Raw genomic sequence first — 57,671 nt, forward strand, 5'->3', positions numbered from 1 at the left:
TAACAAAATCAAAAACTGGAGAAAATTTTGTACCACCTTTTGTATCAACTTTTTTCTTTAAGTCTATAATAGATTTCACAGTATAAACTCTTCTTATCTCACTATCACATTCAACTATTGTTATTTTATGATTATAATTTTTTACAATAGAAAAAATCTCTATAAATGCCTGTTCGATTTCTTCATCACTAATACTTCCACTTATGTCAATTGCTATGGTAATCTTAGCGATTTGTTTGGATAAGACTCCTCTTAAATCATATCTTTCTGGTTGCCTTCTATTCCTTCTAGTTATAGTTTTTTTATATCCACTAGGTATGTTTCCCATAAGTCTTTTTAAATATATATTCCAAGGAATTTCTGCAGTTTTTCCATTTAAATCTTTAATCATAGTATCTATAAATACAGGTAAATGACCTTTCCATGCTTTATCAACATGTTTTTTAGTAAGTTCTTTTAAAAGTTTTTCATCTATTTTCTCTGAAAATTCCCATATATCATGAGTTGTTTCTGGATTATATTCGTCAGCAATTTCATCATTTGCCTTAGTGTCATCTTCCTCAGAATCGCTATCTTCATCTAAAAGATCCAATACTTTTTGTATTTTATCCGTATAATATTCCATAGTACTAAAAGGTTCTAGTTTAACTCCATACTTTAAATTAACCCAATCTATAGTAATAGAATATGGTGGTAGATTATCTATATATTGATTAACTGCTAAATCCATGGCTATATTTAAGGCTAATGTACTATATTTTTTCTTTAAATCTTTTGCCCTATTTAAATGTAACGATAAAATATGATGAATTTCATGCTTAATTTGACCTTGCATCTGTTCTAAGCTACATTGAATAAAAAGTAACGGATTAAAATGTATAGTAAAATTTGAAATGCTTGCTGTTATTCCAGTAGGTGTAGCTATTTCTAAATTAATATTTCTTTTCATATGAAGAAGAAAATGTCCATAAAAATTATCTCTATCTTCCATCAGTGAAAAGTTTACCATATCTATAATTTGAAAAAATTTTTTATTAAAACTTTCTTTTAAATCATCTTTTTTCTTTAATTCACTTATTTCCTCATAGAGTTGTTTTCTTAAATTCTCAAATTTATTATCCATAAAAACACCTCCTAGTTTTTCACCTCACTATAAGCTTTAAAATATCCTTCAACAAAATCATCATTACATAAGAACTTAGAATATAAGTTCTTATGATTTTCTTTTATTTCTTGCATTATCCCTACCTTTAAGTCTACAGGATATAGTTGAAGAAAATCCGAAAATATTTTTATCTCCCTTTCCTTATTAGCTTTATTTTCTAGATAAAATAACACATTCTTTGAGGTTAAATAAAGTCTAGAATGACTTTCATTTTTCACTTTATCTTTTAATTCCTGTGAAAAACTCTCCTTTTCAAATATTTCTTCATAGCTTATTAAAGGTTCATTGCTACTTTCAATAAAACTAATAAATTCTTGTGCAATTTTAGTACCTACATTTCCATTTAAAACATTAAAAAATATCCTTGATGGTATGTTTTCTTCATTATTTTTATAGTAATTATAACTCTTTGAAACTCTCTCCCAACTTCTAGGTGTAGCCTTAACGGTTTCTTCTAAAGTTGAAGTATGTAAATACTCTGGAAAAGTTGAAATAAATTCTACTACTTTATTATTTAAATTATTTTCAATTGCCCATTGAAGCCAGCTTTTAACATCACTCTCCATCTCTAACCATACAAATCTATTTTCTTGTGCAGGATCCATATCTACTACTTGATAGTCAGTATCCTCGAAACTATTATATTTATTTGAAGGATTCATAGCTGCTAATATACTAACATTGTCAGGTAAACTGTAACCATTTATCTCTCTATTTAGTATTAAGTTCATCAATTCTTGTTGTACTGTATGTTCACATCGATTGATTTCATCTATAAATAATAGTACTTCTCTACCGTTAATTGTAGCATTATCAATTTCTTGAAGTTTTGTGTGAATAGCATACACTGTTCTTCTCTTTTTGACTTCCGACCCTTCTTTATTAAATTCTATATAATCCTCTACTGTAGGCAGACCACCTATTTCCCCCTCCTTTAAAAGATTTCCATCTATAACAATTAAATGATAACTATTCCTCTCAGCAAGACTTTTGGCAAGAGCAGTCTTCCCTATGCCGCTTTCTCCAATAATTAAAGGTACCGAATTAGTTTTAATAACCAGTTCAGCACTTAATAGTGTATCTACAAAATTCATAGTTTCCTCCTTAATAACTTAGCCTCTGATCTACTACAATTCTTTTTGATTTTTTACTTCCATATTTGTATATAAAAAGAACTTTATCCATAGATATATTATTATTATTTTTTTCTATACTACTGCAATTTAAGAAATCTATTACATATTTTTCATCTATATTTTCATCATTAAATTTATCTATAAATACTTTTTCTACCTTTTCAATAGGAATACTATCCTTAAAATACTTCATTACAAGTACATTTTCCTTTAAAAATAATAGTTTTTTCTCTTCATCTATATTTTCTATAAAATTTAAGGCTGCTTCATTTTGTTTAATCGCTGTAAGTTCAACTTCTGTAGAAGGATTGTCAATAAATCTTAAAGCATTATAATTAAAAGTTACTGCTGCAAGTTTTACTTTTTCAGTTGGATTTTTTATATATTTTATAGAATCAAAATCCTTTTCTACAGCCATAAGTTGCAATTCTTCACTTGGATCTTTTATATATTGTATCGCCCATCCTTTTTGTTCTATACCTAACTTAATTAAATCCTCACTAGGATTTTTTATAAATTTTAAAGTATTCCAAGCTTCTTTAACTACATATATACACATTTCTTCACTAGGATTATCAATAAATTCTATTGACCATATATTGCTTCTTAATGCTATCTTTTTCATCTCTTCTGTAGGATTTTTTAAATATTTTATTACCGTTCCATTTTTTCTAAGTGCTGTAAACTTCATTTCTTGTGTAGGAATTGAAATATTCCTTATTAAGATCGGATCTCTTTCAAGCATAGCAATAATTTGTTCTTCTGTAATTTTTCTCACCCCTTAGCTAATAAAATTTTGTAATAATAATTATTAAATAATTTTCTCTATTGATTATATAAAAAAATATATAAAAGAAAAAGAGCCTACAATAAAATTGTAGACTTAATTAATATTTATTCAATGCATAACTTTAGAAATTTCTGATTTAATTATAAACTTTGTATTATAAAAAGTAATTTATACTAATACTACATAATTTTAATTCTATTAAAAGGATAAATTATAATTCTTGCTTTTCCTTTAATATCTTTTTTATGAATATATGGATTATCCCATTTTCGGCTATCGAAAGATCTTGCTCTGTTATCTCCTAGAAAAAAGAAATGATCTTTAGGAACTAAGTATTCTCCTCCTACTTCTTCATTGTTTAAAACATAACTTTCTTCTAATTTTTTATCATTAACAAAAACTTCACCATTATCTTGAATTTTAATTTTATCTCCACCTATACCAATTACTCTTTTTATTAGTAATTGGTTTTCTTCTTCAGAATAAAACACTACAATTTCTCCATTTTTTATTTTATCTTTATTATATACCCTTGTAGCAATAAGTCGATCTCCTGACATTATTGTTGGTTCCATGGAAGCAGAAGGTATTTTACAAATAAAGAATAAAAAACAATTTATACCTAATGCTAAAATAATACCTACAATGGCAGCTAAACTCCATTGTCTTAATTCATCTTTTATCATGCTTTTCTCCTATATAGTATACTAAATTAAAATGTTTTTATTATCATAGAATCTTCGTCAATAGAGTTTATTTCTTCATTTGTTATATCTTTTATATTTGTAAAATTACAAGGTAATCCTCTTGCTGCAAGCTTATTAGGTCCATCCATTAAATGAAAATGAAGATGAGGACAATTTGAATTACCACTATTACCTAATTTACCTAGTACTTCTCCTGCTTTAACTTTTTGACCTTTCTTTACTTGAACACTATTTGGTATCATATGACAGTAAAAGGAGTATTCATTATTTGCATGTTCTATAACAACATAATTTCCTGCAGAACGTGGAACAGGGCCATGAATCTTTTCAAGATTATCATAATGACTTCTTTCTAATTTATTCTTATATCCTAGTGAATACTCTGGAAAATCATTATAAGCTTCTATTACCGTTCCATCCCCAATAGCCACTATTTCTTTTCCATAATGGACATATTCTTCATTTTCCATTCCCTCTTTACTTATAAGCATAAAATCCTCATTAAGTTGACCTAAATCAAAAGCAAACTCTGAATTATAACACCATCTATGGCTATCAATAGAAGAATAGATATCTGTAGCTATCCAAGTTCCCTTTACAGGAAAAACATAAGGATTTTTTACCTCATAAGCTTTAAGTGAAAGACTATGGGTATGGTTTATATTTTCATTATTTATATTATAATTTATAACTATTTCCACTTTTTCAATTTCATCATGGGTAATTAAATTAAAATATTCCGCCATAATTACAAACTGCTTATTTGGCGATATTGTTAGGTTTGCACTTAAGCTATTATTATTCCAAAATTTTTCTAATCCTAAACATTCATAAATTATATTTTCTCTATAAATATTTAATTCTTCAATACTATTCTCTGCCCTCTTTTCAAGTGTGTTCCCCCTATAACTTATTTCTTTTAATGCTTCTCTCTTGTTATTAAATAAAATAAAAGAAATTGAATTTAAAACAATATTTTCATTAAAATCATTTTCTATAGCAATTAATCTTAAATAAAAATCATTTTGAAATTTTCCACCTAAATTCTTGGTTATAGGAATTAAATAATCCTTTGGACTAGTAAATACTTTCATAATTGTTTACCTCCATATTTTACTTACAGTTATATTCTATTAATTTTATTATTTTCCTTTAAGATATATTAACTTTCCAAGTTACTTGTAGTTATATAGTTTTAAATTATTCTATTTTACTCACTATAAGATAAAAATAACCTACATATAGTAAGTTATAAATAAATTAATTTATTTTTAAAGTAACTTTAATTCTTTCACTATATTAGGAACAGGTTCTCCAATTAAAGCAGATACCATATTTTTAGCTGCCAACATTGCCATTTCATTACGAGTTTTTAAAGTAGCTGAGCCTATATGAGGTAATAGTACAACATTATCCATTTTTAGTAAAGGATTATCTTTATCTATAGGTTCTTTATAAAATACGTCTAGTCCTGCACCGCGAATTTTGTTCTTTTCAAGTGCGTCTATCAAAGCGGATTCATTTACAGTTTGGCCTCTTGAAGCATTTATAAATATAGAAGATTGCTTCATAAGGTTAAATTCTCTATAATCTATTAATTTTTTTGTTTCTTCATTAAGTGGAGTCATAATAACAATAAAGTCTGGCTTTATTAAAAGTTCATCAAAGGTACTATATTTTACATCTAGCTTTTCTTCCACTTCTAAGTTTCTATGTCTATTACAATAAATTACCTCCATATCAAAGCCAAACTTACCTCTTTTTGCAATTTTCTCTCCTATTCTTCCCATTCCTATAATTCCTAAAGTTTTATTATAAACATCTACTCCGAAATTTTCTTTATCTATATCTTTATTCCACTTTCCATCTCTTATAAATTTATCAAGTTCTACTACTCTTCTAGAAGTAGAAAGTATAAGTGCAAAAACTAGATCTGCTACAGTATTATCTAATACATATGGTGTATTTGTACCTATTATATTTCTTTTTTTCATTTCTGCTAAGTCAAAATTATCATATCCTACTGTCACATTACTTACCACTTTTAATTTAGGTGCTGCATCTAATAATTCTTTATCAATTTTAGCACCAAATTGAATGAGCCCATCTACATCAGCTATAGATTTTAGTAATAAATCCCTAGGTATTTTTTCATCTGAATTCCAGATTTCATAATCACAATACTTTTCTATATAATTCTCTACTTCCCTTGATACATTTTGAGCTATAAATACTTTCGGTTTCATAATTTCTCCTCCTAAAGATAATTAAGAGCTAATAATTAAAAATTGTATACTATATTAATATACAATTTCAAAGTTTCGCATCTTATTACTTAATTCATTCCATATATAAACTTTAGAATATGTTCCTTATCTGGAACATTATATTTAAAAAAGTCCATAACTACAGCATCTAAATCATAATTTAAAGTTTTAAAACTAACATCCATAACTTTTCCATCAAATTCTAGAATTGCAAAGCTTACAAGACCATCTCTAGAACATCCTATTGAACCAGGATTTATTATTGGTTTACCACTCCAATGTTTAACTAAACTTTGATAATGAGTATGTCCAATTAACACATAATCACAAATATCTCCATAATCTTCTGTGTACTTATCTAAAGTAACTTCTTTGTATAGTAAAGGTAAGTCAGTCATACTATCTATTCTAGAATGTACCATAAGTATCTTCTTACCGCAAATATTAATAACTCTTTCTGTTGGTAAAGTTTTTAATCTACAAATTCTCTCTTCACCTAAAAGCTCAATGTTCCAATTTTGATGCTCGATTTCTCCCTTTGGAAAATTTTCAAAATCTCTATTTATTAATATATGCTCATTATTTCCTAAGATATTTACAAATCTTTTATCATTCATAACAATATCAAAAACTTCTATTGGATTAGGACCTTCTTGAATAAAATCTCCTAAGTTAAGAATATATTGTACATCTTCATTTTGATTCTGTAAATAATCTAAAAAAACATTTAAAGCATGGATATTAGCATGAATATCTGCCACAACAATCACTTTTTCTTTCCCCATAGCTCCCTCTCTTTTGCCCCCTTGTATAAATTAATATATCTAAATATTAAAAATATTCCCAAATATCTGTATATTAATATTATATCATCAAATAATGAGAAAACAACATAACCACATTGAAAAATAACTAGTAAAATTACTAGTTATTTTTGAACATATTTTATAAGATTATCTATTAATAATTTAAATAAGTTCTTAGTAATACTATCTATTTATTTAAAAATTCATCATAATCTAAAACTTTAATAGCATTAGACAAACTCATTATAGAACCTAAAAATCTCTTAATATCTATGTCTTTAACACCATATATTTCTCCACTATTTACTGTGCCAGTAGCATCCTGTATAAAAGTCACATTATATCCTTTATCAAAAGCAGCAATAGACGTAAACATACAACAATATTCTGTATTAAATCCTGTAACAATTAATTCATCTATATTCTCTGCCTTTAATACTTTTTCTAAATTAGTTTTATAAAAAGCGCTAAGAGTTGTTTTTTCAATTACATAATCATATAAATTATCAAATTCTTCATGGATTTCTGAAGAATTGTTATTCTTATTAAAAGGACTTTCTTTTATATTCTCTATATGTCTTGTAAATATAACTATTTCGCCCTTTTCTCTAAATATATGAATTAAATTTTTTATTTTATCTTTTTCTTCCCCAAAGTCTTTTTGACCCAATATGTAATTTTGCATATCTAAAACTAACAATGCTCTCATAAATATCCCCCTCACAATATTGTAATCAATTTAATATTTATATGAAAAAATTTAGAATATCTAAATCATAAATTCTTTTCTTCTAAATACTTGTTATACTAAAGTTATATTTTAGATTATAAAATATATAAATTTATAATTATGTTTCATTTTATTAAATATTCTATATTATCAATTATTTTATTTATATAATATGTAATTCAAATTCATGTATTATTAAAATATAAGGACAATATAGATATAAAATTTAATATTCTTTATTTAGGAGTGAGGATTATGACCAATAATTCTAAGATGAAAAAATTATTTATGTTTTACTAGGAGTGATGTTTCTCTGTTTTTTCCTAAGTGGCATAATATTTTTATTTAGTTCAAATAAAAATGTTGTAATAAATAATAGTGATAATAGTACTGGAGTTCAATTTAGAACAGAAAAAAACTTATCAATAGATAACATAAATAATATTGATCTTGATGCTGCTTTAGGAAGCATAAAGATTACCTCAGAGGATAGAAAAGATGTAAAATTAATTTTTAGTTACAATGAAAGTTTTTTTAAAAATTCAGTTCCAACTCTAAATGTTAATTCCTATGGCACAGAAGCAAAAAAGAAATTAAATACAACAAACAGATCAAGTCTTAAAATTTAAATTTTGAAAATAGTAGAATATCCTTAGAAGTTGTGATTCCTAAAAAATTATAATAAAGCTCTATCTTTAGACAGTTAAATTAGAGATATAAATTTAAACAACTTAGATTTAGATAATTTAGAATAAAAGCTTCTATCTATGGGTAAATCCCTTATAAGTAATATTAATTGCAACTACTTTGAATATGATAATAGTATGGGAGACTTAACTGGAGATAAGATATATACTAAAGAAAGTGAAATTGAACTTTCTATGGGTTCAGCTAATATAAAAATTTTAGAGGAAATTTAAAAGCTGAAAATAGCATGGGAGAAATAAATATAGAATACGATGAATTTAATAATAATGTAGATTTAGAAGCATCTATGGGTTCTATAAAACTAACTCTTCCTAAAAAATCTGAGTTTTTCTTTTCAGCAAAAACTAGCATGGGATCTGTTAGCTGTGATTTTCCTTTAAATACCTCTATTCATAAAGGTTCTGAAATAGATGGAAATATCAATAATAGTAATAATAGAATTATTGCAAATAGCAGCATGGGTTCTATAGATATTAGAAGTAGAGATTAATTTTAAAATTTAAATTAAGAATTTAGAATCATTTATTCACTTTTAGGCTTACTAAAGTACAAATTTATATAAAATATTAAATGCTTAGGACTTAAGTCCTAAGTATTTAATATTTGTTAGCTTTTAAATAATAATTTTACTATTTATCCTATATAACTTTATACTATATTAATCAATTAAATTAGAATTAATTTTCTTATCACTAAATAACTTTTACTCTTTACTATAAATGCTAAAGCTATAACCGCTACTATAATTGAAAATTCTTCAATTATAGCAATACTTTTTATTACTCCTGCTTGATGAAGTGCTGCTGGAAAATCTATTACTGCATGTATCAATATAGCTAAGAATAAGTAAATTTTTTTTCTTTCTTTTAAAGCATAAAGAACTATTAATGATAAGGCAGTTTGAATTATTATTGCGCAAATTCTCTCAATCGAAGCTATTGCCCATATATAACTTGGTGAGCTTACCATTTGTATATATACTGTCTTTAATGCTTCTACTGGTGCTCCTTCCACTTGCAATAGTTTTTCAAAGCTTCCACTATTTATTTGAAATGCCATTATAATATTGTTAAAAAAAGTCATTCCTACTATTAACATTGCCTCTATGCCCCCATGACCAATGCCATAGGCAAGACCATCTTTCCACTTTCTATTATCTTTTAAAACAAACTTAAACATTAAATATCTGCTCAGCTCTTCAAATATCCCTGCCATAAGGCCACCATATAACATATAAAGCCAAGGGTTTTTAAAAAGTTCTGCAGTAGTTTTATTGCTTATTAAAACCATTTTATGAATTGGTGCTTCTAAAATTTGAGTAGCTATAAAAAGCCTATAGCACCAATAAATACTACTTTTAAAGAAATTTTTTCTTTCTTATAAAAAAATATAACTAATAAAATAGGCAATATAGTACTTACTAAAAAAGTTAAAATCATAAAAAATATAGAATTATTACTTACCATAAAATCATCTCCCTAGCAAAGGTAATTTTGAGCCTTTATACATTTTTCGTAAATATTGTTTTATTATTTATTTCCTATGATGAATACATACATTTTTTATTAAAAGCTAAATTTAAATAATGTACACATATCTTTTTGTTATATACTATACCACATATAACAATTTTTTTAAAATAAAATTTACCAAGCTTTTCATAATAATAGTATAATTATATAATTTTATTCTTTTTTATCATCTAATTTTTAATAATATTTAAAAGAGTATTAAAAAAACCATGGCTTATGCCATGATTTTTCGTTATAACTCCCAGAGTCTAAAAATTAATTCAAAAAGAATCACAAGTAGGACTCTCATTATGTTTGTTTATAATTTTCTTTTCTAAAAGCCTATCATGATCTTCTTGAGAAATATCATTTAAAGCTTTAAATTCATATCCTTGTTCTTTTAATGCTTTAATTACATATTTTAATGCAGCAGGAGTAGTTTTATTGCTATTTCCATCATGCATCAATATCATTAATGTAGATTTATCTAAATTTTTCTTATTCATTTCCATTGTAAAGTTTTTTATCAGTTTTTCTACAGGAATATTAACTCCTACAGCATCTTCTAAAGATACATTCCAATCTACATAATATAATCCTCTACTAACTAATTCACCTCTTATATCCTTTAATACTTCTTTATTAGGTATTCTAGTACTTGACCCACCTGGCATTCTCATATACATAATAGGTTCTTCTTTAGTAATATCATTTATATCTACATAGCATTTTTCATAGTCTTGAAAATATGCCTCCTTGGAACTATAATTTTTATCCAAATGAGAATGGCTGTGTATGCAGATTCCATGTCCCTCATCTTGAACTTGTTTTAATATTTCAGGGTTCTCCATAGCCATTTCGCCAAGAACAAAAAAAGTACCTTTTATATTTTCTTCTTTTAAAACTTTTAATATTTCTAGTGTAACTTCACAAGGACCATCATCAAAAGTTAAATAAGCAACTTTCTTTTCATTTGATGTACTATCGTCACCTTCTATCAATCCAAAAGCAGGGATAGATATTGTCAATAGAAAGAAAGTTAAAATTAATGCTATAAATCCTTTTACATTCTTCATTTTTCTCACCTTCTGTTATATTTTCAATAACAATAGTATTCCTTAAAAAATATTAAATTATCCTTATATAAACCATCTTGAGAAAATAACAAATACTCAATCAAGAAAGTGAATATTTACTTATTCATATACAATGTATCAAAATCAATGCTATAATTTAATTAAAAGGTTTTGGAATGAGGTAACATTATGAGAAAAAATTTAAGGCTACTTTATGTATTCTTAATATTCTTGTTTATATTTATTATAAATTTAATAATTCCAATTAATAAAAATAATATAAATCCCTATACACAGAGGTTATTCTTAATTTGCTCTACAATCACATTAATAATTACAATCTATATGATATGTAAAGCAAAGAAACTTGAGAAGAAAGATATTCTTATAGGAATACTATTTGGCATTATTGCTGGAGTTAAATCCCCATTCATGGGACTATAACTACTATTGCATATATAGGATTAAGATGTATGTTCAAATATAGTAGTATTGATGTTCCTATTTTTAAGGATAAAACCTTTAAAGGAATACTGGGCTCTATTATACTTGCTATTGTTTGTGGTGGAGTGCTAGGTATAATTAACTTATTATTAGGAATGTCTCAACATAAGTTATCACCTTCATTTTCTAGCATGTATTTAATAACTGCTTTAAGAGCAGGAGTTTCTGAAGAAATAGCATTTCGTTTATTTATGTTTGCAATATGTGTTTATTTACTAAAGGATAATCCTAAGTTAAAAATAGAAAATTTTCTATGCTACATTATTATGGTTATACCCCATGTTTTATTACATTTCTCCGATATGATAGCAACAACTAGTATCAATAGCATAATTGGAAGTGTAATAGTGCTATCATTATTATTTGGATTGCTATTTGCGTTATTACAGCGAAAAAGAGATTTATTTTCTGCTATTGCAGCACATACATTAGTAGATTTAATTAGATTTATTTGCCTTGGCATATAAGATATGAAATATAAAATATGAATTATTCTTTATCAATAATAAAAAACTGCTAGAGTGCATCTAGCAGTTTTTTATTTATTACTTAGAGATTTTCTTAAAATAATCTCCTCTTATAATCTTGTCAGAAAGCTCTATACTATTTTCAAGGTGTTCAACATCACTTTCTGTTACCTTTCCCTTAACTTTAAAGTCAGAAAGTATTACATTGTTTTTATTGGTGTTTAATAAATTTTTTCCCATGGCATATTTATAATTTTCTTTATCTACTCCCATCAAATAAGCTACTGTAGGAAGCGTATCTATTTGCCCTCCATAAGTAGAAATAATTTCTCCCTTTAATCCCTTGTTATAAATTAATAGTGGTATTTTATTTTCATTATCTAACCACCATTGCTCCTTAGGTTCAATTTGATTAATTTTATCTTGAAAATACTTATGAACGCCGGTATGATCTCCATAAAGTACTACCACTGTATTATCAAGTATACCTTCCTCATCTAACTTTTGTATAAACTCTCCTATAGCACTATCAGTGTAATTAACAGATTGAAAATAATCTCCTAATTCATTTTTATCAAAATCCTCATCAAGATTAAGGTTTCTATATTCTTTAGGAAGATTAAAAGGAGTGTGACTAGTTAAAGTTACTGTAAAACCATAAAAAGGTTGTTTTTGTTCTTTTATAAAATTAATGGCTTGATTAAAATAAGATTTATCACTAATACCTAATCCTATTTTTTCACTGGTATCTAAATTTTCTGCTGAAACAAACTTATCAAATCCAATAGAGGCTAATGCTTTTTTATAATTCCAATAATCTCCACTATCTGGATGAATAGCAATAGAAGAATATCCTAATCCCTCCATTAAATTTGGAAGTGAATGTGGATAAGTATTATTAGGATATCTAAAAAATGTTGAACCTTCTCTTACTGGATGAATTGATGTATTCATAATTAAATCACTATCTGAACTATTTCCATTCCATACTTGTTCATGAAAGTTATCAAAATACAGAGAATTACTTATCATTTTATTTATATTAGGCGTTATTTCTTGACCATTTATTTCTTTATTTATAACAAAATTTTCAAGAGACTCAACTTGAATAAATAATAAATTTTTTCCTTTAAACATATCTTTATATTTATTATCTATTAAATTTTCATCATTATTTTTATACCAATTATCTATTTCTTGTGATTTTTCCTTTGAAAATTCATAAGGTTTTACATTTAGATAAAAATTATATAAATCATATACATGATATCCTATAGGTCCTAAATAAAACATTTTATTATTTGGCATCATACTTTTACTAAAAGATTTTTCTCCACTAAAACTTTTGAAGTTTTCATTTATATTTAAGAAGTTTACGGATAAATATAAAATAGAAAGTATGGTTAATGTAAAAAATAACTTTTTACTTTTTTTCTTATTAGAATCTATTGTTTTTCTTTTTTTAAATAAGAAAATAGCTACAAATATATCTATTAAAAATAAAATGTCTATTGGCCTAAATATAGCTAGAATAGAACTTCCTAAGTTTTCTGTATTAGACCCCATTTGAAGTACAAATAAATTAAAATAACTTGAAAAACTTCTATAAAAACATAAATCTGTTATCATGATGATTGATATTACTATATTCAAAATAAATAGTATTTTAAATTGCGTTTTCTGATTGAACAACAAACTTATTGATAAAAGTAATATTATACTACTTAAATAGATTGGAATTACTGGTAGATTAGTTATCACTCTATTTAAGTTAATAGAAGATGCTCCTACTGAATCTATTACTGCCATAAAAAGAATTGTTTTTATTAAAAGAATTAAGACAGTAAAAAAGTAATATTTATAATCAATAAATACATCTGATATTCTTTGAGGAATTGTTTCTTTTATCTTAGGTTGTTGTAAATTTATATCATTCATAATTTCCTCCTCATTAATTGTTATATTGAATTGTATCTGAATATTTAAACTCTATTTTAATCCCTCACTAAAATGTTCTTTCTTTAGTTTTAAATTTATAATTGATTTTTTTAACTAGCAAAAAAATTGCTAGTTAAAAAAATCCATTAAAAAGTTAATTCTTTATTATTAATTTAAAATTCATTACTAAGTTTTAAATTGCTTAAAAAATCTTCCTCTTAATTTTCCTTTCTAATATCAACATAGTCATCTCTACATATACTAGCTTCTTCAAAGGTTGCCATGTGTTTCATTGTATATAGTGCTGCATCAATTATGTTAAAAGCTAATGGACATCCTGAGCCTTCACCTAATCGCATTTTTAAATTTAATATAGGCTCTAAATTTAATTCCTTCATCATATATAGTGCTCCTGGTTCAGCAGATAAATGAGATGGAAACATAAATTCCCTAGCATGTGGATTTAATCTTTGAGCACAAAGTGCTGCCGCAGAGGCAATAAATCCATCTATAACTATAGGAACTCTATTTTTAGCTGCCCCAATAAAGCATCCACAAAGTCCTGCAATATCATATCCTCCTACTTTACTTAATACATCTATTACATCATTACTAGAAGGCTTGTTTACTTCAATAGCTTTTTTAATAACTTCTATTTTATGATTTAGCTGTTCATCTGTAAGTCCAGAACCTTTCCCAGTAACCTTGTCCACATCAATTCCAGATAATATACTTAGTACTGCTGCACTTGTTGTAGTATTTCCTATCCCCATTTCTCCAGTACCTAAAATATTATAACCTTGACTTACTAGCTGTTCCACAACTTCAATTCCTGTTTCTATAGCTTTTATTGCTTGTTCTCTAGTCATTGCAGGTTCCTTAGTCATATTCTTTGTACCATAAGAAATTTTTTTATTTATTATTTTATCACTTTTTATATCAGAGTTTATTCCAATATCTACTATGGTTAAATCAGTGTTAGTAAAATCTGAAAGTACACATACTCCTGTAATCCCTTTAGTAAAATTGTAAGTTACTGTTTCTGTTACTTTTTGAGGACAAGTACTTACCCCCTCTTCTACTACACCATTATCAGCACACATTATAATAATATTTCTCTTAGAAACCTCATTATAAATATCACCTGTTATTCCAGCAATTTTTGCTACTATATCTTCTAATATTCCTAAACTACCTATAGGCTTGGACAATGAATCTAATCTTACCCAAGCTTTCTCCTCCGCTTCTTTATATGAAGGCCTTATACTTTCTAAAGCATTGTTTAATATATCCATGGAAGCTTCTCCCCTTATCAAATAGAATAAACAGATGACAAATATATCATCTGTTACTTTGAGCTAAGACATCTGAAAGGAAATAATAGATCAAAGATGTTAGTATATTTTATATCAGACAAGGCGTCAGTTTCTGCTCATAGTGGAGCTATGGGCGAGTTCTAGCAGCACAGTATGATTGAAAATAGACCAGCATACTGGTCTATTATTTTTTTAAGATGCCTAGTATAAGTTTATGACATAAACATAATAAAATCAATAAAACTTAATAAATCTTAAGCGTACATTAATGTATTTCTAATATTATATTTTAAAATCTGTTGGATCATATTCTTTAGCTTTAGGTTCACCAAACACTGCTCTAGCACTCTCTGCTTGAGGATCATGTTTTATATTTTTCTTTTTAAATTTTCCGTCCTGCATTTTATTATTTTTGGTGTTTCTCATCTTACTACTCATTCTAACCACTCCTTTCTCAATTTTAGCTTCTCCCGTAGAATATTTAAATATTCTTAAAAAATATTGGATTTTCTAGGTCTTAATAAAACTAAGAAATCACTATTCAAATTATAATTTAAGATAATAGGTAAATTTTAAAAACTAGCAAATTCATTGCTAGTTTTTAAAAATATGCTATGTAATTTTTTAAAAAAGAAATCAATTGTAACCTATTTATATATTTTTAATCTGCCAATCAATTGGATTTTTATTTAAGCTTTTTAATATATCATTGGCTTTCATAAAATGATTACATCCAAAAAATCCTCTACTAGCAGATAATGGGCTTGGATGGGCTGCCTTTAACATAAAATGATTCTTATTTGTTATAAGCTTAGCTTTTTCTTTTGCATTATTTCCCCAAAGAATAAATATCACCGGATCCTCTCTATCATTTAAAATTGAGATTACTCTATCAGTAAATATCTCCCATCCCTTATTTCTATGAGAGTTTGCCTCTCCTGCTCTAACAGTAAGTGCTGTATTAAGTAATAGTATTCCTTGTTCTGCCCAATTAACTAAATATCCATTATTAGGGATATAACACTCTAAGGTATTATGAAGCTCTTTATACATATTCAGTAACGAAGGTGGTGTTTGTACCCCTGGCTTTACTGAAAATGCTAATCCATGAGCTTGGTTAGGTCCATGGTAAGGATCCTGACCTAACATAACTATTTTTGTACCCTTATATGAAGCTAACTTTAAAGCATTAAATATATTGTGCTTATCTGGATAAATAGTTTTAGTCTTATACTCTTCAATTAAAAATTCCCTAAGTTTTTTATAATAGTCTTTCTCAAACTCATCTTTTAATAGTTCATCCCAATCATTATTTAAAACAACCATATTTATCTCCTTTTTAATTATTATAATTTTAAGTTTTATACTATTTTTATTATAAGCTTATCTTTTTAATGTATCTTAACTCCTAAATCTATATTGAACACTCTCTTTCTTAAATATACTCTATTTTTATCTGGTAAATATATGCTATACATTATTATAACAAAAAATAAAGGTTTATAGCTTATAATAAATATGCATACTAGTTATAAATATTATAATTCACTCTACTTTCTTATGTTTACCTGCTAAAATCACAATTAGGTTGACAATTATGATAAATATACTAATTTAAAAGTAAAAAATTTAAGTATTATATTTTTATAACATTTTTTGTCTTTAAAAGACTTTTTATTCCATTAATCTTTGGTATAATAATTATGAGGTGATTACATGTGTATTGAAAATTTAAAACATATTATTAAAAAATCCAACAATATAGTATTTTTTGGCGGTGCAGGGGTGTCTACGGAATCTTCTATACCTGATTTTAGATCTGCTGAAGGATTATATAATTCTTCTAATAATAAAAAATATAATCCTGAAGAAATACTAAGTCATAGTTTTTTCATAAGGTATCCAGAAGACTTCTTTAGATTTTACAAAGAAAAAATGTTATATCCTAATGCTTCTCCTAACAGTTGTCACTATGCCCTATCAAAACTTGAAAAGATAGGTAAGCTAAAAGCAGTTATAACTCAAAATATAGATGGTCTACATCAACTTGCAGGAAGTAGAAATGTCTTCGAACTTCATGGATCTGTTCATAAAAATTTCTGTATAAAATGTAATAAAAAATTTAGTTTAGATTATGTTTTAGATAGTAATACATTAGTACCTTATTGTGATAATTGTGGTGGAATTGTAAGACCTGATGTTGTACTATATGAAGAATCTTTAAATCAACAAATTTTAACTAACTCTATAGAAGCTATCACAAATGCAGATACCTTAATTGTAGGTGGTACATCCTTAGTTGTTTATCCAGCTGCTGGACTTATAAGATATTTTAATGGGAAAAATTTAGTATTAATAAATAAATCCTCTACTTCTTATGATAATTATGCTCACTTAGTTATAAATGAAAGTATAGGAAAGGCACTAAACTTTATAAATGAAGAATAACTTAATTAACTGGCTGTTGATAATTAAAAATTAAATTAGCTTTATTTAAATTAATTTTTTAATAATCTCTTAATTACTTTATGATAAATATATCTAAGTAGCTCTTTCAAAAAACAAGTTAAAACTTCTCCACAAAGGGAGAAGTTTCTATAACTATATTTTTTAATTATTCCTTATTAAAGTTTTAGTTCTTTTATAATTTTAACTGTATCCTTATACCCAAGTTCCATTCTTTTCAGAGAATTTTCTAACGAGAAATCTAAAGTTCCATTAAAAAAATCTCCAATAGGTTCACTAGGTATAATTTCAATAATTTCTAGGCCTGGAAAAGGTTCTTTATCTATTATATAACCTTTTTTTAAATGAACTGCTATTATTTTTTTATATCCTGCTTCATACAAAGGTAGTATTGGTATATTTTCTACAATTCCACCATCAACATATTCAATATCATCAATAATTTCTGTACCAAAAACTAGTGGAAGGGCTGAGGTTGCTAGTAAAATTGTTTTAATTTTTTCCTTTTCACAGCTATTTAATTTAAAGTATTCTGTGTTCATATTAGTTCTATAACAAAGTATTTTAGGTTTATTTAAAGGAGCTTTGCAACAAGAAGCAAAACATTCTATATCCGTATGAGATAATCTCTCCAAATCTACTAAATTATCTAAAATATTTATTATTCCTTCCTTAGAGAATATACCATTAACCTCCATATCCTCAATTCGTTTTTTTAAACTTGCACTTCTTTTCCTTTCTCTAAATTTTATATAACTCTCCTTTAAACATCTTAAATAATAAATATATTTTTTTTCTTTTAAATAACTCTTTTCACTATTAGTGTTTTTTATCTTTTTATCCTCATAGTTTTTTTGAATAGTTTTTACGATATTTTCTTTTTTATTTTCCTTTCCAAATGCCTTTTCTGGTGATATAGAAGTCCATAGATTTAAGGCTAAATCATATTCACCTAAAGCAAATAATACACCATTTAATGCCCCTATAGATGCTCCTGCTACAGCACCTATAGAATCCTCTATACCATAATCCTTAAGTGCTTTCCATACTCCTATTTCATAAGCACCTTTTCCTCCACCACCAGCTAGAGCAAGCCCTATTCTCTCCTTCATAAACTCACTCCTTTAATTAAATTATAACTATATACAATAAATATTTTGCTCTTTAAAATAAGCGATATTAAATCAATTGTTCCCATTTTTTTATTAGTTCTTCTAAACTATTTTCTATAAACAATTTTTCTTCATATAAAGTATTTAAACTTTCATAATCTATAGAGTTAGATATCATTTCTTTCTCAATATTTTTTAATTTTACCTCTAGAGATGATATTTCCTCTTCTAAATCTTCCACTTTTTTTTCTTTATTTTTTAGTCTTTTATCTTCATCAGTACTTTTATAGGTTTTTTTACTAATATTTTTTTCATTTATAGTTTTTATTTTATTTTTCTGCTCATTTTTCTTTTCTTTATAATAATCATAGTTACCTATATATGAATTTAATTTACCACTATTTAATTCAACTATACCATGACATAGCTGATTTATAAAATATCTATCATGAGATACAAAGAAGATACTACCTTCAAATTCTTTTAAGCACTCTTCTAATACTTCTCTTGAATCAATATCTAAATGGTTAGTAGGCTCATCTAATATTAGTAAGTTAACCTCATCATACATAAGTTTGCATAAACATAATCTGCTTCTTTCTCCACCAGAAAGGTTTTTGACTTTTTTAAAAACTTCTTCACCAAAAAACATATATTTTGCAAGATACTCCCTTGCCTTACCTTCAGTTATTGCAATGTCTTCTCTAAAACACTCTAAAACACTACTTTCCTCATTGTTAAACTTAATCTTTTGAGGTAAATAACCTAACTTCACTGAAGCTCCTAACTCTGCTATACCACTATCTCCACGATAATCTTTTTCATTAAAACTTTCATCAAAATTATTTAAAAGTATTTTTAAAAGTGTTGATTTTCCTGTACCATTGTCTCCAATAAGAGCTATTTTTTCTCCATAAATTAAAAGGAAATTAGCTTTATCTAATAAAATTTTATCATTGAATTTTTTACACAACTCTTTAATTTTTATTACTTCTTTACCGGAACGATTTTTTACCTCTAATGATAATTTTATATTTTCCTTCTCTACTTTTGGTCTTTGAAATTTTTCCATTTTTTCTAATCGTTTTTCCATACTTGCTGCTCTTTTGAAAAATTTAACATTATCAGCTCTTTTTCCCCATTCCCTTAAATCTTTTATAGTTTTTTCCATAGATTTTATCTTCTTTTGCTGATTTTCATAAGCTTCTAACATTCTAAGAATATTATCTTCTTTTTCTTTAACATATGAAGAATAATTTCCTATATAAACTGTAGATATCATATCTTCGATTTCTACAATTTTATTAACAACTCTATCTAAGAAATATCTATCATGTGAAACAATAATTGATACTCCTTTATAATCCTTTAAATAATCCTCAAGCCACTCTATAGATTTTAAATCTAAATGATTAGAAGGCTCATCTAAGAGCAAAATCTCAGGTGACTCTAGTAATATCTTACCCAATATCACAGTAGTTTTTTCTCCACCACTTAAACTATTGAATATTCTATTTTTAAAACTCTCAGTAATTTTTAAGCCATTACAAATCTTACTTAGTTTTTCTTCTATATCATATCCTCCTAAAATTTCAAAAGATTTTTGTAACTCCTCATATTTATATAAAACTTTTTCTAAATCTTTTCCTTGAAGTATGGACATTTTATTTTCTAGTATCTTCATCTCTCTTGCAATCTCATTAACTTCATTAAAAGCTAAATCAAGTACATCTATTACCTTAAAATTATCATTATACTGAGGAAGTTGATCTAAATATCCTATGGTTGCATCTTTTCTTACAGTTACCATACCTCCATCATTATTTTCTATTCCACCAATTATTTTCAAAAGTGTACTTTTACCACATCCATTTCTTCCTATTAATCCTATTCTTTCTCCACTATGAACCTCAAAACTTACATCCTTTAAAATCATTGTAGCTCCATAGTATTTTGAAACTTTATTTAAAGCTAACTCTATCATATTAATACCTCCATGTACCTCTCTAATATTAATTTTTTATAAAATAAAATAAAATAAGCCTAATAATATCCATAAAGCTTTCGCTCATACTTATGGACATATTGGCTTACAAGAATAGCTATTCTTTTTTAAATATTAAAAGCCCTATGGAAAACCCATAGAGCTCAAAAAAACACTTTTCCTTATAAAAAAAGCTAAAGATATACTCATGGATTTACACTTATATTAGCAATATACTTAAAAAAGGACAGACTACTCCCGTAAAAAACAATATTTCCATTTTTTGCAACGGAACTACTATATTTTTGGTTTTTGTCTGTCATATTACTAATATTAAATTCCATTTTCTATCCTCCTTTTCTTAAACATTTCTCTGTTTCATACTTAAAACATTATATTACTTACATTTTAATTGATTTGCATATATATTTCAACATTTTTCAGTATTTACTTTATTTCTATTCTTTTTTGTTCTGTTTTACCATCATTTAATTTTGGTAAAACTATATTTAATACTCCATTATCAAATTTTGCATCAATATTATCTTCATCAATATCATCTACATAAAAGCTTCTCTTAAATGTACCATAACTTCTTTCTTTTCTTACATAATTATCTTTTTTATCTTCAACTAATTCTTCTCTCTTAGCACTGATAGTTAAATATCCATTATTATATTCTACAGATATATCTTCTTTTTTTATTCCCGGTAAGTCCGCTTCAATAACATAGGATTTCTCATCTTCCTTTAAATCTACTGAAAAACTATTATTATTAAATCTTCCTAAGAAATCATCATCAAAAAATTGATTCATTAATTGATTAAAAATATCGCCTCTTTTATTCATAGAATTATTTCTTTTCCATGGCATTATTTCAAACATATAAAAAACCTCCTTAACTTTTTTTATATTATTTGCATAACACCTAATTTTATTCAAAAGATTAAAGCTAAAGACAGTAATGATTATTCTCACTACTGTCTTTCATATTTTAACTAAATATCCATATTTTCCAACATTTGATTTATCCTAATTAAAATTTTATATTTTATAAGATTTCTAAACAATCCACGGCCATATCTCTTTAGAAATCCAATTTTTCTAGCAAAATTACCTAATTTAGTATAAATTTTTACTTCATTTTTCTATTAGCAAATATATCTAAGTTAGCTAATCTCTCAATATTTACTCCTAATTTCTCCATAATTTTCTGTTAAATGACGATGTTATTTTAAATGCTCTATTGGAAAATTATCTCTATAGTCTTTCACTTTTATATTATCAATCTTTTAAATTTATTATTTTATACATTTCCTTATGTCAAATATATCTTCTTTTTTTTCTGAAGTTATGATTAATTTATCTCCTGCTTCTAATACAGTAGAACCATTAGGTGTAACATATTTTCCATTACGATTAATGGTAATGATTAAAGAAGTTTTAGGAAATTGAATATCAACAATAGGCTTATCTATAACTTTAGAATCTTTATCAATTTTAAGCTCAAATAGCTGATTTTTAAAACTATCGTACCTATCTACCAACTTATCCTTATCTAGTTTTCCCATATCTTCTTCAGCTAAATCTAAAAGCTTTGCTACTTTAGGCAAAAAAGTGCCTTGAATTAAAACAGAAGTAACCGATATAAAGAATACTATATTAAATATCATAGGTGCAATATCTAGACCTGCTAATAATGGATAAATTGAAAAAACTATGGGTGCAGCCCCTCTTAATCCAACCCATGATATTAAAAGCTTTTCTTTAATTGTAAAATCAAAAAATGATAGTATTATAAAGACACATAATGGTCTTGCAACTAAAACCATAAATACTGATATCATAAGTCCTGTACCACTAATAGATATAAGTTGTTTAGGAAATACTAATAGCCCTAGGGTTATAAATAGAATTATCTGCATAAGCCAAGATTGACCATCAAAAAATTTCATTACAGTTTTTTTGTGTATAAAACTACTGTTTCCTAGTATTAATCCTGAAATGTATATAGCTAAAAATCCATTCCCACCAATTAAATCTGTAATTGAAAAAGTAAATATAGCCATAGCTATAGTTAATACTGGATATAAACCATCAATGTCTAACTTAATCTTATTGATTATAAACACCATAAGCTTGCCAAAAAAGACTCCTAATAATGAGCCAATAACCATTTGCATAAAAAATAGTGCAATGAAGTTGGCTATACTCATATCACCTTCTGTTAAGAGACCAAGAATTGATACAGTCAACATATAGGCCATAGGGTCATTACTACCACTTTCAAGTTCCAATAATGGTGCCAAATTCCCTTTAAGTTTTAAGCTTTGTGAACGAAGTATGGAAAATACCGCTGCGGCATCAGTAGAGGAAACAATTGCACCTAATAACATTCCTTCTAAAAAACTTAAATCTGTTATAATGTAAACAAAGCATCCTACTGTTATAGCAGTAATTAAAACTCCACATGTGGATAAAAATACTCCCTGTTTCAATACCGGTTTTATAACATCGAATTTTGTATCTAATCCACCAGAGAATAAAATGAAGCTTAATGCAACAGTTCCTATAAATTGTGCTATTTTGGGATCATAAAAATAAATTTTCCCTATACCATCAGAACCTGCTAACATACCAACAACTAAAAATAATATTAAAGTTGGTATTCCAATTTTATATAATATCTTACTAGCAAAAATACTAACGAAAAGTAGTATAGAGCTTATAAGTAAAATATTTTCTACTGTTAGCATATTTTTCACCCCCAAAGTTTTAAGATTTTATTGTATAAAGCCGTTAATTTCCTTATTTAAATCTTTACACTTTAAATAAGTCTTAAATTTCTTTATGGAGTAACGTATATAGGAGTTCATGTTGTTATTATAACATAGTTCGCATAAAAACTTCTATAATTTAGATTAAATTTTTCTATAAAATCAAATCCGGAAAATAGTCAATTAATATATTATATATGAATTTTTTAAAATTTTTATGTATTTTTCTCTATTAATCACAGCCTACATTTATTTATCTTTATTTTTCTTTTTTATAACAGGTAAATATTTCATTAAAAATAAAATAAGCCCATAATAGGCTTATTTTAAATAGCAATTTCACTTTCATTTTCTATATCTTTTATAACATTGTTAATCCATTTGTTTGAAATAAATCTTTTAACTAATACCACTACTTTTATGGTTTCTTCAATAGCAGTCATTAGTGCAACTATATAAACTGGAAGTTTAAATATAAATGCAGCAACAAAAGCTAACGGTATTCCTATAAACCATAATGTAATACCCTGAACCATAGCACCAAACTTTGCATCTCCTCCTCCTCTAAGTACACCTACAATAAGCATAACATTGTATACTTTTGCAGTCATAACTACAGCATAGATATACAAAATTAGTAATGCGTCATGTAATACAGCCTGTGAAACATTAAATAGTGATAGTACCATTGGAGCACTTAAAGCAAGAATAAAGGATAGTGCTAGCCCAACTAATGCAGATACTGCACATAGTCTTCTTGCATAAAGTTTACCTCTTTCTTCTCTTCCTGAACCAATCTCTTTTCCTACAATAACTACTGAAGCATTAGCTAGTCCAAAAGTAATTATCATAAATAAATTTTGAACAGTTGTACAAATCTGTATTGCTGCGGAAGCTTGAGTACCTATTCTTCCATAGATTATTGCATAAGTTACATTTCCAAATCCCCAACAAGCTTCATTAAGCATAACAGGTATTATGGTTGCATAAACACTCTTAACTAACTCTTTAGTTATATTAAAGAATTCTTTAAATTTAACTGCTAATATCCCCTTAGTAAAATATATAGGAGCTACTAATATGATTGATTCTACTATTCTTGCAATTAAGGTAGCAAGTGCAGCACCCTTTACTCCCATAGCTAAAAATCCAAATTTACCAAATATAAATATATAATTTAATACTCCATTACAAATTAATCCTGCTAAACTAGCTACCATAGGAAGTACTGTATTTTCAATGCTTCTAGAAGCTGCAGCAAAGTTAAAGCTAACAGCTGTAAATACATAACTTAAACATACTATAATTAAGTATTCACTTCCTATTCTTATAACTTCTATATCTTTATTAAATATTCCTATAATTGATTTTGGTACTAATAATGCTACAATAGTAAATAATGAAGTTATTATCATACCACTTATAAGTCCAATGCCTAATACTTTCCTTATGTTTTCCTTGTCTTTTTTACCCCAAAGTTGAGATATAAATACGGAACAACCAGAACTTATACCCATAATAAATATACTAAATAAAAAGTAATACTGATTTGCTATACCTACAGAAGCTAATTCAGTTTCTCCAACCATACCAATCATAACTGTATCTAACATATTTAATGAAGATGCTATTAACTGTTGTAATACAATAGGCATAGACAATAGAAATAAGTTCTTGTAGAATTTCTTATCGTTAAAAAGTTCTTTAAAGTGTATCTTTAAACTCAATTTCATTTCTCCTTTCTTTATGTTTTTAGATAAAAAAAACACTTTGAAGATTTTCAAAGTGTTTAACTTCAGCACTTGTATATCTTTTTTGTAAAAGATATATAAAGCAAATTATTAAATTTTATGTGTTTTTTTAAATTCCTATAGAATTATATAAAATTTTTTCTTCTATGTCAATGACTATTAAAAGCTATATATAAATTATTGTGATAATAACCTCTTCTCACCAGTTATTTCTTGAATGGGCTTTATATTTTGAGTTACTTCTAATGTTCCTATATACTCATCCTTTTCATTTGTAATTGCAAAATATCGTATATATACATATAACTCTCCCATTTTAATCCAGAATTCTTCACTACGCTTTTTTCCAGACTTAAAATCTTTAAGCATTTGTTCTACAATATGAACACTTGCAGGTGGATGACAATTTTGCACAGTTCTTCCAATTACAGATTTAGTTCTTGCAAATATCCTCTCTTGACTTTGAGAAAAATATTTTACTACATCATCTTTATCAATAAAAGTAATATCTACTGGCAGCTGATTAAATATAGCTAATAATTCTTCTCTATTCAAAATCCCTGTATCAAATTTAACATACCCTTTTTCAAATTCATTCTCTTCTTTTTCATCATATTTCATGATTACTCTTTTTAGTTTCCACTTTTCTACTGAATCTATTAAGCAATATCCTATTTCATCACTATCCTCCATTATTTTAACCCATTCATCTTCTGTTAAAGTTTCTAATAATAATGGAAATAGTATATTTTCTTCTTTAAATATCATATCTAAAATTTTTGTTGTAATTATATTAATTTTTTCTTCCAACATCTCTATATTACCATTGAAATTAATTAAAACATCTTTTATCTCTTTTATGCCTCTTCTTATTTCATCATCTACAGCCCACATAACTTTAGGTGGAGCTGTAATTTTATATTTTTCCATGTAAGGAAATAATATATTTTCTTTTCTACTATAGTGCTTATCTATATCCCATAGCAAGTTAAATTCTTCTAATAGTTTTAGTAAATTTTCATTGACATTTTCCTTTTTATATAATGCTAAAGCTTGTAATATATTCTTATTTAAGAGGTTCTCTATTGCTAGATTCTCCATTTTTAAAGTATAAATAGGATGTCCTTTACTATTTTCAGGTCTTTCATCTCTATGAATTTCCTCAATTGAACCTTTAAATACTTCAGCATGAACATCACATAATCTTTGAATTTCTTCTACTTCCATTCCTTCCTTTATTAGAGCTGCTTCCATTTGTGATATTTCATTTACAGAAACATTTTTTATAAGTGTTTCAAATTCTTCTTTGACTTCTCCTACATTTTTTCCATTATGCAAATCTCTTATTATTTTCTTTAAACTTTCCGCTCTCTTATTTATATTTATTTTTTTATTCTCTCTATTATTTATAATCTCACTCATATGCTCTACCTCCTTTTCCATTAAACTATATGATAACCTTCTTTTATTAGTTTTTCTTTAACTTCATTTATGTCATAACCTTTTATTTTTGCACCTTTAGAAATGGTCATAATTCGTCCAACTGTATTTAACATTTTATCATCAGCTATATTTTCAAATCCTATATTTTTAACCTTTCTCTAAGTGTGAAATTTTCCTTGCATAGCTCATAAATAGTCTTATTCATATCTAATATGTTCTTCATACTTCACCTTCTTTTTAAGAATATATCTTAATTTATTAATTCAAGTATAAGAGAAGCATCTCTTATAAACTGTGATTTAAATCAAAATTTAAAAATATTTTTATATGAAATATAAATTCTATTTATATAATTTACACTCAATATAAAAATTTTCTACTAAATTTTGATACAATATTTCAAATATCTTATTTATAAGAAGTAAAAATAATTTAAGCTTCACACAATTTTAATATAACAAATTAAACCTATTAATTTATGGGAATATATGTAATTATATTCCACCGCATACTATCTTTAATAGAATAAATGCTTATAAATACAGCATTTATTTATTGTTCATCCTTTATTTTAAATCTGCGCAATATTTTACATAATATTTACAATAATGGTGATATAATAAAACATATTCTATACTAAAAGGTGATGTAATGTGAATAATGTAAATTTAATGTTAAACAATGAAGACCTATCAGAAATGCTAAATGCCTTAGAAGATTTAAATGAAGTAGGTGATTATGAATATATCTTTAAAAAAAATGTTGTAAAATTTTCAGAAGAACTTAGTAAGGTGGTTGGTTGTAATGAAAAAAAACTTATGTTAACTGCACTAGAAACTTTATATGAACATATTTGCCCTAGTGACTTAATTTATTTATATTACAAAAGTAAAAAACTTAAAAAAAATAAAAGGTACAACTCAAAATACAAAATATCAGAAATAAATGAAGATGATATATACATATATAGTAAAGATACATACGGTAAAAATAATATTCTTTTAAAAGAAGCCTTAGAGTATAGTAATCTTAAAACAGAATTTTTATCAAATATGTCTCATGAACTTAGAACACCTCTTAATATTATATTTAGTTCTATTCAACTCTTTAAGGTATATCTTGATAATGAAGATAATTTAAAAAGTAAAGAAAAATTATATAATTATGTTAATATAATGAAACAAAACTGCTACAGGCTGTTAAGATTGATTAACAATCTCATCGATTCCACAAAAATTGACGCTGGGTTTTTATCTTTAAATATGCATGATCAAGACATAATTTGTATAATAATAAACATATGTAATTCTATTAAAGGTTATATAGAAAGTAAAGATTTAACCTTTACCTATCACAGTACAGTTACTAGTAAGATAATGAGTTGTGATGCGGAAAAAATAGAACAAGTAATTTTAAATTTATTATCTAATGCTGCCAAGTTTTCAAAGCCTCATGGTAAAATTCAGTTGAGCATCTCTGAAAATAATGGTAACTTAATCATTTCGGTAAAGGATAACGGTATAGGAATCCCTAAAGAAAAACAAAAGATAATCTTTAATAGGTTTAGACAAGTACAACCTCTTATGAACAGAAATCATGAAGGTAGCGGTATAGGCCTTTCCATTGTGAAGTCTCTAGTAGAAATGCATAATGGTGAAATCTCTGTTATAAGTGAAAAAAATGTAGGAAGTGAATTTATAGTGGAAATTCCTATATTACAAAATAAAAATTGTATTTATAGTGAAAATAAACAAATAAATTTTAATTCTATAGAAAAGATATATATGGAATTTTCTGATATATATAATTAATAGAGCATTTTAACTGATGAATTATCTTTATAATTAAATAAAAAAACCTTCTTGTAAATGATATTTAGTAAGTCCATTTAATTACAAGAAGGTTTTTTTACTCTTTTAATATGATGCTTAAATTTAAACAATACAATATTAAAATTAACAACTTTTGCACTCTTGGTTATTTAGTTTTATTAATAACTTATAAATATGTTCTCCTAATAGCATCATTGCTAGATAATTTCCTACCATATGGATTATATCGTAAGGTATTCCTCTTATCCAATAAGCAACAGCAAAACTAAGGTCATTTAATATTATATAAGGAAGGGCAAAAAGCATACCAAAGATTAAGCCGAAAACTCCTGAAAATATAGACCAAAGTAAAAAGTTTTCTTTATTTATCCTTGTAAATAATAATGTTAATATAACTAATAATGGCCAAACAAAAGCATAGCTAAACCACCATAATCCAATTCCGTAGATTAATCCTTCTATAAGAACAAATAATAGTGCTATAATTATAGCTTTTTTCCTAAATACAAGTGTATAAACAATTAAAAACATTGATACAAGTTCTATATTGGGTAAAAAGCTTAAAAACATTTTTGACACTGTGATTATTGAAGATAATAGCACTATTATAATTAACTCTCTAGTTTTATTCATACTATTTACCAGCCTGTTGTAAATATAAACTCAAATCTATCTCCATCCGCTATCGTAGTTTCGTCTATTCCTGCTGCCGCATCCACTCCGTTTATTGTAAGTTTCCACCACTCTTGTTTATTCTTATCTGCTAAAATTCCATCTACTTTATTTACATATCTTCCAAATTGTGATTTTTCTGCATCTATTACCTTCATCTCGTCTAATGCCTCTCCTAAAAATTCAGCATTTGTTGAATGTTTATGTTCTTTTTCGTATTTATCTTTTTCAGATTTAACAATTACTGTTATATTTTTATTTCCTTTAACGGTTTCAACTTTCGCAAATTTTCCATAAGCAAAATACCCTACAACAGCAATAAGTAAAATTAAAATAGTTGTTATAATTCTTTTATTGTTATTCTTCATAACTATATCCTCCTATATTTTCTATATAAATTAAACTGATATAAGCCCCTGACTAATTAATTTTTATTTAGCTATATTCAAAAATAACTGTTCAATATTCTTATATATTTTCTTTCAGATGTCTTAGCTGATTCCGTAATAGTTTCTATTCTGAAATAGAAACAACTTGTGTATTGCTCCTTTCTATATTTAAATTCTATGTATTACAAAATAAAAAACTCTCTTTCTTTAAAAGTAAAAGAAAAAGAGTAGCTTTCTGTAAAACTAAACCAACTCTTCCCTCCGAAGAAAAGCTTGTGAATATACTGTTTAATAAGTATCCTGGCTCTCGTTTCAATCTCCGAGCGTCTTCCCAGATAAACTCCAGTGACTATTGCTCTTTGTCCACGATTACAGTAGCGGGGGCTGCTATGGCTTAAAACCATATTCCTTATAAAACAGCACATATTAACTTAATTAAATTCTATCATATGAAAATTTAACTTTCAATAAATCTATTAAATAAGTCTACTCTTTATAAAAGAGATTAAATTTTTATATTGATAAGAATTATAATTTATCTTTTATTAATAGACTATTAAATTATATAATGATAGAAAAGATTAAATTAATCATTATATACAATATTCAATGTTATAATATTACTATTATAACAAAATTTTTTGTTAATTATTATTCATATTTTATCTTATTAAATATTTAAAATTGAGATATATTCTATAAATTTATCTCAAATACTTATAAGGGGAGTTTTACAATGAAAATTTACTCATGGAATGTAAATGGCCTTAGAGCCATATTAAAAAAAGATTTTATTCCTTGGATAACCGAGTCATCACCTGATATATTATGTATTCAAGAAACTAAGCTTCAAGAAAATAATTTAGATGAGAATATAACTAATATTGAAGACTACTATTCATATTTTTCCCATGGAATAAAAAAAGGCTATAGTGGAGTTGCAATTTATACTAAAACAAAACCAAAATCTATAAGAAATGGCATTGGTATTGAAAAATTTGATATAGAAGGACGTATATTAATTGCTGAATATGAAGACTTTACTCTTATGAATATCTATTTTCCTAATGGTCAATCATCTGAAGAAAGACTTAAATATAAAATGGAATTTTATGATTCTATATTAGATTTTTGTAATATGGAAGTATCAAAAGGTACTAATTTGATAATTTGTGGTGATTATAATACTGCTCATACTCCTATGGATATAAAAAATGCTAAAGCCAATGAAAAGACCTCTGGCTTTCTGCCAATAGAAAGAGCTTGGATAGACAAATTTATATCAAATGGATACATCGATACCTTTAGATATACAAATCCAGATGAAATAAAATATAGTTGGTGGAGCTACAGATTTAAGGCTCGTGAAAGAAATGCTGGATGGAGAATAGATTATTTCTTTGTTTCAGATAATATGATTAATCGAGTTTCAAAGGCAGAGATTTTAAATGAAGTTCTAGGTTCAGACCACTGTCCTATAACTTTAGAAATTGAAAGTCGTGATTAAAGTCACGGCTTTTTAATTTATATACTCTTTAAATATTAAAAATATTATAAGTAAATAATTATTTTATATTTAAGTATATTATATTTTTCTTTTCATAAAATATTTTTATAATAAAAACATAAAATATGATATAATTTATATTTAAATATGAAAAGTAATTATAGTTTATTTAACATTAAAGTTTTCTATAATTTATAATGAACTTATTATAATTGGGAAATAATAATAATAATAATAATAATAATAATAATAATAATAATCCTATAGCCATACCTAAAATTATATGTTTATTATATATTTATAAATTTTAATTAACATTAATTTTTTATAAATATTATAACGTATTTTAACATAATGTTAAAAAAATATATATGTATAAAATTTGAAAAGTTTTCAAATAACTATTAAAATATATTTAATAGTTTAATTATAAGTAAGGAGTGAGAATTATGATGATAAAATTAACTGTTAAAAATCTTATTAATCTAGGCTTATGGGGCAGACTATGTGAGTATAAGGGATGGGATAAGCATATTGTAAGAGATGGGTTAATTTCATTAGATAGCGAAGTTGAGTTTGATGATGAATTCTTAAAGAAAGATGTCGTTCCAATAGATCAATTAAAAATGTTCTTATTTAATATAAATAGTGACGTAGCAGTTTATTGCGGAATAATGCTAGCAAGGGATTTAGAAGATGCTAAGCTTAGAATAGGAACTATACACAATGTTATTAAAATTAACACTATAGAAGAGATAACTAAAGAACAATTATATAATCTTAAAAATATGCATCATGTCCTTTATAGAAAACAACTTTAATGTTTTCTACTTTAGTACAATATGTTTATATTTATTTTATTAAATGATTTTTCATATTAATTTAAAAACAATGAAAAAAGTTCATTTCATACAAAAGAATGAAGCAATCTATATAATGCTTCATTCTTTAAATTTGTTATAAATTTCTTTTAAATCATTTTACTTAATAGCCCTTCTATTAAGTATGCTAAAATTATAATACTAGGTAAATTTACTAAAAGTCTAGTAAAAGTATATTTATATCCAAGTGCTGATAGTTCAAATAAAAATGTTGGTATTTTTGTAGTACACCAAGCTCCCATAAAAATCATTATATTACTAAATTTGGCTCCCTTTTTAATAAATACAGCAGTTATAGGAAAGGCTGCATATACAGGTCCTGCTGCTAATGATCCTAATAATATAGCAAGGACTACTCCTAAAATTCCTGAGTTATTTCCCATATATTTTATCATGGTTTCTCTAGGAACCCAAATATCTACAAGTCCTAATAATAGCATTATAGGTGGTAATACTGCCAGCATTTGTTTAAAGGAATCTAGTGCTATTAATCCTATATTTTGTCCCTTATTAAAATCAATTAAAGTTATTATTAAAGTTATAACTAATATTATTATAAAAAAAGAATATCGTTTTAGCCATTTCATAAAATCACCTCATCATAGCCCCTACAATAAATGCACTTACTATAGAATAAACAAAATAAATTACATTTCTAACTGCTGTTGCCTTTTTACCTATAAACTTTGCTTCCATAGTAAAAGTAAATATTCCAACAAACATGAAAGCAGAAATTAATGCTGTAATTTGAGTATAACCTGCTCCATTTTCTAAAAGTAATGCTGTTGTAGAAAAAGCTACAAATGTAGGTACTAAAGTTAATGAACCTATTATAGCAGCAGTTATAACACCCAAAGCTCCAGATTCTTCTCCAATAATAGATGATATATTCTCCGGTGATAGTATAGTAAGTATGATCCCTACTACAAATATAATTCCTAAAAACTGTGGCATTATATTTTCAAAGGATTGTATCCCTGCCAATAATGCACTTTTTGTTTTCTTCCTATCTTTTAAAAAAGAAATCAAATAAAATACAATCACAGCTCCATAAAGTAAAAATGTAGTCATTACAAATCCTCCTAGAAACTATTAAATCTTTATTATATTAATATTAAATTTATATTTTATTAAGTTCTATATTTGTAAGTTGTAAATTTTCTTCAAATCATTTTTTTAATAAATTGTTAATTTTTTTATAAAATATATAAAATTAAAGTCCACTATTTAAGAATTTTAAGTTTCTAATAAAGTATTTATTATGAAACTTAAATCCATATAAAATAGATGGACTCATAAATTATAATCTCTGTAATAATATTTAATAATTAAACATGTTTTTTTAAAGTTCTTTTATATTATTTTTTCTCTTAGCAATAAAAGGCAGTATTAACCCTAATCCTATAAGAATAAAAGGTGTTAATATATTAAGTGATATTTGAAAGTACCATTGTGATGTAAAAGCTTCTAATCCTTTTGGAAACATACCCATAATGCATGCAAAAGCAGTAAAAGCAAAACACCATAATCCAACACCATAGGCTACCTTAGAATTTTTTATAAATCTATATTCTGAAGGATACTTTTCTGTATACTTTTTCCTTAAGAACATATATGCTAAGAATACCCATAAATATCTCAGTGGCATAACTATTGAGTTTAAATCTAACAACCAGTTAAATAAACTATTCATATCACCAATACCAAGTGCAGGTATTATTATTAGAATACTAACCAAAATTGCTGTGACTTTATATCCATTTATTGGTGCACCATATTTATTAATTTTAGTTAATGACTTTGGTATATACTCTGAATTTGCATCTCCTAATAATACTTTTAATGGTGCATCTATTGAAAATACTAATGCAGAAATTTGACCAGTCATATTAGCAAGCGCATATAAAATTAAGAAGAAGTTTCCTACTCCATAATATTCTCCCAACATTTTAAAAGCATAATATTGACCATTCATCTTTAAATCTGCTGGAATGTTATTTGCATCAAACATTATTGACATTGCAAATGAACCTAATAATGCTGATACTGCTACCATTATTGCAAGAACTATCATCCCTCTTGGGAAATCTTTTGATGGATTTTTAGTATTATTTACATATGGTGATAATTTTTCTGCACCACCAACTGCAAAAACTAACATTGATAATGTAGTGAAATATGCAAAATTAAATTCTGGCATAACTGAACTAAAGGTTATATTTGTTGTTGCAGGCTTAATTCCTCTTATTCCAGGTGCTGCAATTACTAATAATATATACAATAATGACATTACAAATATTGAAGTACCTGCTAAAGTTCCTATTCTTTTTAAAGACGTAATTCCTCTTGAAGCGATCCATAAAAATACTAAGAATACTACTAGTGATATTAATTGCAATGTTAGTGGATTAATTCCTTTAATGAAATCTCCGCTTTGTGATACTCCCCAACCTAATGCTATTAATACTGATTGAGGTTTTTGTGCTAAGTATGGTATATGTACAACCCAATAAGTCCACCCAGCTAGATAAGCTAATTTTTTACCCATAGTAGCATCAATCCATCCACTTACACCTGAATTACTTTCTTTAAAAGTAGCTCCTAACTCTCCTACCATTAAAACATACGGTACAAAATATAATCCTATAATTAATATCCAGGATACTATTACCTTTAATCCTTGGTTAGCAAAATTGTTAACAACATTACCAAATCCCCATACTGTAACAAAGGCCATTAGCGCAAGATTTTGCCATGTAAGCTTTTTAGCTTCGTTGTTACTCATAATATCATTCTCCTCTTATGTAAAAACATTTTATATAATAATATTTTTACTTAATTTTATTCATGTAAAAATATATTTCCCACAAGAATACTTTTTTATTAGACATCTAAAAAATTAATTAAACAACAATTTTTAAGTATATTAACCCCCACTTTCATAACTGACTTAAAACTTAATATATAGATTAATATAATTTTCTTTATTAGATATTAAATAATGACAATTGTACATTATAAATTAAATAATTAAAAATTATTTTAATATATACACTGTTTTCGCAAATATTATTAATATAGTTATAATATTTACTTTTTCTTATTATTAGTATTGGATAAGATATACTTGAATATTTCCTTAATATTTTAAAATAACTCTTTTCTATTATTAAAAACATTCAATTAAATTTTGTTATTTAATGAAAAATTTGGTTTAAACATGTTTAATCCTAAAACAAACTTTACCATACCCACTAGAAATAGACAATATAAATTAGTATTGTAATATTATTCACTATATTCATAATATTATATATAAAGAATAAAAATTTCAATAAGTTTAATTATAAATAATCAAAATTTAAATATATTCCATTATTACTTAAGATTATTATAATCCTCAAATAATAGTCATAATATTATGTTTTAAATTTGAATTTTTACTAAATAATCATTTAAATTTTATTTTATATAAAATAAAAATTTAAATAATTCACTTAATTTACACAATATTTCCTTTATTTAAATAAATTTAATGGTATAATGTTCTAGTTATAATAAATTTTCTAGAAATATATTAAAGTAACATAAAATATATCTTAGTCTTCACTAGTTATTTTTAAGATACATTTTTAACATACATAATTATAAGAAGTTTATATATAATAGTAAACTCTTATATATATGGGCAAACTTTTTAAATATGAACAAAAGAATCAATTTAATAATATCTTCGTAAAATATTATAATTTATATACTTAGAAAGGATGAAAATTAATGGAGAATTCAAATGAAAAAGTATTAAGAAAAGAACTTGGATTATTTGATGCCATAACTATTGTATTAGGTATGGTTATAGGTTCAGGTATTTTTTTCAAACCTTCCATAGTTTTTAAAAATGCTGGTTCACCATTATTAGGTATATTAGCTTGGGTATCAGGAGGAATAATAGCCATGGCATCAGGTCTAACCATTGCAGAAATTGCAGCAGCTATTCCTAAAACTGGTGGGCTATTTGTGTATCTTAAAGAACTTTATGGAGAAAAATGGGCATTTTTATTTGGCTGGGTACAAACTGTTATTTATCTCCCAGGAGCAGTTGCAGCTTTAGCTATTGTGTTATCAACCCAAGCTACAGATTTTATTAATTTAAGTAGTACCTCTCAAAAACTATTAGCTATTGGATTTATAATATTTCTTACAATAGTTAATATAATTTCTACAAAATTAGGAAGTAAAATTCAAGGAATAGTAACTGTAGCAAAGCTTTTACCAATTATAATTATTATAGTACTGGGATTTATGAAAGGAACAGCTCAAAGTTTTAGCCTTAATATAGGAAATTCAAGTAGCGTATCTGGTTTTGGTGCAGCTATATTGGGTACCCTTTGGGCTTATGATGGATGGATTAGTGTAGGAAATATGGCAGGAGAACTAAAAAATCCTAAAAAAGATCTTCCAAGATCTATAATATTGGGATTATCTATAACAATTATAGTTTATGCACTTATAAATATAGCATTAATTAAGATAATACCAATGGAAACAGTTATAACTTCAGAAAAGCCAGCTTCTGATGCTGCAATGGTCTTATTCGGAACTAATGGAGCTAAATTTATTTCTATCGGTATATTTGTTTCTATATTTGGTGCTTTAAATGGATATATGATGACTGGAGTAAGAATTCCTTTTGCTATGGCTCAAGATAATCTAGCACCTTTCAGTTCATTTTTCGGTAAAATAAATACTAAGTTTGGCACTCCAACAAATGCTTTTATATTTCAAGGATTTTTATCTTGTCTTTATGTTTTATCAGGTTCCTTTAATATGCTTACTGATTTAGTAATGTTTGTACTATGGATATTCTTTACCATGGGTGTTGCAGGAATTTTTATTTTAAGAAGTAGATTTAAGGATATAGAGAGACCTTATCGCGTACCTCTTTACCCTGTAATCCCTCTTGTAGGAATAGTTGGAAGTAGTTATATAATAATAAGTACATTAATAACTAATACTTCTTTTGCAATTTATGGAAGTATAATAACCTTATTAGGACTACCAGTATATTATTATGTTAAAAGTAAAAATATAACTTAATATGTAAATATAAAATCGGCTTACTTACGGTAAGCTGATTTTATATTTTATTTTTATCCCTTGTTATCTTTTATTTTTTGCCATAAATTCTTCTATTTCATCTATTTCTTTTATAATATCTTTAGATAAATTTATGCAGCCATCTTCTGTCACAAGTAAGTCATCTTCTATTCTAATTCCAATGCCTTCTTCTGAGATATAAAGACCTGGCTCATTAGTCAAAACCATACCTGGCTGTAGTGGAATATTATACTGTCCAACATCATGAGTATCTAATCCTAAAAAATGTCCAAAGGAATGGAAATAATAATTAGATAATTCATTATCTTCTTTTATCAATCCAAGTTCTTTGCATCCTTTAGCAAGCTCTTTTTTAGATAATTCATTTATATCCTTCCACATAACTCCTGGTTTTACAGCTGTTTCAATAGCTTTTTGAGCTCTTAACACTACATTATAAACAGCTTTTTGCCTTTCAGTAAATTTACCATTTATAGGGAAAGTACGAGAAATATCGCCATTATAAAGTTCATATTGTGCACCTAAGTCAAGTAAAACTAAGCTTTCATCTTTAACTTCACAATTATTTTCTTCGTAATGAAGTACTGTGCCATTTTTTCCTGAACCAATTATGGTATTAAAAGCTGTAACCTTAACTCCATTTTTTCTTAAAGCATAATCAAAACATGCTTCAAGTTCATATTCCATCATTCCTACTCTAGCATTAGACATCATATTATATATACCTTCTTTAGTTAAATCTATAGCTTTTTTAATGAGTTCAATTTCTTCCTCAGATTTTATAACTCTTAAATTAGCAATATGATCAAATACATTTTTCACTTTAAAGAATGGATATCTTTCTAAAACTTTCCTTGCGAAATTTACTCCTTCACTATTTGCCATATTATATTCTTGTCTTTCAAGATCTAAATATATATTTTCAATAATCATATCTCCACCAATTCTACCAAAAGATTCATGAAATTGATCTAAATACTTAATATTTTCTATACCAGTTAGATCCTTAGATTCTTCTACAGATAGCTTTTCTCCAATCCATCTAGCCATAACAGGATCCTGCCTTTCTATAAAGAGGCTTTCTGATACTTGTCCATCTTGTTTCACTAACATAAATATAGCTTTTTCTCTTGGAAAACCAGCTATATAGTAAAAGTTCCTATTTTGTACAAATGAATATTTGGCATCTGCAGACCTATATGGAGCATCTCCTGCAAAAAGTATTAAAACTGAATTATCTTCTAATTTTTCACTAAGATTCTTTCTATTTCCAATAAAAAATTCTTTATTCATAATTTCCTCCTATTTAAATATATTTATATGCTTTGAAATCAATATTTTTACTCAGGCATATAAAGAAAATAATTAGCAAAATATACAAACATACTTAATGTTTATTTTCTAATATACCTTAATAAACTTTTAAAAAATATTTATGACTTTTTAATATGTTAATCTATTTTTATCATTCAAATGGACTTTCTATTAAAATAATTTCATTAGTATTAGGATTTAATCTAATACTAGTTCCTATAGGTAAAATTATTTTAGGATCAGTATGTCCAAAATCTACATCTACAACTATTGGCATGTAACTATTGTTAAACTCATCTCTAATAACTTTTAATATAATATTATTAAGTTCTTCTTTTTCTTCTTGTGAATAATCTTTAGCTCTACCAAAAATTATAGCTCTTGTTTTATCAAATATCCCTTGAATACCATAATTCCTTAACATAGATTCAACTTGGTTTGGAGAAGGCTTATCCTCTGAAGTTTCAAAAAATAAGACTTTATCATTCCAAAACTCTTTATTCGGCCAATAGTCTGTTGATTTTAAAAACTCTAAGACCTCAATGCATCCTCCCCATAATCTACCTTCTGTAATTTCTTGTCCTTGTAAAAATCTCCATCCATCTTTATTATCATTAAATTCTGTGCATTGCCCTATTGTATCTTTATTTCTCCAATCTTTATACCCATTCACCCATTTTTCATAAGGTCTATATGAATAAGGTATTATTTCCTCAAACAACATTGCTTTAATATGATTTATATAAGATTTTGGAAGATTCTCTAATTGAGCAAATCCTGCCATAACTGAAGGCCCATAAAAAGTAATCATACCTAGCTGATTTAAATAAGTTAAAAAAGTAGTGGCATCTGAAAATCCCATAATAAATTTAGGATTATTTATTATTAAATCTTTATCTAAATATTTTAAAATTCTGACAGATTCATATCCACCTATAGACGTTATAATTCCATCAATACTATCATCTTTAAAAGCATTGTTTATATCTTCTGCTCTTAATCTGGGATTGTTATAAAGATCTTCTGATGACATTCTGGCAGTTTTCATTTCAACTACTTCAAACCCTAATATGTCTCTTAAATTTTTTAATCCAAGCTCATAAATATCTGGAAATAAAAATGGTAAACCATTAGATGGTGATATAACTGCTATGCGAGAACCCTCTTTTAATCTTTTAGGTTTTATCAAAATATCCTCCCCTTTAAGCTAGTATTTACATATTAATGCTAGTAATTTTTTACTTAATTGCTTATATTTATATGATATTCTACTATAAACTATTTTAAAACACAACTTTTTTAATTTACAATTCACAATGCAAAATTTATAACTATTATAAAAATTTTATTATGAAAATTGAAATCATGCATAAGTTAAATTTTCATTAAGGAACCATATATAATGAATCATACATTATAGCTTCTATATATTTCCCCTTATAACTAAATTTAAATAGAACTTTATAGAAATATTAATTAAATAAATAATTATGCCATCTTGAAATTTCAAACTCTAAGTTCTCAAAGTCAATAAATCTACTTTCTCTATGAACTTCCTTACCTTGTGCAAACATAATTATAGTTGGTACTGTAAATATGGTAAATTCTCCACTTGCTTTTATCATTGAGTCAATAAATATATGTTTATAATTTATATTAGGATATTTGTTCACTAAGTATTCTACTCTTGGCTCTATAGAAGTACAAACTCCACAATCTTTTGTTGATGCTAAAATTAAAGATAATTTATTATTTTTAATTGAATTCAATATTTCTTCTAAACTTTCACTATTCATATTTTATCTCCCAAATTAATATTCTTTACTATTTCATAATTTTATCATAACTAGACATAAATAAAAATTTAGTCATAAAAACTAGTAGAATTGTTATGACTTATTGTTGTGTCTTCATTTCTAATTTTATTTACATAAATTATAAGAAAATAAAAAAATAATATCTAAATTTAAGGATGGAGATATTATTTCATAAAACTCAATGCATAAATTATCTAATATAATAAATATATAAAATTATGAATAATATGTATAAATATTATTAAAATATAAATTACTTTCTGAATTTAGCCTTAAAAAACATATAAATATAGGTATTTTACTACAAAAAATCAATTTTTAAAAGTTTTTTTAAAAAAGTATTGCATATTTATAATAAATGTATGTATAATTATACTCAACGTAAAAATTGATTTAGGGGGATTAAAAATGAAGAAAAGTTTATTTAAAAAGTTTATAGTAGCAACTATGGTAGGTGCAATGACATTTAGTCTAATAGGATGTAATAAAAAAGAATCTGATGCAGGATCAGTATCGATTTTAGAGAAAGTTAAGGAATCTAAAAAACTAGTTATTGGTACAAGTGCTGATTACCCACCTTATGAATTTCATAAAGAAATAAACGGCAAAGATGAAATTGTAGGTTTTGACATAGCAATAGCAAAAGAACTTGCTAAGGATTTAGGCGTTGAAATAGAAATTAGTGATATGAGCTTTGATGGATTATTGGCTGCTCTTAAAACTGATAAAGTAGATATGGTTCTTTCTGGCATGAATCCTTCAGAAGAAAGAAAAAAGAGCGTCGATTTTTCAGATATTTATTATAAAGCACAACATGGAATAATAGTTAGAACAGAAGATAAAGATAAATACCCAGATTTAGATAGTTTAGCTGGTAAAAAGGTAGGTGTACAAAAAGGTTCTATACAACAACAATTTGCTACATCTCAAATAAAAGATGCAGATTTTAAAGGTTTAAGTAAAGTCACTGATTTAATAATGGAACTTAAAAACAATAAAGTAGATGCAGTTGTCGTAGAATTACCAGTTGGTGAACTTTATGCTGAAAGAAATCCTGATTTAGCAATGACAACTTGCGAATTTAAAACAGAGGAAGACTTAGGTACAGCTATTGCAGTTAAGAAAGGTGAGGCAGATTTTATAGAAGAAATAAATAAAACTTTAAATAGACTTATAAAAGAAGGAAAAATATCTGAGTTTATTGTTGAAGCAAATAAAATGATAGAATAATTGCTACTATAGAACTTTTGAAAGGAGGAAGACATTTTGGATTTTGGATTTTTAAGCAAATATTATCCTTTCTTCATCGAAGGAACAAAATTTACCATAATACTGGCATTTTTTACTGTTGTGTTTGGTACAATTTTAGGCTCTATATTAAGCCTTATGAAACTTAGTAAAAATAATTTTTTAAAATTTATCTCATCTTCTTATATAGAAATCGTAAGGGGAACTCCAATATTAGTTCAGTTATACATAGTCTATTATGGATTACCTTCACTAGGTATTCATTTTCCTGATATGGTAGCAGCGATAATAACCTTATCTTTAAATAGTGCTGCCTATGTTGCAGAAATTGTACGAGCCGGTATAGATGCTGTAGATAAGGGCCAAAAAGAAGCTGCAAGGAGTTTAGGTATGTCAAATTCTTTAACCATGAGACTAATAATAATGCCTCAAGCTTTAAAGAATATACTACCTGCGCTAGGTAACGAATTTATAACAATAATAAAGGAATCTTCAATAGTATCTGTTATAGGAATCGGTGAGCTTATGTATAAAGCAGATACAATAAGAGGAAACACCGCTCAACCTTTTGAACCATTAATTGTTGTTGCAATTATTTATTTTGTATTAACATTTACTTTATCAAAATTACTAGGAGTAATTGAGAGGAGGATGAAGATAAGTGATAACCATTAAAGGATTAGAAAAACACTTTGGACAACATGAAGTTCTTAAAGGTATAGATGAGACTATAGAAAAAGGTGAAGTAGTTGTGGTTATAGGACCTAGTGGTTCAGGAAAAAGCACATTTTTAAGATGCTTAAACCTACTTGAAATACCTACTTCTGGAACAATAACATTTAAATCAACAGAAATAACGGATAAAAAAATTAATATAGATAAAATAAGAGAAAAAATGGGTATGGTGTTTCAACAATTTAATCTCTTTCCTCATAAAACTGTATTGGATAATATAACACTATCACCAATTAATGTACAGGGATTAAGCAAGGAAGAAGCAGAAAAAAAAGCAATGGCCTTACTAGAAAAAGTGGATTTAAAGGATAAGGCTAAATCCTACCCCTCTTCATTATCTGGAGGACAAAAACAAAGAATTGCCATAGCTAGAGCTTTAGCCATGGAACCTGAGGTCATGCTCTTTGATGAACCTACCTCTGCTCTTGATCCAGAAATGGTAGGAGAAGTTTTAAATGTTATGAAAGACTTAGCAAAAGAAGGAATGACTATGGTAATAGTTACTCATGAAATGAGATTCGCAAAAGAAGTCGGAGATAGAATTTTCTTTATTGATGGTGGAAATATTGTTGAAAAAGGAACTCCAAAAGAAGTTTTTGAAAACCCAAAGCATCCACGAACTAAAGATTTTCTATCAAAAGTATTATAAAAATATTTTAATAAAAATCCACCAGCTAAGCTGGTGGTATTTCTATCGTTCTATAAGGATATTTTATTAGTATTGCGCCTTAGGGCGCTTTTTTCTTTCACAAGCTGCATCTTTTATTCCTTATTATCATTAAAAGAGTTCATATATTTTCTTATACTTATTTAATCTTAAATCATATCTTTTTTGCTGATTTTTTATATATTCTTCTACTGTAGTTTTATTACTCCCTACTGTATCTACGTAAAATCCTCTATACCAGAAGTGACTATTTCTATATTTATATTTTAAATTTGCAAATTTCTTAAATATCATTAAACTACTTTTCCCTTTAAAAAATCCTATAAAATTTGATGCATTCTTTCTTTGTTGGAATGAAAACTAATATATGTATATAATATACACATGCATTTACTTCTATTATTTCAGCACTTTTCTATTCACATAATTCTCTTAATATCTTCCCTATCTCTGCTTTTTTTCCATATGTTTTTTCCCTTCTGAATTTTGACGTGAATACTATATGGTATTTGCAGCTCCACTTTGTATGTAATAAACTATTACTCTTCATTTTGGATGACCTTATTTTGTATTTAGACTTAGCTTACGAAACTATTTCTATTTTAACAAAAGGAAATTTTTTTGTTGTACTCATTACTAAAAACCTAATACTAAATATATAAAATTTAAGTCTTTAAATTATGGAACATTATAACTATTCTTTAATAATATTTCTTAATTTCATAAAAATTCTTATAACTTATTGCCATTTCGGTTAAAAGATTATATAATATTAGTCACAAACATATACTAATCTTAATATAATATAATTATATTCTTAAACTTTATATATTTTTGGTTGAAAGTGGTGATTTTATGAAAGAAAAAAGTTTAAGTTTAAGAGAAAAATTGCAAATGTTTTTTACTTTTTTCAAAATAGGGATTTTTACCTTTGGTGGTGGTTATTCGATGATTCCTTTAATTGAAAAAGAAGTAGTTAATAAAAATAAATGGTTAACAAAAAAAGAAACTACTGATTTATTATCCTTAGGCCAAACCCTCCCAGGCTCAGTAACAATTAATTCAGCAACTTTAATTGGATATAAAATTTTACAATTGGAAGGATCTATTATAGCAACTTTAGGTGTAGTCTTACCATCATTCATAATTATATTAATCATTAGTTTATTTTTTACTAATATTGCCCAACTAGGAAGTATACAAGCCTTTCTTCACGGAGTGCAAAGTGCCATCATTTCATTAATTCTTTTTTCCGCAATATCTTTAAAAAAAGAGTCCATTGAAGATAAATTAAATTGGATTATATTGATTATTTCTCTTATCTCTATGATACTGTTTCATATAAATCCAATGATAATAATTTTTATAGGCATAATCATTGGTTCTTTCAGCTTTGCTATAAAGCATTAAAATTTTCTTTTTTAAAAGAAATGCTATAGAAAAAAGGGGGGATTTTCTTGGCAAGATTATTAACACTTTTATTTAATTTTATTAAAATCGGGTTGCTTAGCTTTGGGGGAGGATACTCTATGATTCCTCTAATACAAAATGTAATAGAGAAATATCATTGGATAACTAATAAAGATTTTTTTAGTATGATAGGAATAGCTGAAATGACTCCTGGATCACTTTCAATAAACTCAGCCACTTTTATTGGTTATAATGTGTTTGGATTTTTAGGAAGTTTAGTATCTACATTAGGAGTAATACTGCCATCATTTTTATTTGCCATACTTTTATCAAGACTAATGAAAAATAAAAGATTTAATAAATTTATAAATCACATATTATATTTCATTAAACCTATTGTAATTGCAATGATAATTTCGGCGGCCTACTGTATAGGAAAAGAAACTTATGGAAATGGACAAATAATTTCAATAGAAAACTGTTTTACGACAATAATCTCCATTTTAGCTATGTATTTAATCTTTAAAAAAAATCTAAATCCTATTACAATAATATTAGTATCTGGTTTTTTAGGAATTTTTCTATTTTATGTTTTATAAGGCATCTTTAAAAATAACTAGCCGATATGATAATGTGTTTTGCATAATACTGTGTCAACATATTCCACTTTCAATGGTTTGTGTTATCTTGTTTAAAGCAAAATATTTATTATATCTTTAATATAGTTGCCTTATTTAAAAAACTAATAGAAAATCTAAAATTTTATATCAAAGCTGAGAGGAGAACAGCATTAGTTATGAACAGTTTTTTAGGCAAATTTAGCGATGGAGAAAAAACAATTTTAAAACTATTAGTAGAAAATGAAACTATGACAAAAAATGATATCATAAAAAAATATGATGTGAAATTAACCACTTTAAATAGAATGATGGATTCCTTATTAGAACGAAAGATAGTTAAAGTTGTAGGTGAAGCTGAATCTACAGGTGGACGAAAGCCAAGAATATATAGCCTAGATGATGAAAATTTTTATCTTATAGGTATTGATATATCTGGCACTAGAGCTAATATAGTGATTACTAATTTAAAAATGAAAATGCTAGTTCAAGAAAAATTCCCGCTGAAACCTGATAGTTTACCTGAAGATGCAATAAATAAGATAAAATTAATAGTAGATAAACACATATTAAATTTAAATATAAAAAAAGAAAATCTTATAGGCATAGGTGTTGGAAGTATTGGTCCTATTAATATGGAAGATGGAACCTATGGCAATATAGAATACTTCAATAATAAAAGTTGGTGTGGCTTCCCATTAAAAAAGACTTTAGAAAATATGTTTCATTTGCCAGTACTAATTGATAATGGTGTTAATACCGCTGTTTTAGGTGAATATCTTCTAGGTAATGGTAAGGGAGATAAGAATATCGCCTATTTTAATTGTGGAACTAAATTAGCTTCTGGTTTCATAAGTAATGGAACAATTTTAAGAGGTAAGAGTGATAGAGCTGATTCTTTTTCTCATCAAATAGTTAATTTTCAAGGTGATAAGTGTGAATGTGGTAATTATGGTTGTGTGGCTACATATGCATCTATTCCTGCAATCACTAAAAAATATATGAATTTATGTAAACTAAATAATTTAGATTTTAAAATAAACACTTCCGGCAATATATCTTTTAGTGATATATGTACAAAAGCTAATAGAGAAGATTCTCTTTGCCTCTCTGTAATAAAAGAGGCTTCTTCAGCTCTTGCCATTGGCATATATAATTATATAAATTTACTTCATCCAGATATAATTATTTTAAATGGACCTATTATAAGAAATATTAATGTTTTTTTTGATATGGTAAAAGAAGCATTATCTAAAAGAAATAAGGATATTTCAACAAAAGTAGAAATAATAAAGGGTGGAACATTTAAGGATAATGAAATAGCTATTAGTGCTGCATTAATGTTCTTTATAAAAAATATCTATGAAATAGATTAAATCTTTAAGCTATAGTAATAAATACTGTAAAAGTTAATTAAAAATAATTAGTTTTTACAGTATTTTTATATTCTTGTGGTAGTTAATATGTAACTTATAAAAATTCAATATACTTTTAATCTTAAAGTAGTATTTTAAATTTATAATAATATTTTAATTTCATTATAAAGTAGCTTTATTTTTTCCATTTAAGGTCAAAGTCTAAACTTATAACAAAGTATTATGAATCTATATATTGATTATAATAACCTTATAAATTATTTGTCACTCACTATTTTTATTTAGATATACTTTTATAAATTTTTCTTAATTTATGTGAACTTTTTCTCCCCCTTTAAAGTTTAATATATAAGAGGTGATAATAATGAATGCTATTGAAGTAAGAAACTTAACTAAATCTTATGATGGTATTAATAAAGCATTGGATAATATAAATTTTATAATACCTGAAGGCTCTATTGTAGGATTTCTTGGTCCTAATGGTTCAGGTAAAACCACTACAGTGAGGATATTAAATGGAATACTAGCCCCTTCAGAAGGCAAAGTAAAAATATTTGAACATGATGTTACTAAAGATCAAATAAAAATTCATAGTTTATCAGGAGTGATGACAGAAACAGCATGTAGCTATGAAAATTTAAGTGGTGAAGAAAATCTTATTTTCTTTGGTAAAATGCATGGTCTTAACAATAATGAAATAAAAAAGAGAAGTGACGAACTATTAACTAGATTAGAATTAGAGGATGTAAAGCATAGAAAGGTAAAAGCTTATAGTACTGGAATGAAAAAAAGAATATCTCTTGCTATAGCTCTTATTCATAATCCTAAAATATTATTTCTTGATGAACCTACTTCTGGCCTTGATCCTGAAAGTGCTGAAAATGTTACTAAGCTTATCAAAAATATGACATTTGAAAATAAAAGTACCGTATTCATGTGTACTCATCAATTAAAGTATGCACAGGATATATGCTCACTTTATGCTCTTATAAATAAAGGAACTTTGCTTGGCTTTGGTAGTTTTGAAGAATTATGCAATGATAAAAACTTTAATGACTCTATTATAATCAGAGGAGAAAATATTCCTAATAATGTTGGTTTAAATAAAATTGATAGAAATATCTATAGAAAGCATATATCTAATGATGAGGAAGTAGCTAATCTTTTACACAATATATTTAGTAACAATGGAAAAATATATGAAGTTAGAAGAGAAAAACCTTCTTTAGAAGATTTATATTTCAGCTATGTGAGAGGTGATAAATTTGAATAAAATAAATAAAGCATTAATTTATAAAGATATAAAAGATATAACATCTTCAAAACAAGTATTAATACCTATGATTATAGTTCCATTAATTTTTGTAATTATACTTCCAACAATAGTATTGTTATTTCTTCATTTTTCCTCTGATGCAGCAAAAACTCTAAAAGATTTTGATTCTTTAATAAGCAAATTGCCACAAATTTATAAAACTCTTACCACGGAGCAAATGGTATTGACTATACTTACTAATTACTTGTTCCCTTCTTTTTTTCTGTTAATACCTATAATGTGTTCAACTTTACTCGGTGCTAGCAGTTTTGTGGGAGAAAAAGAACATAAAACTATGGAAACACTATTATATACGCCAATTTCAATAGAAGAACTATTTAAAGCTAAACTTTTAGGAGTTTTCATTCCTACTTATGTAATAACTTTAATATGCAGTATAATATTTGGAATAATTATAAATATAGGTGGATTATTATATTTTCATAACCTTATTTTCCCTAATATAAAATGGGTAATTCTTATATTATATCTTACTCCTGCTGTAGCAATTCTTGGATTAACTTTTACTATTCTAATATCGGCAAAGTCTAAAACCTTTCAAGAAGCTCAACAGTTAGCTGGTCTTATTGTTCTCCCTATAATTCTCTTAGCAGTTGGTCAAATAACTGGTATATTGCTTTTAACTAATATGGTATTAATTATAATTGGAACCATTATACTTATAATAGATTATATATTATTACAGAAAATAGCTAAGAATTTTACAGCGGAAAATTTAATTTAAGATATATTGAAAAATAATAAACCGGTAGATTAATCTACTGGCTTATTATTTTTAAAGATACTAAAATCTAAATTGGACAAGTATTTTTACCACTTAATATAATAATCTCTTTTAATGGTTAATAACTTATTTTCTGACTAATTTATCTGTAACCTTTGTTACTGACAAAGGCTCTATTAAATATTAAAATATATTTATTGATAAGGAAATATAAAATTTACATAGATAGGAAGTGTTTATTTATGGCACATTACGGTAATTTACAAAAGGTTAGAGATGGCAAGAGAACTTTTGCTATAACACCGCACATCCCCGGTGGATTTATAAGTGCTGATAAACTTATAAAGATAGGTGAAATAGCTAAAAAATATAATGGAGTTTTGAAGATGACTTCTGGCCAAAGAATTATGATAACAAATTTAAAAGAAGAGGATCTTGAAAATATATGGGCTGAACTTGAAATGGAACCTGCTGTTAAAAATATTTATTCAGTAAAAAATGTAGAGATTTGCCCTGCTGGTTTTTGCAAAAGATCTAAGGCCAATACTATGAATATAGGCATGAAAATTTTAAATAAATTTCATGGGGCTTCTATGCCAAATAGAACTAAAATAGGAGTTGCTGGATGTAGAAATGCCTGTGGAGGAGTTTATTCAAAAGATGTAGGTGTGATTGCAGACATTACAGGCTTTAGAGTAACTGCTGGAGGTTCCTCCGGGTTTAATCCTAGAATTGCAGACATAATAGCTATTGATATTACTGAGAATGAAGCATATGAATTAGTAGAAAAGATTTTAACCTTCTATCAAAAGACAGCAAATTTTGGTGAAAAAATCAGTGATTTCATAGAAAGATTAGGATTAGATAATTTCAAAGAAGGGATTTATAATCAAGCTCCTAAAGAGTTTGATTATAATCATGAAAATAAACTTGTCTCAAATTAAATATATTTTGAATTATATTGAGTATTTCACTTCATATTTTTATTGATTTATTACAAAAGGCACTTCAATAACCAAAGTGCCTTTTCTTCTATATCATCTCTATTATAAATTTAAAATGTGATTTATTGCTTACTCTATAAAAGATTAAATATATTATTATAAATATACTTATTGATATTATAGCCCCTTCAATTTGAAGAAAAATTATTGTACTTAATGCAGCTAAAGCATGAAGTATTGATAAAATTAATGGAAGCATAAATATTATAGCCAATTCCTTTCCCATACTTTTTTTAATATCTTTATATGAGAAGCTAATCTTTTTCATTATAGAATATCTCTTAATTTCTTCATCACATTCCATCACAATTTTAAAGTAAATTACACTTAAGCTAGATATTATAAATATAAGTGATGTAAAAAGTGCTATAAATTTAAAAGTACCACTGATATTACTTACTGATTCGTAGGACTGATAGTAGCTGGATATTTTTGTTTTTCCATGTAAACTATTATTTATGTCTTCTGTTAGTTCTTTACTTTTATTTTGATTTTCTACATTGATAAATCTAAGGCTAAGAGGCTTCCCAAAAGTTTTAAGTCTTTCAAAAGATTCTGATGTTACAACTACAGTTTTTCCTCCTACCTCTGGATTTATAATCTCTTCCCTATATTCAAGTAAATCCATAGGTTCTTCACTATCTCCAAAGAGCATATTTATATTTTCATTTACTTTTACACTTTTTATTTTACTTGCACCTATTCTCCATGTTCTTTCACTAGAAATCTCATTTTCATCTAGAATTGCTATATTATTTTTATTTTTAAGTTCTAATTTTTCTTCTATATTTGCTACATCACAAAGCTTGCTATAATCTTCTTCCTTAATAACATAAATATTTTTACCTTCTTTACCATCCTTTAAAATTTCATTTTCATTAAATTTTAAAGAATGAATGAAAATATCATTTTTTATCTTATTATCTTTATGTTGTTCTAAAACTTTATCTACAATTTCATCTGCTTCTTTATTAGAATGATAGACATAAGAAAATCTATGATTAGAAATATCTTTTTCTAATAATCCAGTTATAATCATTGTAGCACTAGCAGCAACTATTATAGATGCATTTAATATGGATATAACCGCTAAAGATTTAGCATTGCTGCCTATTCTGCTTCTAATATTAGATAGCGCAAGTAGTTTTTCTACATTTTTATAGCTATCCTTCCTTTGTCTCATCTAACTTACATAAAGAGCAAAGAAACTGTTAAAAAATAAATATGTTCCTACTATTACTGATATTAGAGCTAAAAAAAGTGATGCTGCACCTAAAATTTTTATTCCTGTTAAACTTCCAAAGAAGTATCCTAAAATAAGCAACAGTATTGATAATATACCTTTTAAAGTTTTATTTTTAGGTTCTTTTTCATTAATTTCTTCCCCTTTAAATAATTCAATAAGTTTAAATCTGTATATTATTCTATAAGCTCTTATAGAAATGATAATAAATACTATACTAAAATTAACTAACGTATTTTTTAGTGCCTTAAAACTGAATACTATTCCTATATCCCCTGTAGCCTTTATAAAACTCATAAATACTCTAGCAAATACTTGTGACAATACTGTTCCTATTACTATAGAAATACCTAATGAAAATATCCCTATTATTAGAGTTTCCATAAACATCATCTTTGCTATATCTTTATTTTTCATTCCTAATAGAGCATATATGCCTATTTCTTTTTTTCTTTTTTTTATAAAAAACGAAGTGGAGTTCCACATGAATATTACTGAAAAAAGAATGATTACATAAGAACATAAATTAAATAAAAGATTAGCAACTCCTAAAGCATCTTTTCCCATAAGTGCTTTTAATTCTTCTGAATTTGCTATATTTAAATACACATTAAATATACTTATATTAATTATTATAGAAACAATGTATGTAAAATAATTTTTCTTATTATGCCTTACATTGTTTAAGCTAATATTTAGTAAATTAAATTTCACACTACTCTCTCCTTACAAATATCAAATCATTATTTATGTAAAATTTTATCATTCTATAAATTCTCACACCATAGATTAGGCTTACAACTTTTATTTAAAACTTACATCTTTGTAAGTATATAGAATAAATTTACAAAATAATAGCGAGACTTCCCATTTCGGATAGTCTCGCTTTATAAGGCTTTTTTAGTGAAAATATCTATTTTGCTTCTTTTGCAGCTTTTATAACTTCTTCAAAATTAGGCTGTTCTGTAACTTCAGGTACATACTCTACATAAGTTATTGTATTACTACTATCTATAACAAATACTGCACGAGTTAATAACCCTAATTCTTTTATATAGCTACCATAATTATGTCCAAAACTATGATCTTTATAATCAGACAACATAGTTAAAGCTTTTACTGATTTTGCTCCACACCATCTTAATTGCGCAAAAGGTAAATCCATTGAAATTGTATAAATATGAACACCTGGAACTTCTCCTGCTTTTTGGTTAAATGTTTGAACTTCTAAATCACATACTCCTGTGTCAATGGAAGGCACCACTACAAAAATTCTTACACCACTTGTGTTATCTAATGTTACAGGCTGTAGATCACTATTAGTCAATATAAAATTTGGTGCTTTATCACCTACTTTAAGTTCCTTATCAATTAAAGTTATAGGATTACCTTGAAATGTAATATTCATATTAACTCCTCCCTTATATTTTCTATATGATAGTATTACCATATAATCTTCTTAATTATTAATCTTTATAGTCTATATTAAAAATATTATATAATGTTATTCTAACTTTAAAAGCCCATAATTATATTTTAATTTTAATATTCTTTTTAAGCTCTCGTTTATTATATTCTCACTTAGATTTCCTGTTTTAACATCTTCAATTATTCCATAAAAAACTTCATCGAACCGCTCATTATTTCCGCCTGGCTCTAGAGGTGCTGGCATTAGTAGTATATTAGCTCCTGCTTTTAATGCATTAACTGAAGCTTCCTTTATTGTAAAATAATTTGTTATAGCTCCCATATTTAGAGCATCAGTGATAACCACACCTTTAAATCCTAGTTCTTCTCTTAAAATCTTTCCTATTATCTTACTAGAAAAAGTGGATGGTACTAAAACTTCAGTATCTTTCTTAGAAGAATAAATTTTGCTATCATCTAAAGCTTTTGCTTGAATGTGACCTACCATCACCATATTCACATTATTTTCTATAGCTTTTTTAAAAGGATATAATTCTACAGCATTTATTCTATCTTTGGAATGATTTATACTTACTAAATCTTTATGAGAATCTCCTATAGTATCTCCATGTCCTGGAAAGTGTTTAACAGAACTAATTATACCTTCACTTTTTAATCCTTCCATAAATTTGACTCCAAATTCTGCAACTATCTCTGGTTTATTACTAAATGCTCTAATACCTATAACAGGATTTTCAGGATTAGTATCTACATCCATTACAGGAGCAAAATCTAAATTTAGTCCTAAATTTTTCATATCTTTACCTATGCTTTTTGCAGTTTCAAAAGATAAATTGGGGTCTTTACTATCTCCTATTGTTCTAGCACTAGGTGCTTCAACATCTCTAGGTATTCTTGTTACAGTTCCTCCCTCCTCATCTGTCCCTATAAAGACTCCAATATCTCTTGAAGTCTTTTGTATGTCTTCTGTGAGCTTTTTAGTTTGCTCTTTATCTATCATGTTATTTTTAAATAAAATAATTCCTCCTAATTTATATTTATTAAATACTTCTTCTACTTCTGGGGTAACCATTGTAAAGTCAATCTTTTCTCCATTAGTATTTACAGTATCTATAGAAGGCATAAGTAATTGTCCTACCTTTTCCTCAATAGTCATTGAAGAAATTTTTTTCTCTATCTTCTCATCTAGAGATTCCTCTAATTTAACTGCTTCCTTTGTAGTATTTTCTTTAATTCCACTATCTGAAGCTTTCTCTTCTGAAGTTTTGATATTACAACCAGTAAAGATTAATATTGCCATTAGAATTATACTTAAAATTTTTTTCAATAAAATCTCTCCTAACTATAAATATAGTATAATCTCAATAAATAATTTAAACTCTTTTCTCTTAAGTTATCCAAACTATTCTAATTATATAACTTATATTTATAATTTATTATAACCTAATTTTTATAATTGCTATATTATAATACCTATATTTTTCTAAGCTACTAGTTTGTAAACAAATAGCTATAATTCATTTTATCACTAACTAATTTCTTATAATAGTAGTAATTAAAAAGGAGGTGCATCAGAATTATTTAAAAAATTATTCTGATGCACCTCCTTTTTAAATTTTTCTCTTTAATTCTTAATTTTCTGACATTGACTAGTAATATCTTCTAAAAACTTTTCAATACTTTCCGAATCTCCTAGCTTGAGGACTTTATCACTAAGTTCTTTTGCCTCTTTAATTGTAAATTCCTTCATATATCTTCTTAATTTTAAAACTAAAGCTGAACTTACACTAAACTCATCAAGTTCCATCCCCATAAATATAGGAAGAAGCTTTATATCACTAGCTGCTTCTCCGCAGATTCCTACTGGTATACCTTCCTTATGCCCATTTTTAATTACAGTATCAATAAGTCTAAGTATTGATGGATGATATGGAGTATATAAATTCGATACTCTTTCATTCAATCTATCTACAGCAATGGTATACTGGATAAGGTCGTTAGTGCCTATGCTAAAAAAATCTACTTCTTTTGCAAGAATATCAGAAATAATTGCTGCTGAAGGTATCTCAATCATTATACCAATTTTTATATGCTCATCATAAGGTATTTCACTTAATTTTAATTCCCTTTTACATTCTTCAAGAACTTCCTTTACCGCTCTAACTTCTTGAATACTAGATATCATAGGAAACATTATTTTCACATTACCAAAGACACTTGCCCTTAAAATAGCTCTTAGTTGAACCTTAAATAATTCTCTTTCTTTCAACCAATATCTTGTCGCTCTAAAACCAAGAAAAGGATTTTGCTCCTTCTTAATATTTAAATAAGTAAGCTCCTTATCTCCTCCTACATCTAAAGTTCTAATTGTTACTGGTTTTCCATCCATTCCTTGAACCACTTTTTTATAACAGCTTAATTGTTCATCTTCATTAGGTGCCTCATTTCTTCCCATATATATAAATTCACTTCTAAAAAGTCCAATTCCTTCACCATCATTATCTAATACCTGATGTAATTCTTCTGGTGAACCGATGTTGCATACTATTTCAAAATTTTTACCATCCTTTGAAAGAGATTTCATACCTAATAAAGATTTATTAAGCTCTTTTTCACTTTCTAAATAGGCTTTCTTCTCATTGAACTGATTTATTATCAAGCAATCTGGCTCAATAAAAAATTCACCTGTACCTCCATCCATAGCTAATAAAGATTTTTCATTAAATAGATCTAATATTTTCCCAGCACCTACAATTGCCGGAATACCAAGATTTTTAGCCATAATAGCAACGTGGGATGTAGGTCCTCCTATTTCTGTTATAAAGCCAAGTATTTTATTTTTAGGAAGCTGCGCTGTTTCAGATGGAGTTAAATCATGAGCTACTAATATAAAGGAGTCAGTTAAATTGCTATAATCTATAGTACTTAAATTTAGTAAGTTATTTATTATCCTATTTGAAACATCTATAAGATCACTACTTCTTTCACGCATATAACTATTATCTAAAGAATTAAACATATCTACATAGAAATCAGTGGCTTCCTTAACTGCCCATTCAACATTAAATTTAAATTCTTTAATTTTATTTTCAATAAGAGTAATAAATTCCTCATCTTTTAGCATATGAATATGAGCTTCAAAAACCTTCGCTTCTTCTTTTCCCAATGTATTTTCTGTAAATATAATAAGCTCTTTTATTTGATCAATAGATGTATCTAAGGTTTTTTTCAGCCTTTTTACTTCTTCATCATAATCTTCAATACTATATTTTTTCACTTCAATTTTATTATGCTTAACTAATGTATTCCCAATAGCAATACCTGTAGATGCACCTATACCTTTCATATAACGACCTCCTAAGTACCTCTTCAGAGTTTTTAATTACTAGCATTTAGAGAATAACTAGTCAGTATACCTCTATATTTCCCAATCTCTGACTAGTTATTTTATACTTATTTTAAATAGCTACCTGCTTTTTCATCTACAATTATAGTAACATCTGGATGTAGTTGAAGTATTGATGCAGGTACCTCTGGAATTATATCACCATAAATCGCTTTATATAATATTTCTGCTTTTTCCTCACCATTAGCAAGCAAAAGAATTTTTTTTGAACTCATAATAGTTTTTATTCCCATACTCACTGCTTGTCTAGGTACATCTTCTATACTGTTAAAAAATCTTGAATTAGCCTTAATTGTATCTTCATCTAAGTTTACTAGAAATGTTTTTGATTCAAATTTAAAACTTGGTTCATTAAAACCAATATGACCATTTCTCCCTATACCAAGTAGTTGTACATCTATACCGCCAGATTTTTCAATTTTTTTCTCATAACACTCACACTCTCTTTGGATGTCTCCTGCTAATCCATCAGGAATATTAATGTTTTCTTTTTTTATATCTATATGATTAAATAGTTTAGTTTTCATGAAATTATAATAACTATTTATATCATTAGATTCCAATCCACAATATTCATCTAAATTAAAAGTAATTACGTCTGAAAAGCTTATAAATCCTTCATTGTATAAACGAATCAATTCTTCATAAGTACCTATAGGTGTAGATCCTGTTGCAAGACCTATAATACTTTTAGGCTTTAATATAAGTTGACTCGCTAATATACTTGCTGCCTTTCTGCTTAGTTCCTTATAATCTTTTACCTTAATAATTTGCATAACCTAAAATTCCTTCCTAAAACACAAGTTTCCTTCTACTATGGTATATAAAATATCCATATTTTCATTAAATACTGTAAAATCAGCATATTTTCCTACTTCTATGCTTCCTTTCATATTATCTATCCCAATGGCCTTGGCAGGATTTATTGTGACCATCTTAATTATTTTTTCAAGTTTTAATTTAGTATTGGATCTCATGTTCATTACTGCTTTATCTAAAGTGAGAAGGCTACCAGCTAATGTACCATCTTTTAGTGTTGCTTTTCCATGTGATACAAGTACTTTTTGTCCACCTAAATCGTAATCTCCAGATTTCATACAAGCTGCTCTCATAGCATCACTTATTAAAATTATCCTATCTTCACCTTTAACTTTTTCTAAAATATTAAATAATGCAGGATGTACATGAATTGTATCTGCAATAAGTTCACAATAAATATCACTATTTAAAATTGCTCCAATTGCTCCAGGATTTCTATGATGAAGTGGAGTCATAGCATTAAAACAATGAGTTGCACTTTTTATACCATCTTCTATAACACTCATAGCTTCTTCATAAGTAGAATTTGTATGTCCTATTGATAATATCATATTTTTATTCACATTCATAGATTTAATAAAAATGTGGTTTTTATCCATTTCAGGAGCAATAGTAATTATCTTAATTATATCAAGATAAGGTTTTATAATTTCTATTGTTGGTGATAAAATATACTTTTCATTTTGCGCTCCTTTATACTTAGAACTAATAAAAGGACCTTCTAAATGAACACCAAGAATTTTTGAACCATTAAATTCAATATCCATAGAATCTCTTATCACATCTAAAGCTTTATGAATATCCTCCACTGGCATTGTCATAGTTGTAGGTAAAAAACCTGTGACCCCATGATTACAAAGACTTTTACTAATAGCCTCTATACCTTCAATCTTGCCATCCATAACATCAAAACCTTTTGATCCATGAACATGGATGTCTATAAAGCCAGATGATATATAATTTCCTTCTACATCAATAGTTTCTATATCTTTACTAAGAATATTATTTTCTACAATTTGAATTATTTTTTCATCATATATAATTGATTTATCCTGTAAAACTCTATCTTCTAGGATTATCTTACCATTCTTAATACATTTTACAGCCATATATTTACCTACCTTTATATTTTTCATAAAATCTCATTTTTAAAAATCATACATGAAAAATTCAAACTCAAAATTCTTTATTATCTATTATCCATAATAGATTAATGATTAAAATAACTTGTACATTTTCATAAAAATGTTAGTTTGTTAAGTTTATTTTAAAATCTATAATTCAAACTTAAATTTTTGCCATGGCTTAATATAATCTAATAAATAAATTTCATCTTCATGAATTCTACCTACTATATTAGTTTTTCCACTGTTATCCATATCTTTTAATGCAATTTGAAGCTCTCCACTATATCTTTCATAAAGAGAACTTTCAATTAATATATCTCCTCTTTTTATAGGTTTTGCATTAAATA

Annotated in this window: 56 protein-coding genes, 2 pseudogenes and 1 riboswitch (2 of these 59 cut by a window edge); of the genes and pseudogenes, 19 read left to right on the forward strand and 39 right to left on the reverse strand. The window is 26.4% G+C overall.

Annotated elements, in window-relative coordinates; all coding sequences use genetic code 11:
* The 8 genes from ACY1IQ_RS05940 to ACY1IQ_RS05975 all read right to left on the reverse strand — a co-directional run.
* Window positions 1–1,123, reverse strand: partial view of a vWA domain-containing protein gene (locus tag ACY1IQ_RS05940; RefSeq protein WP_461613099.1) — the 5' portion only. The gene continues 245 nt to the left of window position 1, outside the view; 1,123 of the gene's 1,368 nt are visible here — the first part of the coding sequence; the start codon lies at window positions 1,121–1,123; its stop codon lies off the left edge, out of view.
* Window positions 1,124–1,134: 11 nt separating this feature from the next.
* Window positions 1,135–2,259 carry an AAA family ATPase gene (locus ACY1IQ_RS05945; protein WP_461613100.1) on the reverse strand — a complete coding sequence of 375 codons (1,125 nt, stop codon included), beginning with the start codon at window positions 2,257–2,259 and terminating at the stop codon, window positions 1,135–1,137.
* Window positions 2,260–2,269: 10 nt separating this feature from the next.
* Window positions 2,270–3,079, reverse strand: coding sequence for a hypothetical protein (locus ACY1IQ_RS05950; RefSeq protein ID WP_461613101.1), 810 nt, complete (start codon window positions 3,077–3,079; stop codon window positions 2,270–2,272).
* A 191-nt stretch (window positions 3,080–3,270) separates the two neighbouring features.
* A complete protein-coding gene (gene lepB / locus ACY1IQ_RS05955; protein WP_461613102.1) occupies window positions 3,271–3,777 on the reverse strand; it encodes a signal peptidase I in 507 nt (168 codons plus the stop codon).
* A 26-nt stretch (window positions 3,778–3,803) separates the two neighbouring features.
* Window positions 3,804–4,892 (reverse strand): M23 family metallopeptidase, encoded by a 1,089-nt coding sequence (locus tag ACY1IQ_RS05960; RefSeq protein WP_461613103.1) that lies wholly within the window; start codon window positions 4,890–4,892, stop codon window positions 3,804–3,806.
* Between the two features lie 177 nt (window positions 4,893–5,069).
* On the reverse strand, window positions 5,070–6,044 hold the full coding sequence (locus ACY1IQ_RS05965) for a 2-hydroxyacid dehydrogenase (RefSeq protein WP_461613104.1): 975 nt from the start codon (window positions 6,042–6,044) through the stop codon (window positions 5,070–5,072).
* A gap of 89 nt (window positions 6,045–6,133) precedes the next feature.
* Window positions 6,134–6,850 carry a metallophosphoesterase family protein gene (locus ACY1IQ_RS05970; RefSeq protein ID WP_461613105.1) on the reverse strand — a complete coding sequence of 239 codons (717 nt, stop codon included), beginning with the start codon at window positions 6,848–6,850 and terminating at the stop codon, window positions 6,134–6,136.
* A gap of 208 nt (window positions 6,851–7,058) precedes the next feature.
* On the reverse strand, window positions 7,059–7,580 hold the full coding sequence (locus tag ACY1IQ_RS05975) for a cysteine hydrolase family protein (protein ID WP_461613106.1): 522 nt from the start codon (window positions 7,578–7,580) through the stop codon (window positions 7,059–7,061).
* Window positions 7,581–7,906: 326 nt separating this feature from the next.
* Between ACY1IQ_RS05975 and ACY1IQ_RS05980 the strand changes: the two genes are divergently transcribed.
* From ACY1IQ_RS05980 to ACY1IQ_RS05990, 3 genes are all read left to right on the forward strand, one after another.
* On the forward strand, window positions 7,907–8,230 hold the full coding sequence (locus ACY1IQ_RS05980) for a hypothetical protein (protein WP_461613107.1): 324 nt from the start codon (window positions 7,907–7,909) through the stop codon (window positions 8,228–8,230).
* 138 nt (window positions 8,231–8,368) lie between these two features.
* Entirely contained in the window at window positions 8,369–8,521 is a 153-nt protein-coding gene (locus ACY1IQ_RS05985; RefSeq protein ID WP_461613108.1) for a hypothetical protein, read from the forward strand.
* Window positions 8,522–8,535: 14 nt separating this feature from the next.
* Window positions 8,536–8,799 (forward strand): DUF4097 family beta strand repeat-containing protein, encoded by a 264-nt coding sequence (locus tag ACY1IQ_RS05990; protein WP_461613109.1) that lies wholly within the window; start codon window positions 8,536–8,538, stop codon window positions 8,797–8,799.
* A 176-nt stretch (window positions 8,800–8,975) separates the two neighbouring features.
* Here ACY1IQ_RS05990 and ACY1IQ_RS05995 read toward each other — a convergent pair whose 3' ends face one another.
* The 3 genes from ACY1IQ_RS05995 to ACY1IQ_RS06005 form a co-directional block, all read right to left on the reverse strand.
* A complete protein-coding gene (locus tag ACY1IQ_RS05995) occupies window positions 8,976–9,599 on the reverse strand; it encodes a YhfC family intramembrane metalloprotease (protein WP_461613110.1) in 624 nt (207 codons plus the stop codon).
* A 32-nt stretch (window positions 9,600–9,631) separates the two neighbouring features.
* Window positions 9,632–9,775, reverse strand: coding sequence for a hypothetical protein (locus ACY1IQ_RS06000; protein ID WP_461613111.1), 144 nt, complete (start codon window positions 9,773–9,775; stop codon window positions 9,632–9,634).
* A gap of 326 nt (window positions 9,776–10,101) precedes the next feature.
* Window positions 10,102–10,896: a polysaccharide deacetylase family protein gene (locus ACY1IQ_RS06005; protein WP_461613112.1), complete on the reverse strand. Its 795-nt coding sequence runs from the start codon at window positions 10,894–10,896 to the stop codon at window positions 10,102–10,104.
* A 189-nt stretch (window positions 10,897–11,085) separates the two neighbouring features.
* On the opposite strand from ACY1IQ_RS06005, the gene ACY1IQ_RS06010 reads away from it, so the two are divergent.
* Together ACY1IQ_RS06010 and ACY1IQ_RS06015 are read left to right on the forward strand one after the other, a co-directional pair.
* Window positions 11,086–11,340: a hypothetical protein gene (locus tag ACY1IQ_RS06010; protein WP_461613113.1), complete on the forward strand. Its 255-nt coding sequence runs from the start codon at window positions 11,086–11,088 to the stop codon at window positions 11,338–11,340.
* 29 nt (window positions 11,341–11,369) lie between these two features.
* Window positions 11,370–11,867: a CPBP family glutamic-type intramembrane protease gene (locus ACY1IQ_RS06015; RefSeq protein ID WP_461613114.1), complete on the forward strand. Its 498-nt coding sequence runs from the start codon at window positions 11,370–11,372 to the stop codon at window positions 11,865–11,867.
* Between the two features lie 78 nt (window positions 11,868–11,945).
* Here ACY1IQ_RS06015 and ACY1IQ_RS06020 read toward each other — a convergent pair whose 3' ends face one another.
* From ACY1IQ_RS06020 to ACY1IQ_RS06035, 4 genes are all read right to left on the reverse strand, one after another.
* Window positions 11,946–13,805: an LTA synthase family protein gene (locus ACY1IQ_RS06020; protein WP_461613115.1), complete on the reverse strand. Its 1,860-nt coding sequence runs from the start codon at window positions 13,803–13,805 to the stop codon at window positions 11,946–11,948.
* Window positions 13,806–14,023: 218 nt separating this feature from the next.
* On the reverse strand, window positions 14,024–15,100 hold the full coding sequence (gene cobT / locus ACY1IQ_RS06025) for a nicotinate-nucleotide--dimethylbenzimidazole phosphoribosyltransferase (protein WP_461613116.1): 1,077 nt from the start codon (window positions 15,098–15,100) through the stop codon (window positions 14,024–14,026).
* 303 nt (window positions 15,101–15,403) lie between these two features.
* Window positions 15,404–15,559: a CPC_1213 family protein gene (locus tag ACY1IQ_RS06030; protein ID WP_163247980.1), complete on the reverse strand. Its 156-nt coding sequence runs from the start codon at window positions 15,557–15,559 to the stop codon at window positions 15,404–15,406.
* 213 nt (window positions 15,560–15,772) lie between these two features.
* Window positions 15,773–16,447, reverse strand: a complete 675-nt coding sequence (locus tag ACY1IQ_RS06035) for a uracil-DNA glycosylase (protein ID WP_461613117.1) — start codon at window positions 16,445–16,447, stop codon at window positions 15,773–15,775.
* 390 nt (window positions 16,448–16,837) lie between these two features.
* Between ACY1IQ_RS06035 and ACY1IQ_RS06040 the strand changes: the two genes are divergently transcribed.
* Window positions 16,838–17,569: an NAD-dependent protein deacylase gene (locus ACY1IQ_RS06040; protein ID WP_461613118.1), complete on the forward strand. Its 732-nt coding sequence runs from the start codon at window positions 16,838–16,840 to the stop codon at window positions 17,567–17,569.
* A gap of 176 nt (window positions 17,570–17,745) precedes the next feature.
* Here the strand turns inward: ACY1IQ_RS06040 and ACY1IQ_RS06045 are convergent, their stop codons facing one another.
* From ACY1IQ_RS06045 to ACY1IQ_RS06075, 7 genes are all read right to left on the reverse strand, one after another.
* Entirely contained in the window at window positions 17,746–18,699 is a 954-nt protein-coding gene (locus tag ACY1IQ_RS06045; protein WP_461613119.1) for a patatin-like phospholipase family protein, read from the reverse strand.
* Window positions 18,700–18,766: 67 nt separating this feature from the next.
* Window positions 18,767–20,683 carry a ribosomal protection-like ABC-F family protein gene (gene abc-f / locus ACY1IQ_RS06050; protein ID WP_461613120.1) on the reverse strand — a complete coding sequence of 639 codons (1,917 nt, stop codon included), beginning with the start codon at window positions 20,681–20,683 and terminating at the stop codon, window positions 18,767–18,769.
* Window positions 20,684–21,130: 447 nt separating this feature from the next.
* Window positions 21,131–21,568, reverse strand: coding sequence for a heat shock protein Hsp18 (gene hsp18 / locus ACY1IQ_RS06055; protein ID WP_461613121.1), 438 nt, complete (start codon window positions 21,566–21,568; stop codon window positions 21,131–21,133).
* A 416-nt stretch (window positions 21,569–21,984) separates the two neighbouring features.
* Complete coding sequence (locus tag ACY1IQ_RS06060) at window positions 21,985–23,439, reverse strand: potassium/proton antiporter (RefSeq protein WP_461613122.1); 1,455 nt, start codon at window positions 23,437–23,439, stop codon at window positions 21,985–21,987.
* Window positions 23,440–23,786: 347 nt separating this feature from the next.
* The gene (locus ACY1IQ_RS06065) at window positions 23,787–25,187 is read right to left on the reverse strand and encodes an MATE family efflux transporter (protein ID WP_461613123.1); all 1,401 of its coding nucleotides are present in this window, start codon (window positions 25,185–25,187) and stop codon (window positions 23,787–23,789) included.
* 201 nt (window positions 25,188–25,388) lie between these two features.
* Window positions 25,389–26,633 (reverse strand): DUF438 domain-containing protein, encoded by a 1,245-nt coding sequence (locus tag ACY1IQ_RS06070; protein WP_461613124.1) that lies wholly within the window; start codon window positions 26,631–26,633, stop codon window positions 25,389–25,391.
* 20 nt (window positions 26,634–26,653) lie between these two features.
* Window positions 26,654–26,797 (reverse strand): DUF1858 domain-containing protein, encoded by a 144-nt coding sequence (locus ACY1IQ_RS06075; RefSeq protein WP_461613252.1) that lies wholly within the window; start codon window positions 26,795–26,797, stop codon window positions 26,654–26,656.
* Between the two features lie 510 nt (window positions 26,798–27,307).
* Between ACY1IQ_RS06075 and ACY1IQ_RS06080 the strand changes: the two genes are divergently transcribed.
* The gene (locus tag ACY1IQ_RS06080) at window positions 27,308–28,465 is read left to right on the forward strand and encodes a sensor histidine kinase (protein WP_461613125.1); all 1,158 of its coding nucleotides are present in this window, start codon (window positions 27,308–27,310) and stop codon (window positions 28,463–28,465) included.
* A gap of 144 nt (window positions 28,466–28,609) precedes the next feature.
* Here ACY1IQ_RS06080 and ACY1IQ_RS06085 read toward each other — a convergent pair whose 3' ends face one another.
* Together ACY1IQ_RS06085 and ACY1IQ_RS06090 are read right to left on the reverse strand one after the other, a co-directional pair.
* On the reverse strand, window positions 28,610–29,119 hold the full coding sequence (locus ACY1IQ_RS06085) for a hypothetical protein (RefSeq protein WP_461613126.1): 510 nt from the start codon (window positions 29,117–29,119) through the stop codon (window positions 28,610–28,612).
* 5 nt (window positions 29,120–29,124) lie between these two features.
* Window positions 29,125–29,526 carry a DUF4430 domain-containing protein gene (locus tag ACY1IQ_RS06090; protein WP_461613127.1) on the reverse strand — a complete coding sequence of 134 codons (402 nt, stop codon included), beginning with the start codon at window positions 29,524–29,526 and terminating at the stop codon, window positions 29,125–29,127.
* Between the two features lie 294 nt (window positions 29,527–29,820).
* Window positions 29,821–30,002, reverse strand: a riboswitch (cobalamin riboswitch).
* 281 nt (window positions 30,003–30,283) lie between these two features.
* Here ACY1IQ_RS06090 and ACY1IQ_RS06095 point away from each other — a divergent pair.
* Window positions 30,284–31,054, forward strand: a complete 771-nt coding sequence (locus tag ACY1IQ_RS06095) for an exodeoxyribonuclease III (RefSeq protein ID WP_461613128.1) — start codon at window positions 30,284–30,286, stop codon at window positions 31,052–31,054.
* A gap of 449 nt (window positions 31,055–31,503) precedes the next feature.
* Window positions 31,504–31,875: a hypothetical protein gene (locus tag ACY1IQ_RS06100; RefSeq protein WP_461613129.1), complete on the forward strand. Its 372-nt coding sequence runs from the start codon at window positions 31,504–31,506 to the stop codon at window positions 31,873–31,875.
* Between the two features lie 120 nt (window positions 31,876–31,995).
* On the opposite strand, the pseudogene ACY1IQ_RS06105 reads toward ACY1IQ_RS06100, so the two are convergent.
* The 3 genes and pseudogenes from ACY1IQ_RS06105 to ACY1IQ_RS06115 form a co-directional block, all read right to left on the reverse strand.
* Window positions 31,996–32,522: pseudogene (locus tag ACY1IQ_RS06105) on the reverse strand (permease).
* Window positions 32,523–32,526: 4 nt separating this feature from the next.
* The gene (locus tag ACY1IQ_RS06110; protein ID WP_461613130.1) at window positions 32,527–33,006 is read right to left on the reverse strand and encodes a permease; all 480 of its coding nucleotides are present in this window, start codon (window positions 33,004–33,006) and stop codon (window positions 32,527–32,529) included.
* A 271-nt stretch (window positions 33,007–33,277) separates the two neighbouring features.
* The gene (locus ACY1IQ_RS06115) at window positions 33,278–34,720 is read right to left on the reverse strand and encodes an amino acid permease (RefSeq protein ID WP_461613131.1); all 1,443 of its coding nucleotides are present in this window, start codon (window positions 34,718–34,720) and stop codon (window positions 33,278–33,280) included.
* Between the two features lie 992 nt (window positions 34,721–35,712).
* On the opposite strand from ACY1IQ_RS06115, the gene ACY1IQ_RS06120 reads away from it, so the two are divergent.
* Window positions 35,713–37,032, forward strand: a complete 1,320-nt coding sequence (locus ACY1IQ_RS06120) for an APC family permease (protein WP_461613132.1) — start codon at window positions 35,713–35,715, stop codon at window positions 37,030–37,032.
* A 63-nt stretch (window positions 37,033–37,095) separates the two neighbouring features.
* Here the strand turns inward: ACY1IQ_RS06120 and ACY1IQ_RS06125 are convergent, their stop codons facing one another.
* The 3 genes from ACY1IQ_RS06125 to ACY1IQ_RS06135 all read right to left on the reverse strand — a co-directional run bounded on the left by ACY1IQ_RS06125 (window position 37,096) and on the right by ACY1IQ_RS06135 (window position 40,163).
* The gene (locus ACY1IQ_RS06125; protein ID WP_461613133.1) at window positions 37,096–38,346 is read right to left on the reverse strand and encodes an aminopeptidase P family protein; all 1,251 of its coding nucleotides are present in this window, start codon (window positions 38,344–38,346) and stop codon (window positions 37,096–37,098) included.
* A 172-nt stretch (window positions 38,347–38,518) separates the two neighbouring features.
* Complete coding sequence (locus tag ACY1IQ_RS06130; RefSeq protein WP_461613134.1) at window positions 38,519–39,556, reverse strand: S66 family peptidase; 1,038 nt, start codon at window positions 39,554–39,556, stop codon at window positions 38,519–38,521.
* A gap of 283 nt (window positions 39,557–39,839) precedes the next feature.
* Entirely contained in the window at window positions 39,840–40,163 is a 324-nt protein-coding gene (locus tag ACY1IQ_RS06135; RefSeq protein WP_461613135.1) for a thioredoxin family protein, read from the reverse strand.
* Window positions 40,164–40,592: 429 nt separating this feature from the next.
* On the opposite strand from ACY1IQ_RS06135, the gene ACY1IQ_RS06140 reads away from it, so the two are divergent.
* Genes ACY1IQ_RS06140 through ACY1IQ_RS06150 form a run of 3 tightly spaced genes read left to right on the forward strand, consistent with a single transcriptional unit; the run spans window position 40,593 to window position 42,816 of the window.
* Complete coding sequence (locus ACY1IQ_RS06140; protein ID WP_461613136.1) at window positions 40,593–41,414, forward strand: ABC transporter substrate-binding protein; 822 nt, start codon at window positions 40,593–40,595, stop codon at window positions 41,412–41,414.
* A 36-nt stretch (window positions 41,415–41,450) separates the two neighbouring features.
* The gene (locus ACY1IQ_RS06145; RefSeq protein WP_039632351.1) at window positions 41,451–42,107 is read left to right on the forward strand and encodes an amino acid ABC transporter permease; all 657 of its coding nucleotides are present in this window, start codon (window positions 41,451–41,453) and stop codon (window positions 42,105–42,107) included.
* The gene (locus ACY1IQ_RS06150) at window positions 42,094–42,816 is read left to right on the forward strand and encodes an amino acid ABC transporter ATP-binding protein (RefSeq protein ID WP_461613137.1); all 723 of its coding nucleotides are present in this window, start codon (window positions 42,094–42,096) and stop codon (window positions 42,814–42,816) included. The genes ACY1IQ_RS06145 and ACY1IQ_RS06150 overlap by 14 nt, the downstream gene beginning before the upstream one ends.
* 129 nt (window positions 42,817–42,945) lie before the next feature.
* Here ACY1IQ_RS06150 and tnpA read toward each other — a convergent pair.
* A pseudogene (gene tnpA, locus ACY1IQ_RS06155) lies at window positions 42,946–43,384 on the reverse strand (IS200/IS605 family transposase).
* Window positions 43,385–43,689: 305 nt separating this feature from the next.
* Between tnpA and ACY1IQ_RS06160 the strand changes: the two are divergent.
* From ACY1IQ_RS06160 to ACY1IQ_RS06185, 6 genes are all read left to right on the forward strand, one after another.
* Window positions 43,690–44,244, forward strand: coding sequence for a chromate transporter (locus ACY1IQ_RS06160; protein ID WP_461613138.1), 555 nt, complete (start codon window positions 43,690–43,692; stop codon window positions 44,242–44,244).
* A 47-nt stretch (window positions 44,245–44,291) separates the two neighbouring features.
* Window positions 44,292–44,843: a chromate transporter gene (locus tag ACY1IQ_RS06165; protein WP_461613139.1), complete on the forward strand. Its 552-nt coding sequence runs from the start codon at window positions 44,292–44,294 to the stop codon at window positions 44,841–44,843.
* A gap of 197 nt (window positions 44,844–45,040) precedes the next feature.
* Entirely contained in the window at window positions 45,041–46,237 is a 1,197-nt protein-coding gene (locus tag ACY1IQ_RS06170; RefSeq protein WP_461613140.1) for an ROK family protein, read from the forward strand.
* A gap of 364 nt (window positions 46,238–46,601) precedes the next feature.
* On the forward strand, window positions 46,602–47,510 hold the full coding sequence (locus ACY1IQ_RS06175; RefSeq protein WP_461613141.1) for an ABC transporter ATP-binding protein: 909 nt from the start codon (window positions 46,602–46,604) through the stop codon (window positions 47,508–47,510).
* Complete coding sequence (locus tag ACY1IQ_RS06180; RefSeq protein ID WP_461613142.1) at window positions 47,494–48,297, forward strand: ABC transporter permease subunit; 804 nt, start codon at window positions 47,494–47,496, stop codon at window positions 48,295–48,297. The genes ACY1IQ_RS06175 and ACY1IQ_RS06180 overlap by 17 nt, the downstream gene beginning before the upstream one ends.
* Before the next feature lie 242 nt (window positions 48,298–48,539).
* Window positions 48,540–49,241, forward strand: a complete 702-nt coding sequence (locus ACY1IQ_RS06185; protein ID WP_461613143.1) for an NAD(P)/FAD-dependent oxidoreductase — start codon at window positions 48,540–48,542, stop codon at window positions 49,239–49,241.
* Window positions 49,242–49,329: 88 nt separating this feature from the next.
* On the opposite strand, the gene ACY1IQ_RS06190 is transcribed toward ACY1IQ_RS06185, so the two are convergent.
* From ACY1IQ_RS06190 to ACY1IQ_RS06225, 8 genes are all read right to left on the reverse strand, one after another.
* Entirely contained in the window at window positions 49,330–50,484 is a 1,155-nt protein-coding gene (locus ACY1IQ_RS06190) for an ABC transporter permease (protein ID WP_461613144.1), read from the reverse strand.
* Window positions 50,485–51,258, reverse strand: coding sequence for an FtsX-like permease family protein (locus ACY1IQ_RS06195; protein ID WP_461613145.1), 774 nt, complete (start codon window positions 51,256–51,258; stop codon window positions 50,485–50,487).
* Window positions 51,259–51,457: 199 nt separating this feature from the next.
* Window positions 51,458–51,952 (reverse strand): thiol peroxidase, encoded by a 495-nt coding sequence (gene tpx / locus ACY1IQ_RS06200; protein ID WP_461613146.1) that lies wholly within the window; start codon window positions 51,950–51,952, stop codon window positions 51,458–51,460.
* Window positions 51,953–52,048: 96 nt separating this feature from the next.
* On the reverse strand, window positions 52,049–53,299 hold the full coding sequence (locus ACY1IQ_RS06205) for a glycoside hydrolase family 3 protein (RefSeq protein WP_461613147.1): 1,251 nt from the start codon (window positions 53,297–53,299) through the stop codon (window positions 52,049–52,051).
* A 297-nt stretch (window positions 53,300–53,596) separates the two neighbouring features.
* Window positions 53,597–55,318, reverse strand: coding sequence for a phosphoenolpyruvate--protein phosphotransferase (gene ptsP, locus ACY1IQ_RS06210; RefSeq protein WP_461613148.1), 1,722 nt, complete (start codon window positions 55,316–55,318; stop codon window positions 53,597–53,599).
* A 107-nt stretch (window positions 55,319–55,425) separates the two neighbouring features.
* Entirely contained in the window at window positions 55,426–56,154 is a 729-nt protein-coding gene (gene nagB, locus ACY1IQ_RS06215; RefSeq protein ID WP_461613149.1) for a glucosamine-6-phosphate deaminase, read from the reverse strand.
* Window positions 56,155–56,157: 3 nt separating this feature from the next.
* Entirely contained in the window at window positions 56,158–57,333 is a 1,176-nt protein-coding gene (gene nagA / locus ACY1IQ_RS06220; RefSeq protein WP_461613150.1) for an N-acetylglucosamine-6-phosphate deacetylase, read from the reverse strand.
* Window positions 57,334–57,471: 138 nt separating this feature from the next.
* Window positions 57,472–57,671 carry the 3' end of a DUF871 domain-containing protein gene (locus ACY1IQ_RS06225; protein ID WP_461613151.1) on the reverse strand. Its footprint extends 883 nt past the window's final position, so only the last 200 of its 1,083 coding nucleotides appear in the window; its start codon lies off the right edge, out of view; it ends in the stop codon at window positions 57,472–57,474.

The organism is Clostridium sp. Marseille-QA1073, from assembly GCF_054863625.1.

Bases quoted from the DNA above. Each gene is read 5' to 3' on its own strand.
- abc-f (WP_461613120.1), bottom strand. From the start codon at position 20,683: ATGATAGAGTTAGCTTTAAATAAAGTTTCAAAATACTATGGAGCTACA.
- ACY1IQ_RS05995 (WP_461613110.1), bottom strand. From the start codon at position 9,599: ATGGTTTTAATAAGCAATAAAACTACTGCAGAACTTTTTAAAAACCCT.
- ACY1IQ_RS06010 (WP_461613113.1), top strand. From the start codon at position 11,086: ATGAGAAAAAATTTAAGGCTACTTTATGTATTCTTAATATTCTTGTTT.
- ACY1IQ_RS06175 (WP_461613141.1), top strand. From the start codon at position 46,602: ATGAATGCTATTGAAGTAAGAAACTTAACTAAATCTTATGATGGTATT.
- ACY1IQ_RS06070 (WP_461613124.1), bottom strand. From the start codon at position 26,633: ATGAGTGAGATTATAAATAATAGAGAGAATAAAAAAATAAATATAAAT.
- ACY1IQ_RS05945 (WP_461613100.1), bottom strand. From the start codon at position 2,259: ATGAATTTTGTAGATACACTATTAAGTGCTGAACTGGTTATTAAAACT.
- ACY1IQ_RS06040 (WP_461613118.1), top strand. From the start codon at position 16,838: ATGTGTATTGAAAATTTAAAACATATTATTAAAAAATCCAACAATATA.
- ACY1IQ_RS05960 (WP_461613103.1), bottom strand. From the start codon at position 4,892: ATGAAAGTATTTACTAGTCCAAAGGATTATTTAATTCCTATAACCAAG.
- ACY1IQ_RS06120 (WP_461613132.1), top strand. From the start codon at position 35,713: ATGGAGAATTCAAATGAAAAAGTATTAAGAAAAGAACTTGGATTATTT.
- ACY1IQ_RS05980 (WP_461613107.1), top strand. From the start codon at position 7,907: ATGTTTCTCTGTTTTTTCCTAAGTGGCATAATATTTTTATTTAGTTCA.
- ACY1IQ_RS06160 (WP_461613138.1), top strand. From the start codon at position 43,690: ATGAAAGAAAAAAGTTTAAGTTTAAGAGAAAAATTGCAAATGTTTTTT.
- ACY1IQ_RS05975 (WP_461613106.1), bottom strand. From the start codon at position 7,580: ATGAGAGCATTGTTAGTTTTAGATATGCAAAATTACATATTGGGTCAA.
- ACY1IQ_RS06020 (WP_461613115.1), bottom strand. From the start codon at position 13,805: ATGAATGATATAAATTTACAACAACCTAAGATAAAAGAAACAATTCCT.
- ACY1IQ_RS06030 (WP_163247980.1), bottom strand. From the start codon at position 15,559: ATGAGTAGTAAGATGAGAAACACCAAAAATAATAAAATGCAGGACGGA.
- ACY1IQ_RS06140 (WP_461613136.1), top strand. From the start codon at position 40,593: ATGAAGAAAAGTTTATTTAAAAAGTTTATAGTAGCAACTATGGTAGGT.
- ACY1IQ_RS06035 (WP_461613117.1), bottom strand. From the start codon at position 16,447: ATGGTTGTTTTAAATAATGATTGGGATGAACTATTAAAAGATGAGTTT.
- ACY1IQ_RS06085 (WP_461613126.1), bottom strand. From the start codon at position 29,119: ATGAATAAAACTAGAGAGTTAATTATAATAGTGCTATTATCTTCAATA.
- cobT (WP_461613116.1), bottom strand. From the start codon at position 15,100: ATGGATATATTAAACAATGCTTTAGAAAGTATAAGGCCTTCATATAAA.
- ACY1IQ_RS06000 (WP_461613111.1), bottom strand. From the start codon at position 9,775: ATGGTAAGTAATAATTCTATATTTTTTATGATTTTAACTTTTTTAGTA.
- ACY1IQ_RS06095 (WP_461613128.1), top strand. From the start codon at position 30,284: ATGAAAATTTACTCATGGAATGTAAATGGCCTTAGAGCCATATTAAAA.
- ACY1IQ_RS06090 (WP_461613127.1), bottom strand. From the start codon at position 29,526: ATGAAGAATAACAATAAAAGAATTATAACAACTATTTTAATTTTACTT.
- ACY1IQ_RS06045 (WP_461613119.1), bottom strand. From the start codon at position 18,699: ATGAAGGAGAGAATAGGGCTTGCTCTAGCTGGTGGTGGAGGAAAAGGT.
- hsp18 (WP_461613121.1), bottom strand. From the start codon at position 21,568: ATGTTTGAAATAATGCCATGGAAAAGAAATAATTCTATGAATAAAAGA.
- ACY1IQ_RS05970 (WP_461613105.1), bottom strand. From the start codon at position 6,850: ATGGGGAAAGAAAAAGTGATTGTTGTGGCAGATATTCATGCTAATATC.
- ACY1IQ_RS06185 (WP_461613143.1), top strand. From the start codon at position 48,540: ATGGCACATTACGGTAATTTACAAAAGGTTAGAGATGGCAAGAGAACT.
- nagB (WP_461613149.1), bottom strand. From the start codon at position 56,154: ATGCAAATTATTAAGGTAAAAGATTATAAGGAACTAAGCAGAAAGGCA.
- ACY1IQ_RS05965 (WP_461613104.1), bottom strand. From the start codon at position 6,044: ATGAAACCGAAAGTATTTATAGCTCAAAATGTATCAAGGGAAGTAGAG.
- ptsP (WP_461613148.1), bottom strand. From the start codon at position 55,318: ATGAAAGGTATAGGTGCATCTACAGGTATTGCTATTGGGAATACATTA.
- ACY1IQ_RS06170 (WP_461613140.1), top strand. From the start codon at position 45,041: ATGAACAGTTTTTTAGGCAAATTTAGCGATGGAGAAAAAACAATTTTA.
- ACY1IQ_RS05990 (WP_461613109.1), top strand. From the start codon at position 8,536: ATGGGAGAAATAAATATAGAATACGATGAATTTAATAATAATGTAGAT.
- ACY1IQ_RS05985 (WP_461613108.1), top strand. From the start codon at position 8,369: ATGGGTAAATCCCTTATAAGTAATATTAATTGCAACTACTTTGAATAT.
- ACY1IQ_RS06135 (WP_461613135.1), bottom strand. From the start codon at position 40,163: ATGAATAGTGAAAGTTTAGAAGAAATATTGAATTCAATTAAAAATAAT.
- nagA (WP_461613150.1), bottom strand. From the start codon at position 57,333: ATGAAAAATATAAAGGTAGGTAAATATATGGCTGTAAAATGTATTAAG.
- ACY1IQ_RS06190 (WP_461613144.1), bottom strand. From the start codon at position 50,484: ATGAGACAAAGGAAGGATAGCTATAAAAATGTAGAAAAACTACTTGCG.
- ACY1IQ_RS06125 (WP_461613133.1), bottom strand. From the start codon at position 38,346: ATGAATAAAGAATTTTTTATTGGAAATAGAAAGAATCTTAGTGAAAAA.
- ACY1IQ_RS06110 (WP_461613130.1), bottom strand. From the start codon at position 33,006: ATGACTACATTTTTACTTTATGGAGCTGTGATTGTATTTTATTTGATT.
- tpx (WP_461613146.1), bottom strand. From the start codon at position 51,952: ATGAATATTACATTTCAAGGTAATCCTATAACTTTAATTGATAAGGAA.
- ACY1IQ_RS06100 (WP_461613129.1), top strand. From the start codon at position 31,504: ATGATGATAAAATTAACTGTTAAAAATCTTATTAATCTAGGCTTATGG.
- lepB (WP_461613102.1), bottom strand. From the start codon at position 3,777: ATGATAAAAGATGAATTAAGACAATGGAGTTTAGCTGCCATTGTAGGT.
- ACY1IQ_RS06115 (WP_461613131.1), bottom strand. From the start codon at position 34,720: ATGAGTAACAACGAAGCTAAAAAGCTTACATGGCAAAATCTTGCGCTA.
- ACY1IQ_RS06060 (WP_461613122.1), bottom strand. From the start codon at position 23,439: ATGCTAACAGTAGAAAATATTTTACTTATAAGCTCTATACTACTTTTC.
- ACY1IQ_RS06005 (WP_461613112.1), bottom strand. From the start codon at position 10,896: ATGAAGAATGTAAAAGGATTTATAGCATTAATTTTAACTTTCTTTCTA.
- ACY1IQ_RS06015 (WP_461613114.1), top strand. From the start codon at position 11,370: ATGTTCAAATATAGTAGTATTGATGTTCCTATTTTTAAGGATAAAACC.